Source organism: Burkholderia sp. RF2-non_BP3 (assembly GCF_001522185.1).
In the GTDB taxonomy this organism is placed as follows: domain Bacteria; phylum Pseudomonadota; class Gammaproteobacteria; order Burkholderiales; family Burkholderiaceae; genus Burkholderia; species Burkholderia diffusa.
In genome coordinates this window covers 1-56007 of the sequence record NZ_LOSU01000066.1, presented here as the reverse complement: position 1 = coordinate 56007, position 56007 = coordinate 1, and the positions used below count along the sequence as shown (strand labels likewise).

The window sequence follows — 56007 nt, the reverse complement described above, 5'->3', positions numbered from 1 at the left end:
GCCTTTCCCTGTTGCCACGGCCGATTCCGGTCCGTGGCTTTTTTTTCGTCTCGCCATTTTCTGTTTATCTGGAGCTATTCATGAACATTACCGATCTGCAATCCAAGGTCATGCTGTCGTCCGTCACGATTTCCACGTGGGTTGCCCGTCGCTATGACGGGAAGGTCACCGAAGAGGTCGAGAAAAGCCATCACGCGCGCGGCATCGGGCGCTTCAACAAGCGCCTGCTGCCGGAGTACGCGCCGAGCTACGCCGAAGTGGTGTCGATCGGCAATCGGATCCGCTCGCACTACTACAGCCGGACGCTGAAGTACGACCAGCTAGGCGTGCGGCTGCTGCCGACCATGGTCTATATGGAGCTGGCCGAGCGGTTGCGCGCGATGAAAGACGAGTTCGATCTCGCCGTGTCGATCTTCCTGACGAACTACCTCGACCTGAAGGAGCAGGCTAGGGCGGAGATGAACACCCTGTACAACGAGGCGGACTACCCGAGTTTGGCCGAGCTGAAGGGCAAGTTCGGCGTCAAGCTGTCCGTGCTGCCATTCCCGGACGCCAGCCAGTTCGGCGTTGACTTGCCGAGCGATGTCCTGACGACGTTGCGCACGGAGATCGACGAGCACGCGATGGCATCGATCCAGACCGCGAATAACGACTTGGTCGGGCGGTTGTACGAGGCCGTTTCGACGATGGCGTCTCGCCTGTACGCGACCGGCAACGTCCGTCTCGACGTCGCGAACCATGTGCGCGAGTTGTGCGACTTGCTGCCGAAGCTGAACTTCAGCGACGACCCGAAGCTCGCGCGCATACTCACGGAGGCGAAGCAGCATCTCGCAGCGCACAACGGAGCGGATCTCAAGGAGTCGCGAGTGCTCCGGTCGCAGGTTGCCAGCAAGGCGACCGAGATCGAAGGCTTGATGGCTGCCTTCATGGGCGGCGCGCCGGCGGCGCCGCTGACTGACCAGATCCCGGTTCAGTCGGCGACGGGCCTGTCGTTCCTCGCCGCTGCATGAGGTCGTCATGGACTCACGCATCGCGAAGCAGCGCACGGCGCTGGTGCTCGACCATCCGTTCATCGGCGCCTTGGCGCTACGGCTCAAAGTCCGCGAGGACCTGAGCTGCAAGACGTTCTGGACGGACGGAGAGACGCTGGGCTACAACCCGACCTATGCCGAGCGCCTGAACGACCTGGAGGTCCGTGGCGTGCTCGCCCATGAGGTATGGCACGTCGCCGGCGGGCACTGTTGGCGACAAGGTGATCGCGACCCCGACGGCTGGAACGAGGCGTGCGATTACGTCGTCAATCTGATGGTGGAGGCTGCTGGGATGCAGCTTCCGTCGGGCGCGCTCGTTGATCACCGCTTCAAGGGGATGTCGGCCGAAGAGGTGTACGGTGTCCTCTCGCATGAGAAACGCCAAGTGGCGAAGCAGCCTGGTGGCAAGCAGGCAAGCGATCCGCCGTCGGGAGGTAAGGCGGGCAAACCGACAGGTTCGCCCGGCTCGCAGCCTCCGGGACCCTCCGACGACAAGGCGGGTGGCCCGGCAGCGTCGTGCGGTGAAGTCCGGCAGTATGCCGGGTCTGACAAGGCGGCGAAAGCGGCGGAGTGGAAGGTGGCCGTGCTGCAGGCGGCCAAGGCTGCGCAGGCCTGCGGCAAGCTCGGCGGCGGATTACAGGCCGCTGTCGAGCAATCTGTCGCCGCGGTCGTCGACTGGCGTTCGCTTCTGCATCGCTTTGCGCAGGACGCTGCGCCGACCGACTATACGTGGGCGCAGCCGAATCGTCGCTACTTGCACCTCGGGATGTATCTGCCGTCACTGAACGAGCCGGCGGTGGGCGACGCGGTGTTTGTCCGCGACGCCAGCGGCTCGGTCTGGGATGAAACGCAGGCGCAGTTCGCGGCCGAGATCCTGGCCGTTGCCGATGCGGTTCGCCCGCGTCGCTTGATCGTGATGGATTGCGACGAGCGCGTAACGCAGGTTCAGGTGTTCGAGCGGGGCGACCCGGTCGAGCTGGCGCCGCTGAAAGGTGGTGGCGGTACCTCGTTCATCGATCCGTTTCGACGGATCAAGAGCGAGGGTATCGACCCCGCGTTTCTCGTGTACTTGACTGATATGGTCGGTACGTTCCCGTCCGAGGAGCCGGCTTACCCAGTGCTTTGGGCGTCGACGACACCGCTCAAGCGCGCCCGGCGCGCCCCGTTCGGCGAGACAATCGAAGTTGTGTGCTGAGCGACTGCAATGGCTCGCTATTTCCTGAAACACGCCCGGTCCTTGTGACCGGGTTTTTTTTCGTCGGTTGCAAACGCATGCCACGAGTCGACAGGTCCGAGACGGGAGAAAGCTATACGTTTTTCTGGAGCATTTCGAGTTTGCCCCCGCAACCAGTTGCGTGGAAATCGGCGCGCCGACGGCGTGGCCATGCGCTTCGTCGAGGCCGTGAAAGCTGTTCAAATTAGCCATTCTTTCGGGCGATCGGCGGATGTGCCAGCTTGAACAATAGCTGCATGTCTGAAATTGCCGAAAATCCCTTTCTGAAGGTCGCGCGACTTGAAGAGAACGCTGTACAGCTGTTCTTCGAGTCGCTGAAGCTCATCCAAGCGTATCTCGACCATCCGAACGTCGCCGAAGTCATGATCAATGCGGCGAACAACGTTTGGATTGAGGAGCGGGGCGTGATGCGTCGCCTCGACGTGGAATTCAAGCCCGAGACGCTGAAGGGTGCGATCCATTCGCTCGCCGCCTCGGTCGAGAAATCGGCGCAAGCCGGCACGGCCCAGGGAATTATCAACGGCGGCCACAAGAATCTCCGGATCGCGACGGTGATGAAGCCGACAGCGATCGACGGCGACGCACTCGCGATTCGCCGGCACCGCGAGACCGTTCTGTCGATCAACGACTATGCGCGGATGGGTGCGTTCTCGCGGGTTCATGCGAAGCGAGATATCGATCGACCGATTTTCCCACCCGGCGTCGCGGACGACGCGCTCGCAGAAGCGTTCACCGCGATGGTTCAACAGCGCGCCAACGTACTCGTCGCCGGCGGTACATCGACCGGTAAGACAACGTTCCTGAACGCGCTGAATGGCCTCATTCCCCGCGAGGAGCGCGTTATCACAATCGAAGACACGATGGAGCTGAAGGTCGACCTTCCGAACCGTGTCCGATTGCTGTCAAACCCTGACAAGGGTGTGACGACGCAGGTTCTGGTGGCGCTTTGCCTGCGGTTCCGTCCCGACCGGATCATCGTCGGCGAAGTGCGCGGCGGGGAAGCGTACGACTTCATCCAGGCGCTCAGCACTGGGCACGACGGCGGAATGGGTTCGATTCACTCGAACGACGCGCGCGGCGGCCTGAGCCGCCTTGAGAGCCTCGCGATGTTGGGCATCCCGCCCGGCAGCCGCTGGGAGCTCACCGACATGCGCAAGGCAATCGCCGACTGCTTCCACTACGTCATCCACCTTCGACGCACAGGCGAGCTCCGCCACGTGTCCGAAGTCCTGGCGATCAAAGGGTTCAAAGACGGGGGCTATGTCCTCGAACGCGTTTTCTAACCACACGGGGTTTATCCATGAAGAAGCACATTCAAACGTTGAGTTCGCTGGTCCGGAAAAAGGTGCTGGATACCGGTCACTACCTGTTCGGGCGGGGCCAGCGGCTCTCGACGCTGATCGCACTGCTCCTGACGTTGGCCGCGCCGGCTGCGAAGGCGGTCGACCTCGGGGATCTCGGCAACGCGTCCAACTTCATCTGCCTGATCCAAGCCTACGTCAGTGGCCCGGTGCTGTTCGGCCTGGGGATCGTGCTGATCATTGTCGGCGCAGTGGCCATCGCGAACTCGGAAAGCAATATCGGGAAGATGATTTCGTCCGTGATCGTCGGCCTCGGTATCGCTTCCTGTGCGCTTCCGCTCGTGAAGAATCAGTTGAAGATCAACTACACCTGTGCGTGACCCGAAGAAAGTTAGCCGGTCGCTTTCGCTGCCGCGCCAGATGGGCGGTGCCGATCGCGGCCTCGCGATCGCGAACGGGACGCTAACAGCGTTGCTTTGCTACAGCAGCATGACGCCGATCTATCTGGTCGTCGGCATCGTGGTGCATTGGGTGCTCCGTTGGCTGTCATCGAACGATCCGTGGTGGAAAGACGTGCTGGTCGTCTACAACCGGTATCCCGACGTCCACGAGCCGCTGCCTACGGCACAGGTTGCGGCGCGATTCAAACGGCCATACGGCTTTGATCAGGAGCTCCCGCTGTGAGCGCAAACCCGAAGCGTCGAGCGATTCAGGAAATCGCCCCGTGGGCGACGATGGTGACCCCCGAAGTCGTCCTTGACAAGGACGGGTCACTGTTGACGCTGTATACGTTCGAGGGCGTGGACGCGGATAGTCCCAATTCCGACGAAATTTCGGCGGCGCGCGACAACCTCGACCACGCCTGCAAGAACTTCGATCACCGGATCACCGCATGGTGGCGCATGTCGCATCGCCGCGTTCGTGGCGAGATCGGTGGTCATTTCGCCTCGGAAATGGATCAGCGCGTCGACGCGATCAACCAGAAGAGTGTGGGTAGCGGAAAGTACTTCCGCAACACCCACTCGCTCGCGCTCGCGTATACGCCCGAGACGGGGATCAACAAGCTCTTCGAGAAGATCGCGTATCACATCACGGTGGGTGGCAAGTCAGTTCCGATCGCATTGCTCGAGACCGTCAAGGATATGGTGTTCGCGCGTAGTGCATTCGTGTTCGACATGGAGCGTATTGCGTCGGACATCAAGCGCTTCGAAGGCATCCTGGACGCGTTCAAGGGTGGCGTCGCGCGTCTCAAGATGACCCGGCTCCAGCTGCAAAACGCGCTGGCATTCCTCCACCAGACCGCCAATCCCTCCGTTCCACCGCGGCGCGTACGCTACCCCGTGACGATGCTGGACACGCATCTGACGGAAAGCTTCGTGACATACGGTGCAGAACACATCATGTTCGAGTCCGCCTATGGGACACGGTACGCGAAGATCATCGCGGTGAAAGAGTGGATGGGCTTCCAGGAGGCCGCGCTCGACGTGCTCGCCGACGTCGACGCCGAGTTCGACGTGTGCGTCATGTTTCGATTCCTGTCGACCAGCAAGGCACAGGCGTACATCGAGAAAATGCGCGCGTTCTACAAGGTCGCAGCGTTTAGCCCGATGAAGATCTTGAAGAGCTTTTTCTCGAAGGACGAGAAGAAGGAGAACATGGAAAACGAGAAAGGGCGCGAGATCCTGGCCGAAGAGGCAGAAAACGCGCTCGCTCGCCTGATCGCGGACGGTCAGCAATACGGATTCGCGAACATCTCGGTAGTCGTTTACGGGGACACGATCGAAGAGTGCGACGACAACGCGCGCGAGATCGTCGGCCGAATCGGCAACGCTGGCTTCGGCGTGCTGGTCGAGAAGCGAAATCTCGCCGCAGCCTGGGCCTCGACGCTGCCCGGCCGGTGGGATCAGCAGAAGCGGTTGCAATTCGTCGAGACACCCGTGGTCTCGGACATTGCGCCGGTGCGTGGTGTCGCGGAAGGCAGTGACGTCAACCAATGGCTTACACAGCAGCTCGGACAGAAGGTCGGCCCGCTCACGCTGCTCCCGACTCGCCACCGGACGTTGCAGCGTATCACCTTGCACGATCCGAGCGGGAAGTCTCACACGCTGATCGTGGGCCCGATCGGCGCGGGCAAAACGATCTTTCTCAACTTTCTCGTTTCGCAAACCGGACGCTTCGCTCCGCGGCGCATCAAGTTCGACAAGAATCGCTCGACACGCATCCCTACCGTGTTCGCAGACGGCAAGTTCGTCGATGCAACCGGCAAGTTCGCGGCGGCGACGCAGGTCAATCCGCTTTCGCTGTTGGTTGACCCACGGCACTACACCTATGTGTCGGACTGGGTCCAGATGGCAATCGAGGGCGATGGCGAGGATTTCCGTTGCACCCCGCAGCAGCAGCGGACGATCTACGAACGCGTCGTCACGCTCGCGCAGGGCTATGGCCCGGAGTACTGGACGCTGTCGTTCCTGACCACGCTGTTGCCACTTGAGCTGCGCGAGCGCCTTCAGATCTGGACGAAAGGCGAGAAGAACGGTCGGTTCTTCGATCACGTCGGAGATGCGTTCTCGCTCTCTGACGACTTGGCGATCGAGATGGGCGAACTGTTCGAGAGCTATCCGGTCGCCGCCGCGCTGTTCATGGATTACGCCTTCTATCGCATCTCGCAATGGCTGGATGGCAAGCGCGTCACGATCATCGAGGTCGAGGAATGTGGTTTCTTCTTCCGGTACCCGCGCTTCTATGCGCGGCTGGAAATGTGGGCCGTCACGATTCGCGGGCTGAACGGCACGCTCGTCATGGCGACTCAGTCGCTGAGCCAACTCGAGCGAGTCCCGAACTTCGAGATCATGAAGGAAAACATCCAGAACTTCTTCTTTCTGCCAAACCGCGATGCGCGCAACAACAAGCGTCTCTATCGCGACGTGTTCGGGCTGACCGATGACCAGATCGACATGATCAGCGAAGGTGTTCCCAACCGTGACTACCTATGGGTGACGCCGGATCACTCGCGCATGCTTCAGGCGAAGTTCCCGAAAGAAGCACTCGCGATCTTGCGCGCGGATGGCGCGGCTCAGCGCACGCTCGACAAGCATCTTGCGACCGGCTCGCCGACCTGGCGTGAAGACTATCTGCAGGAAATGGCCACCGTCGACTGACAGGAACCCGATGAAGCTCACCTCGACCTCTACCCAGCAGGCGCTGTACCGCGACATCTTCGACGTCACCGCGAACGAAATCGACAGGATCGCCATTGGGGCACCTGTACGCGTCTGTTTGCAGGCGAATCCGAGCGGTTCGGACGGCTCGTTATCGGAGCCGCGACAGGACGCATCCACGACGCCGTGCGCTGCTCGTACGGCAGTTCGAATCCTCGACTGAAGGGCCCCACGATGAAACTCATGCCGACTCTTCGCGCCGCAGCCTTTGCGGTTTCCATGTTCGTCGCCCAGCACGCGGCCGCGCAGCTGACTGTGTTCGACCCGGCGAACTTTGCGCAGAACGTTATCACTGCGGCTAAGGCCGTCAGGGGCGAGATCTACCAGAACACCAACATCCTCTACCAGTACCAGATGATGGTGAACGATCTAATGCAGGCGAAAAACCTGAATCCGGCTGCGTGGAAAGCTGCGTATGACCAGATCACGGGCGATATCAACAAGGTGAAGGGGCTGGTGGGCACGCTTCAAGGGCTCTACGGCGACCTCAAGAAGGGTGGCGAATGGGTCACCCAGGTTCAGGGGTTGGTCACTCGTTCTGGCAAGTCGAACGCGCAGTGGTTCGCGGACATAAACACGTTGGTCCAACAGAACGACAAGGTCGCGCGGAACCTGTTCCAGATGGGCTCGAACATCATGCAGCACACGAATGAGATGGCGCAGCGTCGGCAGGAACTGCAATCCGAGCTGTCGATGTCGCCAACTCAACAGGCAACGGCCGAGATCACGACGCACTACCTCGATATCGTGACGAGCCAGAATGCGGACATCCTTCAGTTGAACGCAGCCAAGGCACAGAAGGACGCTCAGAAGGACGCGCAACAGGCGGAAGACGACAAGGAAAAGGCCGCCGACGCGGAGAAGTTCATCTCCAAGCAACAGGCCGAGCGGGCCTCCTATGGGATCACGACGCAATGAAGCCCAGCATGATGCATCGGTGGCTAATGGGTGGTCTGCTGTTTGCCGCGCTCGTGCTGCCGACGGTAGCGCGTGCCGCGCTGCAGGATAGCCTTACCCAACTGGGGACGACCGGCTGGAGCTCGAGCTACGTGGTTGGCGAGGTGGCAAAGGGTGCGATGGCGGCGATCGAAGAGATCACGAAGCTGATGAAGGATCTGATCGATCTCGCAGTGACGCTCAGCAAGTCGCTCGACAAAGATTCGGACAAGATGGCGGGAGGCCTTGCAGTCATCACCATTGTCGTTGCGTTTCTCCGATTCGCGGCAACGAAGGACCCCGTCGCGGCCTGGCAGAGCGTGTTTGAAGACCTTGCCATCCTAGGGATCTTCGCGTCCGTCTATCTTGCCTACGGTACGTGGGCACCCGGCTTCTACAAGTGGTTCAACGACATGGCGGTTGCGGTGTCAGGGACCGACGCACAATCTCTGCCGATGGCGATGGTGAAGTCGGCGGGGGCGATATTCGATGCGATCAACGAAGCGCTGAAGGCCGAGCATTGGTGGAACTACGTCGCCTTGGTGATCAATCTCATTCCGCTACTGGCAGCGTGGTTCATTCTGATGGTCGCGTCGCTGGTGTTTCTGTTCTACATCTCGCTTGGCACGATCCAGATGGCTGTCGCGATCGTGATGGGGAAAATCGCATTCGCGCTCGGCATGTCGGAGTTTACGCGGGGATGGTTCAAGAGCTGGCTCGATTTCACGATCGGCGCGGGCATGTATATGGTTGTTGCCGCGATTCTCCAGCGGCTGATGACCACCACGCTTGCGACTACGTTCGGGAACACGATTTCGAAGGGGTTGACGACACCGTATTCCGGCTCGCTGACGCTTGACCTTTCGATCTTCGTGCTGATTCTCGCCTTCGAAATTCCGAAGTTCGCGTCGATGTTCGGTGGCGGCGCCAACGCAAGCGGTGCGGCGTTCAAGAGCCTGACGAAGCTCGCAACGAAGGGCATGGTTTGATGATCGACGCCCGACTTTTTGCGCCGGTCGACGCTGGCGAGCTGGTGACCCGCAACGAACGCCGTATCGAGCTGATCGCACAATGCGCGAACGAGTCGTCGCGCACGGAGTTCGATCGGAAGTGGATGGTGCTGATCCGACGCTGTGCGGAGTGGTTCTCTTCCGTTCCGTTCAGCCCGGAGCTGTACCGAGAGCCCGCCGGTGCGTTTCGATGGACGGTCGAAACGGCCTTCTATGCGATGCGGCTCTCGGGTGGACTGAAGTTCGGCACGAACCTTCCATCGGAGCGGCGCCGCCGCATCGAGCCCCAGTACAGCTATGGTGTTTTCCTCGCGGCAATCTGTTCCGGACTGGACGAGCCGTACCGTCATTTCGACGTGGAGCGGGCGTCGGACCGCCAGGTCTGGAACCCTTCCGTCCACGGCGCGGTCGGGCCGTGGCTCGCCGACGCGAGCTACCGCGTGGCGCGGCGGGCAACTCCGCTACCGGTGGAACGTATGCGTACGAGCATGTTGGCGCATGCGCTCGTCGGCACGGAATTGCTGTCCGGGCTCGACGCTGAGGTGCAGGCCGAGATCTTCGGTGCGATCAATCCCACGCAGAGCCCAATGGGCGTGGAAAGCTTGACCCACAAGGTCGTACGCCAGGCCATCGCGACGGCCGCCGATTTCGACAGGAAGGCGCAACGGGCGGTTTTCGAGCCCGTGACGTTTGCGGTGCCGTCGGCGATCCATGTGGCCGCTGAACTGGAGCCGAAGGTCGAGGCGGCGCCGTCGGTGGCCACGCCTGCGCCGGCACCGGCACCGGTGCAACCGGTGACTGTCGATTCGTCGCCGGCGACCGCAGCTGCCGAAGGTAGTGCACCGACCGGCCCGGCGTTGCCACCGGCGGCTGACTCGGACGGCCCGACTTCCCGTGCGGTGCCGGCGCCGGCAGTTCAGGTGGCACCGAAGGGACTGGATGAACGGCAGATGGCGCTCGAGCTTCCGCCGCCAGCAGCGGCAGTAAATCCCGCCGAGATTCGACGAGAACCGGTCGCGGCCGCGGCCACGTTGGAGGAGGACCGCTTTGACGAAATCCTGAGGGGCGCTCCGCGGATGATCTCGGACTTCTTCGCAGCCCTGCAGCAGGACGTCGCCGGCGGAAAGGCCAAGGTGCGGTGGGCCGAAAAGGGTCTGGTGGTGTCGAAGCGCACGATTGGCGGTTATGGCGTCGCGAGCGACACTCTGATCGAACATATGCGCCGACGCAACCTGCTTCTCGCCAACGATCCTGCGGAGGTCACGCTGGCGCCGCGTATCGGCGAACTGATCCAGGAGCGCGGTGCATGAGGGGCTACAGCAACCACTTTCGGCCGATCTACGAAGTTCGCGCGGCATTCGGTTGGCTGATTGCGCTCCTAGCCTTGCCGCTTTCGGGCATGCCGTACGGCTGGGCCTTCGCCCTGTTCGCGCTCGCGTTGTTCGCTTTCCGCTCGGGGCAGATGTGGCGCGCGCTCAGGTTCCGGATGGGGCTGTCGACGAAATGGCTGACGACGCTTGCAGTGCCCGCGTTGCTCGCGATTCAGGCGCGCATGCGGGCCGAAGTAAATGCAATGTATCTCGGCACGGGGTTCGAATGGACGCAAAAGCACTGCCAGATGGCCCACGACATTCTGCGGATGCCGACCACGGAGATTCCGGGGCTGCCCAAGTGGTTGCCTAAGACGAAGCCCGGGCGCGCGTTCGAGGAAATGATCGAGAAGCTCTTTGCGCCGAAGGACAGTATCCGCGACCGGACGCCGCAGGGCGCCTCGTGGATCCACGGTCTTGAGCCGGCGAAAGGCTACGTGCCGTTCCACTACAAGGCGATGGGCGGCCATACGGCGGTGGGCGGGACGACGGGCTCCGGCAAGACGCGGACGTATGAAGTCATCTCGACGCAGGTCATCCACTGCGGCGACGTGCTGATCGACATCGATCCCAAGAACGACAAGGAATGGAAGGCGCGCGCCGAGCGCGAAGCGAAGCGGACCGGCCGGAAGTTCCTCTATTTCAATCAGGCCAAGCCATCCGAGTCGATTCGTCTCGAACCGCTCGATAGCTGGTCGCAGCCGTCGGAAATTCCGAGCCGCATCGCGCAGCTGATGGAGGAGGGGCCGTTCCGGGACTTCGCGTACCTGTTCATCAGCCGATCGGTGAACGGCGAACTGTACATCGGCGACAAGCCGAACCTGCGCTCGATCCTGAAGTACGCGCAGCTCGGCGTTGACCCGCTTCTGGAGAAGGCGCTCAAGCGCTTCTTCATCGAAAGCGGACTGACCGACTGGGAGGAGCTGGTCACGGCCGATACGGTCAAGATCGCGAACAAGCCGGGTTCCACGCGCGTCGACGCGATGATCTCGCTCTACCAGGCCCGATTCGGTGCGAACGACCGCGGACACGAAGCGATCGATGGTTTGATCGCGACGCACGTGCACGATCGCGAGCATTACATGCGGATCATCGCGTCGGCACTGCCGCTGCTGCAGATGCTCGCGACCGGGGAAACCGGCCTGATGCTCGCTCCGAAGGTCGACGACTTCGAGGACGAACGCGAGATCTGGACGATCGAGAAGGTCATTCGCCAGAAGGCGGTGCTCCACATCGGCCTCGACTCGCTGTCCAACAGCATCGTCGCGAAGGCAATCGCGTCGATGATCCTGGCCGACGTGTCAGCCGTGTGCGGCTCGATCTACAACTTCTACGACAAGCCGCCCGAGGTGGTGCTGATCATCGACGAGATCGCCGAGGCGATCAACGAACAGGTGATCCAGATCCTGAACAAAGGTCGTGGCGCTGGGTTCAAGGCGTTCGTGGCGTTCCAGACGCGCGCCGACCTCGAGGCGAAGTTGGGGAATGCCGCAAAAATGCTGCAGGTTTTGGGGAACCTGAACAACCAGATCATTTTACGCTTGGAAGATACCGACACGGCTGAGTGGTTCTCGAAAAAGGTGGGGGATACCGCGATCCGCAACCTGATCGTATCCAGCAGCACGAGCAAGGCGAGCGAGGGCCATGTCGGTGAGTTCACCGGCTCGGTGACGCGGTCGCAACAACTGGAGGCAGTGCCGTTGATCCCGACTCGCCTGATCCAGAGCCTGCCGAACTTGCAGTACTTCATGCGGATTTCTGGCGGCGCGGTGTACCAGGGACGTATTCCAATTCTTACAGGCTAAACAACCGAGCATGTCTGCCGTATTCAAAAAAATCATTCGGGAGCACAAACTTTCCGCCCACCTGACCCCGGTGTTCACCCTTGCGCCTGAGCTGGAGCTTGTGTGCACGCGTGTCGCGGAGTTCGTCGGTGAGCACTTCATCGGGAAGGCAGAGCCGCTCGTCAAGGAGATGTTCGTGGACGGCCTTGCTGCGTTCAAGCGCGTGCGCAAGACCGGCGATCCGCATGTCGCGTTCATGCAAGGCCTGTTCGGGTCTGCACACATGCTGTATGCGCGGCGCTTTGTTGTGCGCGATGGCGAGCGCTGCCATGTCTGGTCGCCGATGTTCGAGCCGGTAACGGCGTTCGAATCCCGGTTCAAGCTGGCACCGGAGATGGTGGACGAGCGGTGTCCGGAGAACATCAGCCAGAAGTCGGCTGCATTCCAGCTGGCCGCTCGCGCGCTGACCGGTGAGACCTTCAGACTGTACTTCGAGGAATACGATGTCGCTCACACATTTTCTGATTCGGACGCTAACGCGGCTTGACGACCATACCGTGAGCCGAGTGATCTCCACCGCGGCCGCGCAGGATGAGCCGGCTGCACCGCCTCCGGCGGAATTTCGGCAGGGCAGGAATGCGATGGCATACGCGCTCGCGACGTTTATTGGTCGAAGGCCTGTCCACTTTTACGTAGGACTGTCCGGCCTGGTCGTCCTGCCGATCTATCTGCTCAGCGGGGTCGTGGGAGAGCTGTATGGCCGGTAGCCGCTTTGTCGGGCACATCAAGATGTGGTTCTTCTTTGTGCCGCTGCTCTCGGTTGCGCTCATGCCGGCGCTGCCCGATCCGTCGCTGTTCGCGATCCCGGATGCCGAAGCCGAATCGGTTGTGGCGAGCCTCGGAGAAGAGCGAACAGCGGATGCGATCGACGCGACGAATCGTGCGTTCAAGCGCTACTTCGTCGAGACAGGTCTGGTACAGGACTCCATGGAGGCCACGAACGATTCGCAGATCGAGGACGGCGGGGTGGCGAACTTCGCCAGTCGGTGGGTCCACAATTTCTGGCGTCTGGTGTACCGGGTGGTCTATCGGCTCACCGTGATGAAGTACTGGCTGCTCGGCGCGCTCGTGTTCGGCATCGCGATGTTCATCGACGGGACGGTGCGGCGCAAGGTGAGGGCGGCGGCGGCCGGCTACGTCAGTCCTCTGTCATTCCATCTCGCCGGGCACGGGATCTTGCTCGTATTCGGCGTGACGTTCACGGTGCTGATCGCGCCGGTGCCGCTTCTTGCACCGTACTGGCTGGAGATCGCCGGATGTCTCGGCGCGCTGCTCTGGAAAGCGGCGTCTTCATACCAGTAGGTCCGGAAAGCTCCAGGTTTCCGTATAGCTTTTTGCCGAATGGGCCACAACCGGTTGCGTGCGGCGCGCTCGTCGTTACCTGAAAAAGCTTGTCGAAATCGTCGACGTTTCGACCCGATCAGGCGCACCAGGCGGGTCACAATGACTCATGGTCTACGGTCCTCAGAAAGCTCGACTCCCCGTAGAGCTATGAACTCTCTCACCGCTAAGCGTCTTGCGACGCGGTAGCGGGGGCGCGGGTCACGGACTTTGACTTGGCGCGTTGCCGCGCCAGCGGTTTCGGTCTCGCCGCCACGCCCGTTCCGGGCGTGTGCGCGTCGATCAGGGCGACCGACGCTGCGTTCTGGCCGTGCTGCGCCGTATGTCCGCAGTGCGGGCATACATGCACACGTTGTGCCAGCGTCTTGGGCACGATCTCCCAGCACGTGGCGCAGCGTTGCGACGGCTTTAACTGGCGCGTGTTCGAAACGTGCAGCCGCGTACCAGCCTCTACCGCTTTGTACGCAAGCATGTTGTGCGCCATGCCCAAGCCGGCCGACAGAATCTCGCGATTCAGCCCCGCCTTTTGCTTGACCGTCCGGCCCGGCTTGTCCCGCGTGCCCTTGGCCGAACGACTCATGTTCTGGGTGCGCAGTTCTTCCGTGGCGATGACGGCGCAGGACGCGACCAGACGCGACGTCGTCTTGTGCAGGAACTCGCGGCGAAGATTACCGATGCGCTCATGCACCTTCGCAACCTGCTTTCCCAGCTGCTTATACCGGATCGATCCGCGCTTCTTGCGCGCCTGCTGCCGCTGCAGGTCCGCCATGCGCGGCATCTCATTTCGCACGAATCGCGGATTAGCGATCGTTTCACCGTCGTCGAACGTCGCCCAGTCGTTGAGGCCGAAGTCGACGCCTCGATGAGCGTTGCCGGTACGTGCGCGGGCGCATGTGTGTGCCGATACGCGCAGCGTGACCGACGCGAACCACTCGCCGTTCTTGCGCGTGATCGTCAGATCGTTGGGCTTCGCGCCGTCGCCGAAACGATGCCGGCCTCGAGCACTAGACATATCGGTTCTGATTAACAACCTGAAGACCGCGAGCGCTAGGCGCACCCGCAACCAGTTTGCCGGTCACTTGGCGCCGTTCTACCGAAGGCCCTTGTTTTGGAACCGCGCATACTTTGTCGGGAGTGTCGGCGGTGCGACGTTGGAGACGGTACGAGCCTACGTCGATGCCTAAGGCACTGAGGAGCACGCCCGGCAGTCGGCCGCCAAGAAGACAAAAGCCAAACCGCTCGCTTGACCCCCTCCTGATCCGGTCGGCTTCGGATAGACGTTCGCAAGCGAACCGGCCGGACCAAGAAGGGGAATGCGCTCACGAATGTTCAACCTTACCCCCTCTCCCACGGAGGGTTTTTTTCGTCCGGCGCGGCCCGACCGCTGCGAAAGCCGCGTGAAATCGTTCACGTTTTGGAAGTCTGCCGCAGCATAGGACCGCAAGAATAGACGCAAGCCGCACGTGCGGTCAGTCAACCAGATAGGATCCACATGAGCACGATCAACGAAGAAGCGCACGTCGGCACCGATACCGCGGACGTGGCACCTGACCAAGTAGCGGTACTCCCGCCGGCGGGCGACGATGCACCCGCAGTCAAGGGTAGCCTGGTTGTGGGCGACACCCGGCAGACGACTGACGGCGCGGACGATGGTGAAGTCGAGCGTGAACTCGACGAGATGGAGAATTCGGCCAACGTGTTGCAGCGTGAAGGGCTGATCAGCAGCGATGAAGCGAAGCTCAAGCTCGAGGAGGTGGCGCGCACCCGCACGCTGTTCCGCGACCTGTCGCCCGCAGAGCGCGCGCGAATCATCCAGCGCCGGCGCGAGATCGGCCGTGAACTGATGAACAAGCAACTGTCGGGCGCCGCGGTCGTGACCGCGCGGGTCACGATGAAACACACGCGCCTTCGGCCGCTGTTCGAGCAGTGGTGGCCGTACCTGAATCGGATGACGATCAACATGCAGCGCTTCGGTCGCGCGACGTACGGCGCGAACGAGCAGGGAATCGTCAGCACGTGGTTTGAGAAGCAGCTCGATCAGCTCGAAGCCTACGTGAACGAACAGCTCGACGTAGCGCAGGGTTTCCGCGAGAAGACGGAAACGGACATGCGCGATCGCGGCGAGACGGTATTCGCGCCGACCGTGACGAAGCCGTCGCTCGATATTGAAGTCGAGGCGTACTCGCGGTTCTCGATGCGCCTGCTCTCCGTGATCCTGAAGTTCGACCAGGTGATGGATCACTTCGACTTCCTCGTCTGGAACGGGATTCGTGACCAGTCCGACGTCGACGACGAGACCGCGCGCTTCCTGCGCAAGTTCCACCCGGTCGGCCTGCGCGGCTACACGACCCACCTGAAGCTGATGAACACCGTTCGCGGTAACTGATCGGGAAGACCGGTGCCATGCTCGACGAGTTGAATCCCCAACAGCGCGAGGTGGCACTTCTGCGCCGCCACTGCCTCGCGATCGCGTGCCCGGGCGCGGGCAAGACCAAGATGAGCGCGACGAAGGCCGCGTTCTTGCTGCAGGATCCGACGGCGGTAGTGGGCGCCGTCACTTTCAGCAAGGATGCGGCCGTCGAGCTTCGCGAGCGCATTCTCGCGCTGGCGCCGCCTGATGCCAAGCGCCGGCTGATCGCCGGCACCTTCCACTCGCTCGCATACAAGCAGCTTCAACGGCCCGGTCGCGGCCGGCCGGATATTGCATCGGAAGGCGATCGCCTCGGGATGCTTGGGCGCGTGCTTGCCGAGCTCGGGTACGACTGGAAGGTTGAAGAGGCGGTACCGATCGTCGAGCGGATCAAGACGAACTTCGGCCGAGCCGATGATGGTTCGGCCGAGGCCACGCTCTACACTGCTTACCAAGACGCGCTCGAACGCAGCGGCAAGATCGACTTCCAGGATATGTTGCGCCTTGCGGTGGAGCGGATGCAGAGCGGGGACATCAAGCCCTATCGGTTCACTGACCTGCTCGTCGACGAGTTCCAGGACACCGATCCACTGCAGTTCCGGTGGGTCGAGCTGCACGCTCGCGCGGGCACGCAAGTCACGGTCGTGGGTGACGATGACCAGAGCATCTACGGGTTCCGGGCCGCACTCGGCTTTCGTGGCATGGAGAGCTTCGCGAGCACGTTCGAGGCCCAACGCGTGGTGCTCGGCAGCAACTATCGCTGTCGCGCGGAGATCCTGGCGGCTGCCGACCGGGTGATCCAGAACAACATCGATCGGATGCCGAAGGTCCTCCATGCGGCGCGTGGCGCCGGCGGCGCGGTCGTGGCGCGTCGATTCGACGACGAGTATGGCGACGCGATTGCCGCTGTTGAAGGGCTTCAACCGAAACTGGCTGCCGGCGCGACATGCGCGATCCTCGCGCGTACGAACCGAATTCTCGATCCGATCGAGTCAGTGTGCCGATCACACGGCGTGCCGTACTGCCGGGCGTCGGGCGGATCGGTGCTCAACAAACCGCAGGCCGCGCTGATGTGCAACCTGCTGCAGGTGGTCGAAGGCCATAAGCAGAATGGCATCGACGCTGTCTTGGGCTACATGGGCATGAGTTCCTATGACCTCGGCGCGTTGCACAAGCGCATGGGCGCAGCCTTCGTCCAGATGCAGAAGCAGGAACTGGTCGGCCTCGGGCTGCGCGAGGAGACAGCGACGGCGTACCGGGCCTTCATGAAGCGGCTGGGTGAGTGGCAGGCGCTTTGCCAGCGATCGTTCCATTCGCTCGCGCTAGAAGGCGTCTACGAGTGGATGATGACGTATGCCAAGGGCGACGTTGCGATCCGGGCGATTCAGAGCATATACGACGTGGTGAGTCGCCTGAACGGTTCGTTTACCGAGCGCATCGAGTTCTTGAAGCGGGACAACAACAAGCCGGGTGACGGCGTCCTGATGCTCACGACGATGCACAGCTCGAAGGGGCTGGAGTACGACCACGTCTGGATTAGCCGATCGGAGGAGGGCGTGGTGCCGGACGACAAGAGCCCAGAGTCGGAGGAGCGGCGTCTTTTCTATGTCGCCATGACGCGAGCTCGCGACAGCCTCACCATCTCGTCGATCAAGAAGAATCCGGTGTCGCGATTTGTGATCGAATCAGGGATTGAATAGACAAATGGCCGCGTGACGGCCGATTGCGTCTTGGAGCCTGGCGTCCGTCCGGAGACGAAGCTGCCAAGTCATGTTACCCAAGCGCGTACGGGCGAGGTCCATCGCATCGTCGGCCCACATGTATCCGTCCTTAATGTCTGCGTTATTTAGTCGCAAATAATAAAATGTATGATAGGGTTCCTGCGGGAAAACAACGCTCGCTCAGCAAAGTCATTGACAAGGCAGCGATTTGGTATCGCGTTAATAAATTGCAGATAATAAAACATTCTCGGTATATACTGCACCCAGACAATGCAAACGCCCTCTACCAGATGAGCAACAAGACGGTCCAGCGGCTCCTGCAAGAAAGCCGGCGCGGCCACCCAATCGATTCCAGCATGCTCAGGGACATGGGGGTGAGTGCCGCGCTCGCGGCGCACATGGTCAAGTCCGGCTGGCTGCAGCGTCTCTCACAGGGGGTCTACCTTTTGACCGGCGACACGCCATCGAGAGACGGCTCGATCACCTATCTGGGCCGATGCATACCCGGTCTTCACGTCGGCGGCAAAACGGCCCTTTCCTGGCAGGGCGTACGTCACAACATCGCCTTCCGGGAAAAAATCGTCTTATGGGGACAGAAGTCGTACCGCATTCCTCCGTGGGTGGCGGAACACCTGAGCTACTCGTACCAGACTACCACCCTCTTTGAAGACGATTTTCCCTACGAGAAGGGCCTGAAGCCGCTTCCGGCCGGCGCCCCTGAGGTACTGGTCTCCGTGCCCGAGCGAGCTATTCTGGAGCTCGCCAGCGACATCGGGAAGGGCCAATCGATGGAGGAAGCGAGCAACCTGATGGTCGGCTTGCGCAATTTGCGCCCCGACGTGCTGGACGAGTTTTTGAGCCACTGCAAACGGGTGAAGGTCGTACGGCTCGTACGCGACCTCGGACTGGAGGCCGATTTTTCATGGGCAAGAGACCTTCAGAAGCATGTTGACCGTCTTGGTGCCGGGAAAAGATGGTCGAACAAAACGAAGAACGGCCGGCTGACACTCAAACCACGATGAACGAGATCTATGTAGACACCGTCCGACTGATGCTCGGCATCGCACCGATCGTCTTCGATACTCCCCTCTTCGCCATGAAAGGTGGGACCGCACTGAATCTGTTCTTGCAGAATATGCCGCGCCTATCGGTCGATATCGATGTCGTGCTCACAGACAGAAAGCTGTCCCGCGATGAAGCAATCGCCGTTATCAGCGCAGAACTGGAGCGCGCGAGAGAACAAATCGAGGCTGAAGGGCATGCGACGAAGTTCTCGAAAGCCACCTCATCCGGGAGAGCCAAGGGCGATGAAGTGAAACTCACCGTGATCTCGGGCGAAACCTCGGTCAAGGTGGAAGTCAACTACGTGTTCAGGGGCACCTTGCTCGAACCGGTCCAGCGCCCACTCGTCGGTGCGGCAGAAGAAATGTTCAGCACTCGCATCGTCGTGCCCACGCTTCATGAATCGGAGCTGTATGGAAGCAAGCTCGTAGCGGCCCTGGACCGGCAGCATCCTCGCGACCTGTTCGATGTGAAGCACATGTACGATGTTTTCGGCTTGCGCGAAGATATCGTGGACGCGTTCGTCGGCTACCTCTCCGGTCACAACAGGCCCATCCACGAAGTGCTCTTTGGCCCGAAACATTCAATGGTCGAAGTCTATGAGACCGACTTCGTTGGGATGACTCTTGAGAGAGTCGACCTTGAAGAACTCGAGGCAACGCAAGACCGTCTGCACCGGGAACTGCCTGCTGCTCTCACCGAGAACCACCGCCAGTTTTTGCTATCGTTGGTCCGCGCCGACCCCGACTGGTCCCTGATGACCTATGAACATCTGCGCGAATTGCCCGCCATTCGGTGGAAGCTGCAGAATCTCGAGGTGCTTAAAAAGAAGAATTCAGCGCTATTCGAGCAACAGGAATCCTTGCTGCGCGAGCACTTCGCCAAGCTGGACATTGGGACAGCGCAGACCTGACCGAGATTTTTTAGGGTGTGGGAGCACACCCGATCAAAAAGTGGGTGGGGAATGCAGCGAACGCCGCGGCAATTGCGCCCGCGCGCCTGTAGCACGGACACACCCAACATGGGAGGTCAGGGATGACGGTCCGCGGTGCTCGTAGCCGGCAGACGCATACAAAGCTAGCGCACCATGTTGGTACGGTCCGGTTTCGAGCTTGAGCAACTTACAAACCAAACCTGTGGCCTTCGACTCGAGAAGAGCCAAGAGTATCTTGGCGATGCCTTGCCGTCGACCGCCCGACGATTCGAGAGCCCACATCGTCTTGGACGAATGGCACCAGACATCCACAGGATGCAGCCGGCGAATACGAGCACCGGAATCGTCCAGCAACATGCAACCGCGAATGAGGTGACGCGGTGAAGTTGACGCGCGTTTTTCATTGCGCCACCGCACTCGCTTCGAGGCACTCGGGCGCCGCTTCGCGTGGGGTTGGAGCGGCCTCGATCACCAATTCGCGTGGCACGCGCTTGAGCTGACCGTTGAGCGCGGCGTGCTGGCCGAGGCGAATCGTGCCGCAATAGAACACGTTCCCGAGCACACGGCCGTTGATTTCGAGCGTGTCGCGCGCGTGGACGTCGCCTTCCACGAGGCCATCGATCCGGACGATTTCGCCCTGGACCTTGCCCTTGACGATGCCGCCGGCCCCGATGTGCAGCAGGCCCTCGGTGGAAATGATGTCCCCGTTCGCGAGGGCGAATACACTCAGGCCGTGGTCGAGGATCATGTTGCCTTCGACGACCAGGCCGGGCATGAGGACCGTCACGTTGTTCGGCTTCGCTTTCATGGTGTGCCTCCCTTAGAACAGTGGAACGTCGCCGGTCTTGGCGGCCGTCGAGGGTTTCGAGGTGTGTTCGGTCTTCGTAGTTTCGTTATGCGGTGCAGAAGCAGTCGCCTCGGTGGTGGCTGGCTCCTGACGCTGCCGAGCGGGTGTGCGGTGGACCCGGTGCGGTGCGGGTTTCGGCTGATCAGTCGGCTGCACGGTGGGCTGTGCTGCGACGGGCGCTGCGGTCGTTGCGGGCGGCGGTGGGGGCACCTTTTGGGCGGCTGCGACCTGTTGCTGGCCAGCGGCTGGGTTCGAAGCCGCGCGCGCGGCTCGGATCGGTGACGTGGCAGCCTTTTCCGGATCGGTCACGGACGCAGTGGCACTTGCCTGCGCCGCTGATCCACCAGCCTCCCCGGTCCACAGTGCTTGCGCGTCGACTCGGGACAAGCCCGCCGGTGTGCGTTCGGTTGGCTCGGTAAAGGCCGCACTGGTGAGCTGCCGTTGGGACCCGGGTGGCGTGGAGGCCGCGGCGGCCGTCGGCGCAGCGATCGGGGTTTGTGCGGTCGACCGCTCAACGTGTGCAACGGCATGCGGCGTATGGAGCACGTGCCAGAGCTTCGCTGCGCAGACGCCTGTGAGTCCGGCCCCCGATACCACGGCAAGGACGATGGTGGCCGGCCGGCAGAGTTTTCGACCGGCAGAAGACAGTCGAGCGGTGACGCGCTCGCGCGCCGATTCCTGCCGGTCAGGAGCAGGGAGTGCCCGCACGTGGCTCTTGATGTCGATGACGACGGGTTGCGACGAGTATTGGGCGTGTAGCGCCTGGATCTCTCGAATGTTCAAGATTTCCTCCGTGGATGATCGGCATACCGCGCGACAGCGTTTGAAGGCGCGGCAGGCTCAAGACGAGCTTATTCACCGGATTCCAATGTCAAGCCGATGGGGGCGTGCTGTGGGTGCTGTCGCGTCAGTCGCGCGCGGTGCCGTCGGCGTCGTATCGGTCGTTGTCCGGGATGCACACGGTTCTCACGTGCAGGATCCGGCCTTCGGCGTTCTTGAGGATGTTGGCTCGGTCCTGCGGCGTGATCTTCTCCGCGAGTTGGGCTTCCATCGACGCGACGAACAGGCGGTCGTACTGGGTCAGGCACCTGACCAGCAAGCCTGCGAGCGGCCGCGTCACCTTCAATTCGATCTGCTCGTACGGAAACGTCAGCGAGCGCGCGTTGTGCCGCTCGACCCATGTGGTGGCCTTGCGCATCCAGTCGGCGGTATCGCGCAGGGCAGTCTCGACCGCCCGAACCTTGCCGCCACGGGCGACGGCGATCTTGGCGGCGCAGAAGTTGTAGTCACTTCGGATAAACGTGCGAGCGAAGACAGAGCTGTAGTGCAGGATCGTGACGGCGTCGGAGTCCGGCACGATCTTGTCGATACGGCGGTCGCTCGTCAGTCGTTGGATTGGCTTCAATCCAGTCGACGTGGCGAGGCGCACTGGCGGCTCGTCGGCGGGTGGGGTGCTTTGCGTGGGCGTGTCGAGTTGCCCGCGCCCTTCGTGCGATGGTTCGAGAACGGCAGACATGATTTTTTTCGGGTGGTCTCTCTCATCGATGATTCTGAGCGAGGTACCCGATGCGTGTACCGGCAAAAGCGTGGCTGTTTTCGTGAGCTTTTCGGGGAACGCGCGCGCAAATACTCGCGATACTGACTCTACTTCTCGCGTCCCTGACGCATCGACCTTGACTTCGCTGGCCGAAGTCCATCTTTTGTACAAGCCGTGCCAATGGGCATGCTCCGACTGGTTGGCAACCAGTGTGGAATTCCTTTCTGATGAGCGCCTCGCCCGCGCTCCCCATTTCAGTCATGAAACTCGTTGCTGGCCGCATTCATTTGCGCCGCGACGTCTTTCGAACCCGGACATCGGGTGTCTCTCTCCATGCCTCTGTCTGGGTAGAACGACTGTAGTCGACTGAGCCGTGAACCTGCGTCGGAATGGCACTTCCGAAAATGGGCTGTAGCACAGCGTGACCATGCTGTGCGAGGACGACCTAACGTTCTCTCTATGAGCCGACCGGCTCCCTGAGCACCACGTCCCCGGAAGGGACGTGGTGCTTGGGTCATTTCACCGAATCCACGAAGCGCGTTCCTCTGCCGAGGAACGCGCTTTTTTTCGTCCTTTTTTCTGTTCTGGAGGTACGTGTGCTTCCCAATCGTCTCGATTCCCGGATTGCCGACGTGATCAGTCAAACGATCGCCGAGAAGAGGTCCGCCACCGACACGACGTCACCCGCCTGGTGGGAACGTTGCGAAGTGGCGCAAGTCGGCATGTTCACCGACTCCGACCGCCGGATTTTTCTGTCCAGTGTCGCCCACCGCCGCGGAGAGGCGGCCGCCAACGCGCTCGAGCAATCGGCAGACGCGTTGCGCACCCAGGCGATCTCCAAAATTGCGAGGAAACTTTCATGAATGCAGTTGTCAGTTTGGTCGGCGGCCCCGTACGGAGCGTCGTCGAAGAGCGGGCCATGCGTCCGCCGGTGATAGGGAAGATCCGGCCCGGCATCAAGGTCCTGACGTCGGCCGCCCGGGGCAATCCTGATGCAGTTGCTCTATACGACGCGATGGTGGCTGCCGGCGACTCCTTCGAGACGATCGGCAAGGCGATCGAGTCCCGTTACCGGCTCAGGAATACGCTGGCACCGCGCAATACCGATTACTTTACCTGCCGCCGGTCGGATTTCAACAACCCTGACGTCGCTGACGAAATCCTTCGACTCTACGGCGAGGATCGCGGGCAGGGTGTCAGGCTCTACCGCTTTCCGGTGTTGTTCGCCTTCAACGACTGGATGCAGAACATCCCCAACGAGATGGCGGCATGGGGCACCAGCGGTCGCAAGTACTTCTCGGAGTACGGGCACGATGGGCTCCGATACTGCAAGACGTACGCAAAGGTCGAGCGCGACCCGCGCGCGCAACGAGCATTTCGACACTTCGGCGGTCGAGACGTGATCTTCCGTCAGGACGACGCGATTCCCGACGGAATCTGCAACCCGGAGCAATGCCCGCAATACCAGAGCCGGCAGTGCAATCTGGGCGCGCACTTCATCTTCGCGATTCCCGACATCAAGGGTCTGGGCTTGATCGAGCTCCCTACCAACTCGATTTACGTGCTGCAGAAAGCGTATGCGGCGATGAAGACGGTCCAGCTGGCCCGCGGCAAGCTGACTGGAACCCGGTTTTGGATCTCGAAGCGCGAATTCGATATCACACGGATCAACGATCAGGGCGAATCGGTCCGGCAACCGCAGATGCTCACCGTGCTCGATGCCGATATCGATATCGGTGCACTGCTCGACGGCGCTGAGGACACGCGGTTGGCTATCGAAGAATCGGAAACGGCCACGCAGAGCGATCCCGGCGGTACCGTGATTCAGCTTCACCCCGCGGACGGCGAAAGCACTGCCGGCCGCACTGATCAGGTCGAAGCCGGTGACGGCCCGCCCGAGGCGATGGAGGAGAAGCGCCACCGCATGCAGGACCTGCTGCAACGTCTTCGCTTCGTTGAAGAAGAGCAACGCAAGTCGTTTCGCATCTACGGCCACTTCCGATTCGGACGCGGCTGGACGGAGCGGCCCGCTGACGTCGACAAGATGCTCGCGCGGCTGACGACGGCGCTCGAGGATCGGGACTCACTGCATCGCGAAATCGATGAGGCGGTCGAATTGTTCCGCAACGCGTAACTGACACCCCTTTCGCCGGCCCTCCGGGGCCGGTGTTCTTTTCTCAATGGCGCGTATCGGAGAGTCCTTCAGCAAAGCGATTTGCTCAAGTGCTTTCGACCGCGTGGCTCACGCATCGAAATCGTCCGCGCAAGCGGCCATCTCTTGACTCATCTCTCTGGAGGATCTCATGCGCCGGATCGGCAATATCACGGCGTTTTTCGGCGCCGTCGACGTGTTCAGCAATTGGCACCCGTGCCGCTTTACGTATCACGAGGTGACGTTCAACTGCGGCGAGCAGTTCATTATGTACGCGAAGGCGTTGCTGTTTGACGATCACGCAACTGCCGCAGCGATTCTCGCATCGACGTCACCGCGCGAGCAGAAGCGCCTCGGTCGTTTCGTGAACGGCTTCGACGATGCACGTTGGGTGCAGATTCGCGAGTCCATCATGTTTGTCGGCTGTCGCGAGAAGTTTCGACAGAACGAGGCTTTTGCGGCTGCGCTGCGCGCAACGGGAACGTCAGTCCTGGTCGAGGCGAGCGCGTATGACCGGATCTGGGGCGTGGGGCTCTGCGAACACGATCCGCGCATCGCCGATCCGTCTGCCTGGCTGGGACTGAACCTGCTTGGCAACACGCTCATGCGTGTGCGCGATGTGCTTTCTCGATCGTGACTTCCCTTCTTGCGCTGCGTGCTGGCGCGAACCTATATCTGGCTGCCCCCGGGTAGTCATTTCTTTTTCTGGAGGCGTTGATGAAGATCGCGCATTTTTCTGACCTGCATTACGCACCTGAAAACCTCGACGAGGCGGACCGGTGCTTCTCGCATGCGGTGGGTGACGCTATTGCGAGCGAGGCCGTTGTGGCGGTGATCAGCGGTGACTCAACAGACCATCGCCTCGACGCCCACGCGCCGGCACTGAACGCACTCGCCACGCAGGTACACCGACTCGTACAAGCGATGCCGGTGTTGATGCTGCAGGGCACGTTCTCGCACGAGCCGCCGGGGACGCTGGACAACTTCGCGCTGATGGGCGCGCGGTATCCGGTGGCCATTGCGGACCGCGTCTGTCAGGTGGCGCTTTACGACGGAAACTTCTGGTTCTCGCGTGGTCCGGTTTTCGACGAAGACGAGGTGCAACACCATCTGTACAGCGAGCCCGAAGCGATCTTTACCTGTCTTCCGACGATGAACAAAGCAGAGCTGGCGCTGCGCGTCGGGTCGCTGGCGGCATCGACTGATCTCGCGGACACCCTCGCGGGGTTCCTCGCCGCTGCTGGCCGGATCAATGCAATGTTCCGAGCGGCGGGCGTCCCGACGATCGGAGTGTCGCATGGCACGGTGAACGGTTGTCAGACGGAACACGGCGTCACGATGGCAGGATTCGATCACGAGTTCAGCCTCGGTGCGCTGTTTGGTGCGGAGTGCTCGGCGTTCATGCTCGGTCACATCCACAAGGTGCGACGTGAGGTTGCATAAGTAATTGTTCTGCACGGCAGTCCTGCGTGACAGAACCAGCTGTTCCTCCAGCTGTAGCCTACAGATGCATGCGTGGACGGTAACGGCCGCGTGTGAAGCCATCTGGACAACGTAGCCCATTCCGGTTGGATGAAGCGAACCTCGCGAGAGGGATGCGGAACTGCGAGCATCACGCGGTGGGGCGCTAGGCTTGGGAGTATGGTGAACGTAAGTGAATCGGTGATAAATCTCGTCATGTGTGAAGGAGCCAAAGATGCTGGGCTTCAACCAAAACGGTGTGTAGATGGTTCTGGTCTTCTTGTGTGACCAGACGAGGACGTGAATCTACCGGGAAAAGGCCGACGCCTAACCTTCCAGTGTTACTTATGTGAAACACGGTAAGCCCGTAGCTCTGCCTGAGAGGGCAGGCGAACCGTAAGGAACGCTGTCGGAGTTGCGGGTATGGGATGCCGGAGAAAGCGAAAGTCGGACTGTAATGGTACGAATAGGGATTGAGAGGCAACTCGACATCATCCTGCCCGAAAGGGAGCAGACTTCCGGCTGGTCTCTCTTTGCAAGAGAGTTTGACGAACCTTCTTAACGGAGGAAAAGCAGATGACGACCATGAAAATGGTTGGTGCAGCCTCCGACTGCGAGGTTGCGTGGCACGCTATAAAGTGGAGCGACGCGCATCAAACAGTAAGACGGCTGCAAATGCGTATTGCGAAGGCAGTTAAAGAAGGGCGCTGGGGTAAGGTGCAAGCCTTGCAACGGCTCCTGACTCACTCGTTTTATGGCAGGGCAGTAGCTGTGAAGCGAGTGGCCGAGAATGGAAAACGTACTTCAGGTGTAGACGGCGCGGTATGGGATACGCCTGAAGCGAAAGTCAGAGCTGTGTTGTCTCTGAAGCAGAGGGGTTACAAGCCTCAACCCTTGAGACGGGTATTTATCCCGAAAGCAAATGGCAAGTTGCGCCCGTTGGGTATTCCGACGATGGCCGACAGAGCGATGCAAGCGTTGCATTCGCTTGCTCTTGAACCTATCGCGGAAACCACTGCGGATCCTAACTCGTACGGCTTCCGACGGGAGCGGGCGAGTCGAGACGCTGCTGAGCAATGTTTTATTTCGCTCGGCAAACGCGTTTCACCTCAGTGGGTCTTGGATGCAGACATTGCTGGATGCTTTGACAATATCGACCACGACTGGTTACTGGCCAATGTCCCCATGGACAAAGGCATTCTCAGAAAGTGGTTGAAATCCGGCGTTGTATGGCAGGGTCAGAAATTTTCGACGGTAGCGGGGACTCCGCAAGGAGGCATCATCTCTCCGCTATTGGCGAATCTCACTTTGGACGGGATGCAGCGAGCTCTCGCGGCACACTTTGGTATCAAGCAGTACAAAGGTGTCAACGGGGAACACAATCCCAAAAAGGTGAATCTGATACGGTATGCAGACGACTTCGTGATCACGGGCGCGTCGAAAGAGGTGCTCGAAGAAGCAAAAATCTCAATCGAAGGGTTCTTGACGGAGAGAGGGTTAACGCTGTCCGACGAGAAGACGAAGATTGTGCATATCGAAGAGGGTTTTGACTTCCTTGGTTGGAACTTTCGTAAGTACGGAACGAAGTTGCTGATTAAACCAGCGACCAAGAACGTGCAGGCTTTTCTGCGAAAGGCGCGAGGAATCATCAAATCAAGCCGCCCTGCAACGCAGATGGAGGTGATCAACCGGCTGAATCCAGTAGTTCGGGGATGGGCCAACTATCATCGTCATCAAGTGTCGAAGGACACCTTTAACAAGGTGGACCACGTCATTTGGAAACAGCTTTGGCAGTGGGCTTGCCGCAGGCACCCCAACAAATCTCTCGGCTGGGTGAAAGGTCGTTACTTTCATCGTGTCAAGGGACGAGACTGGGTGTTTGGCACATCGGTGACTGATGACCGTGGCGTGGACCGGTTCGTTTCATTGGTGAAAGCCAGTGATACGCCCATTCGACGGCACGTGAAGATCAGGGCAGAAGCGAATCCATACGATCCTGGCGGGGAACAGTACATCGAAGACAGACTCGGTCTGTCAACGAAGGAAAGTCTTCAGGGACGGCATCGTCTGCGGATGCTCTGGTATGCGCAGGATGGTAGGTGTTCCAACTGCAATGAGCGAATTACGAAGGACAGTGGCTGGCATGTTCACCATATCCTTCCGAAAGCTCATGGCGGAAACGACGCTTTCTCTAATCTTGTGCTTCTCCACCCGAATTGCCACAGGCAAATCCACAGCCAAAATTCTCGGGAAGCTGCCGGCTCTGGTCAAACAGGGCTTTGATGAGGCTTGAGCCGTATGCGGGGAAACTCGCACGTACGGTTCTTAGGGGGGGATGAGGCCGAGAGGTCTTGTCTCTACCCGACTATCAGACGTGGGAGCGCGAGGGACGCGTCGTCGGCTATCCCGGATCGGTCGGGCGGTTCCACTACGGCGAGCTCGGCGACAAGGGCTATCTGGCGTGGGACGTGTCGGCTTCCAAAGCAAGTGCCACGTTGATCCCGACGCCTTCCCGCGAAATGGTCTCCGTTGCTTTTGACGGGCCGCCTGACACGAACGAGCTGGAAGCACTCGCAGCCGCATCCGCCGGGAAATTCGTGCGTATTCGCTGGCAGATCGATGAAGAGCATAAGCAGCTGGTCGACCGCAAGGCGATCGAAGCGATGTTCTCGACGGCCGCCGGCGTAAAGCTTGAGCCTCGCGTATTGCCTGTCATGCGCAGCCGGGCAGAAGGGATCAGCACGGCGCCGACGGTCGACGCGAAGTTGACCCGTTGGTGTGAGCTGGCCGACGTCGATGCGGTCTCGCTGGTTGATCGGCTGCAGTTGCTCGAGACTGGCGAACCGGACGCGATCGCGCAAGCGATCCTGGCGCGTTTAGCCGACACCGCTGAGTCCACCGGTGATCAGTTCAGCGCGCCAAGCGTCGCGTCGGATCTGTCGCTGGCCACCACGGTGGCGCACGGGGTGGATGCTGCGACGGGCGCCGGTGAGCCGGCCTGGCTCAACGACGATCTGTTCGCGGCGTAATGCCGCTCAACGACGGAGCGTCTTCCGTCCATTCGAACACAGCCGTGTTCCGATAGCCCGTGTGGCTATCGAAACAAGGTTCACCCCGCGCCCGTTGGCGCATCGAACGCAGCAGCTGCATCCATTTTCTTTCTACCCGGACGGGACGTGTTCCCGTCAGGGGCGCACTCCGTCTCAATTCTGGAGTGTGCTCATGTTTGGTCTCTATCCTGCTGGCGTCCGTTGGGCGCAATCCTATACCGCGTCCACCGACGCCAAGTCGTTGCAGAAGCGCCTTGTCGACCACGGCGGGTGCACTGCAGCCCTCTTTCATCAACCGTTCGGTGTTCAGCGCGGTGCCGTCATCGCGCAACGCGATGGCCTGTTCGTCCTGACCCATGTGATCGAAGCCGACCAGGCCGAAATCGTGGTCACGCCGGGCGTCGAGCTGCAGAACCTGCTCTGGTCGTTCGACTCGGGGTACTCGGGTCAATGGTCAGGTCGCGAGCTGCAGATCCTCACGGGTTGTCCCGATTGGGACTCGGTGCTCAAGCAGACGTCGGACGCGTTCCGTCGCCTCTGTGGGACAGTGCAGGCCGCCGTCGATGGCACGTTGGGCAAGCCCGCTTCCCGGCCCGAGCCGACGCTGACGATCGACGACGATGATGTGCCATTCCTGCCTGACGACTATCTGCAGCCCATCACGCTCCCGGAGATCCAGTCATGCGACCACTGAAACTGTTGCTCGAAGGGTTCCATGGCGTGCGGGACGGGATGAAACGCGACAGTGTTGAACTCGACCTGGCGTCACTGCCCAACGGATTGATCGCGTTGACGGGGCCGAACGGCGCCGGCAAGACGACGATTATGGACAACATCCATCCGTACCGGATCATGCCGTCGCGCGCGTCGAAGCTCTCGGTCGATGCGTTCTCGTACTGGGATCACATCTGCGGGGTGCAGGCGCGCAAGGAGTTCGAATGGGAGCACGATGGCTTGCGCTATCGATCAACCTTCGCATTCCGCAAGCCTGGCAAGACCGGCAAGGCGGACTACTTCCTGTTCTATCAATCGACCGATGGTGAGTGGCGGCCGGTATCGCTGCCGGACGGAACCGTGTCGGACGGCAAAGGTGAAACCTACGATCGATGTGTCGATGCGATCTGCGGTTCGCTCGAATCGTTCTTCACGAGCGTGTTTTCGGCGCAGAACCGCCGACCGCTGGCGTCGTACGCTGCGAGCGAGATCAAGGCGTTGCTCGCTCAGCTGCTGAAAATCGATCACCTCCGCGCTTTGTCGACGAAGGCGGCAGATGTCGCAAAGGTGCTGGCCCGGCAACTCGGTGTGGTGCAGCAGGATCTCGCGGCGTTTTCTGGAAAGCGTGAGCGGGTCGATCAAACGCGCAAGGCGATCGCGAAGGACGTTTCGGAGATCGCAGCCGCGCGCGAGAAGCGCACGACAGCCCAGGCAGAGATCGTAACGCTGATGCAACAGCACGCCGTGCTGGTTGCCAAGCAAGGCGAGAACGCAGGTGCGGCGGCGCGGCTCGGAGAACTGGGTGCGCGTCGGACCGAGCTGCAGACCTCGCTTCGTGTATTGGAGCATGACGGACAAGCGGAGCAGCAACGGCTCTTGCAGCGTGCGACGACGATTCGTAACACGATCGCCGGCCACGTAGCGGTTGTTCGGCAGCGTGAGCCCATTCTTAGCGCCGCAGTAGATCGTGACGAGGTGCAGCTTCGTCTTGGAAAGGCCGAGGCTCTGATCGAACCCCTGCAGCGCGCGATCGACGAGCTCGACGCGAAGCGACTGCGGGCAGTAACCGTCGGGTCGACGCTCTCCAGCCTGCAATCGGAGGGCACGACCAAAGCCGATCTGATCAAGACCCTGACTGAGCAATCGGCAGTCATCGGATCGGTGCCGTGTGCGGGGATGGATATTCACGTGACGTGCCCGTTGCTCGCGCAAGCGAGGAGCGCGGCACAGCAGGTGGACGTCCAGACCATCTCGTTGAATGACCTTCGGGGCCGGTACCGCGGCCACAAGGCGGAACTGGATCAACTGGCACCTGCTGTCGCGGCGTTGTCTGCAAAGCGCGCGGAACTGCAGCGCGTCAATGCGGAAATCACGGCTGCCCAGCAGGCGCTTCAACGCGCTACCGAACTTGCTGCCCGAAAGCCGCTGCTCGACGCAGCTGAAAACGGGATGCGACAGGGCCACGCGGAACTCGAATCGCTCGATGTTGAGCGAGGCGAGGCGTCGAAACGTCGGGAGACCGAGACGGCGCGGCTCAACGGCTTGTTGCGGGAGGTCGAGGCCGAGGTGTCGCGCCTGGCTTTGGTCGATGTGGCGCAAGCGATTGCGGATGTCGATCGCCAGTTGGCCGCTCGACGTGAGACCTGTACGGGGCTGGACGCCAGGATCGAAGCATTGATCCGGAGTCAGGCTACGGGAGAAACGACGCTGGTGACGCTCGAGCGCGAGCTTGAGGGTTTTTCGGCGACGCAGGCACTCGCAGAGCGCATCTCGGACGAGATCGCGAAGTGGAAGCTGTTGGCGAAAGGGCTGGGCAATGACGGCGTGATCGCGCTGACGATCGACGACGCTGGCCCGGCACTGACGCAGACGGTGAACGACCTGCTGCTCGCGTGCTACGGCACGCGATTCACGGTCGAGATCCAGACGCAGCGCACGTTGGCCAACGGTGAAACGCGCGAGGGATTTGAAATCCTCGTGCACGACGCCGAAAGCGACAGCAGCAAAGCGGTCGGCGTGATGTCCGGTGGTCAGAAGGTGTGGATCAACGAATGCCTGACACGCGGCGTCGCCCTTTATAACGCGGGTAACGCGGGACAACCGTACGAGACGCTGTTCAGCGACGAGTCGGATGGACCGCTTGATCCCGATCGCAAGGTGCAGTTCATACGTATGAAGCGCGAGGTGCTGCGTCAGGGTGGGTATGCGCGGGAGTTTTTCATCTCGCAAACGCCCGACCTGATTGCGGAGGCCGATGCGGTCATCGACGTGGCCGCACTCGCGAGGTAGTGCAGCACACATTTTTAACCCTGGTGGGGAACGTTCCCCACAGGGGCGTTCCTCGCCTTTTTTCTTTTCGAGGAACGCAATGAATCTGAAGTCCAATCCGGCTGCTCTGATTCGAAGCCTCACGATTTCGATCCGCCCGAAGCCCATTCGCATGGGTACGGAACACGTCTACGAGCTGAACGGCTCGCGGCTGTGCGACGTGCTGGTCAACGGGCGTTGGGTGACGGTGGCGGCTACGGCTGTCGTGGCATTCTGAATCGTCGACGAGGATCGCTCGATGAACGGGATGACGAACATGGTGATGCTGTTGATTGCAATGCACGGCGGTTCGGAGCCGTCGGTGCCTGCCCTGCGCTACGCGGTGGCTTCGCAGGACGCCGTGAATGAGCGGCCACCCATGAGAATGGACGCGGTCATCTGCAAGGATGGCCAAGTCCACACCTTTCCGGCCGGGCACCCCAAGCCCTGCATCTAAACCCCTGACCAACGGCTCCGCTCTCGTAAGAGAGTGGGGCCATTTTTTTATTTTCGACAACCTTTCTGCTTCCCCAGCACCTAAGGTGCGATCGATCGGAGTCGAAGTAATCACGCGGACGAAAGGCAGGGGGAATAAAGACTGTCGAAAGATTACTACTAGGAATTCTTAAACGCTTCAAGACGTTGGGGATTGGTAAGCGGCTCGGCGCGACCAGTTCCATATTCGCGCGCGCGGGGCATGATGTGAGAGCTTGGGGAGTTCCGTGAGGATCACGTGAGATCGTGCCCATGATCCACGATCGTGGGCACGATCCATCTGGATCCATGAAGCAGTCAGGCAGTGCCATGCGAGCTGATCAACGTCAGTCTGTCGACCACATTCCAAGGCAGTAGTTCGTCGACACGGGTGAGATCGGACGGAATTAGTGGAGGCCAACGGGTTAAGCAGCGACCTGATTCAGATAGAAGCGCTGAGTGAATGCGACCGGTGACTGGTAATCTGAGGCTCGCCTGCGAACGTTGCCGGTTGTGGAAGATCTCGGTGTATTCGCTAATCGAGTGCCGCGCCTGCTCCTGCTCGCGCGTGGCGAAGCGTGGATCGTACAGATGGGGATGGGGCTACCGATGAATTCCACGACTCTTCCTTGGGGCCACGAGTCAGGCATAATTTCTCAGTTGACAATCAAATCGGTTCCGCATCGGCCGAAGATGCCACCAGATCCTCCAATCTGACTGGACCAGATATGCACGTTTCTTTCATCCTATTTGTCTATACCTAACGCGTGAACGCCCCAGACTCCACGCCGTCATCGCGCGCCGACCTCGTCTATGTCAGCGTCCGCGAGGACATTTTCGACATGCATCTACTGCCCGGTGATCGCGTCACGGAAGCCAGCATCGCAGAACGCTTCGGCGTGTCGCGCACGCCCGCGCGAGAGGCATTGCTGCGCCTGCAGAGCGACGGACTCATGCGCGGTTACGTCAGGGGCGGATGGGAAGTCGTGCCGATCGATTTCAAGCGCTTCGACGATCTGTACGAAATGCGTCAGCTGATCGAGACGTTTGCCGTGTCGAAGCTGTTTGACCAAGACGGCGCCGTACAACCTGACGTCTTGCCCTTGCTGGAGCGGCTTGAGCATGTCTGGACGGTGCCGCCCGCTCAGCGGCTTCGTAACGGACGAGAAATGGTGGCGCTCGACGAAGCCTTTCACCAGGCGCTCATCTGGGCTGCCGACAATGCGGAACTCACCAGCGTGATGCAGCGTGTGACTGACCGCATTCGCGTCGTGCGGCGCCTCGACCTCGTACGCGGCGACTGCATCGACGAAACCTACGACGAACACATCGCCATCCTCGACGCGATCCGTGCTGGTGACAAGGACCGCGCCATTGCCCTGATCGCGCGACACATTGAAGGCAGTCGTGTTGCCGTTCGAACGATGACGGCCGAACGCCTGAAACATGCACGCACCGCGAAAAGGCCGGATAGCGTGCCGTATGCACCACCGAGGGTAAGAGGACCGGCGTAACCGCCCCGCCTCCGGGCATCGACGCCCGAATGTTCAAGCGCGCGCCAGGCGCAGCAAGGGTTTGTCGCATCACGGCATGCTGGCACATGGTTTGCTTGATATGCTTGTATACAAGCATATCGAGCCCAACATGTATTCCGCTTATCTGAACCCGACGCGCGGAACGCGCGGTATGGCCGTCGCCCCGCACGCACTCGCATCGCAAAGCGCATTGGCGATTCTTCGTGAGGGCGGCAACGCCGTCGAAGCCATGATTGCTGCCGCGGCAACGATCGCGGTGGTCTACCCGCATATGAACAGCATCGGAGGCGATGGCTTCTGGCTGATTTCCCGACCCGGGGCCGAGCCAATCGGCATCGAGGCGTGCGGCGCGGCCGCGCTGGCCGCGCACATCGATGCATACCGCTCGCGCGGTCTTGCCGCCATTCCCGCTCGCGGCCCGCTCGCAGCCAACACGGTTGCCGGCACCGTGTCGGGCTGGGATCAGGCGCACCGATTGTCCCGAGACGTACTCGGCGGCAAGCTGCCCGTCAAACGCCTGCTCGAAGACGCGATTCATTATGCGAAAGCCGGGATGCCCGTGACCCTGAGCCACGCACGCTGCATCGAAAGCCGGCTCGCTGAACTCACACCGATCCCGGGCTTCGCCGGCACCTTCCTGCGCGACGGACGGGGTCCCGCCACGGGCGACCAGATTACCGCACCGCGACTCGCCGCGACGCTCGAGCAGCTAGCTAACGCGGGTCTTGATGACTTCTACCGTGGCGACGTCGCACGCAGCATCGCAACCGACCTGCAGACACTCGGCTCGCCAGTCGCGCTGTCCGATCTCGAGCGGCACGAGGCACGGCTGCGCGTTCCGCTCGCACTCCAGCACTCGCTCGGCACGCTCTACAACATGCCGCCGCCCACGCAAGGGCTCGTGTCGCTGCTCATCCTCGGCATCCTCGACCGCCTGTCGCCAGCGAAGATGGATCCGCTCGGCCCCGAGTTCGTGCACGCGTGCGTCGAGGCCACCAAGCTGGCATTCGGCGTACGCGACGCCCATCTCACCGATCCCGATTACATGTGCATCGACCCGTCGACGCTGCTCGAACCGGCAGCCCTCGACGAGATGGCCCGGCAGGTGTCCCCGACCCATGCAGCGCCATGGGGCGCAGGTCGCGGCCCAGGCGACACGGTATGGCTCGGTGTGATTGACGACAACGGCGTCGCGGTCAGCTTCATCCAGAGCATCTATCACGAATTCGGCAGCGGCGTGGTCTTGCCCGGCACGGGCATCAACTGGCAGAACCGCGGATGCAGTTTCTCACTCGACCCGACCGCACTCAATTCGCTCGCACCCGCGCGCCGGCCGTTCCATACGCTCAATCCTGCCCTCGCGCGGCTAAGCGACGGTCGCACCATGGTGTACGGGAACATGGGCGGCGACGGGCAACCGCAGTCGCAAAGTGCGGTGTTCTCGCGCATCGCGCATTTCGGCTGGAACCCACAGGCCGCGATCGATGCGCCTCGCTGGCTGTTGGGCCGCACGTGGGGGCAGTCGACCGACACGCTCAAACTCGAAGCGCGTTTCCCGCCCTGGACGATCGCGGCACTCGAGGCGTTCGGCCATGCGGTTGAAGTGCTGCAGCCGTACGACGAGGCGATGGGGCACGCCGGCGCAATCGTCAGGTATGCGAACGGACTGATCGAAGCCGGCTACGACCCCCGCAGCGACGGAGCCGCCGCGGGCTGGTAGGCGCCAGCACGCCCTTTTTCAATCGACGTTGTTGCGTATCCGGCCTGCCGGCCCGGAGGACGCCGTACGTCCGCGCCTGCCCGATTGCAGGCATCCACCAAACGGAGAGCAACATGACTTCCCCTTTGCCAACTACGACGGCTGCCCGCGTTGCGAACGCGTCGTCGTCCACGACACGCGGCCGCTGGCTTCAACTCACCCTCGGCATCGTCTGCATGATGACCATCTCGAGCCCCCAGTACGTCTGGACGCTGATGGCCAAGCCGCTGGCCGCCAAGCTCGGCGTTGCGTTGCCGGAACTGCAGGTGACGTTCTCGCTGCTGATCGTGCTGCAGACGTTCTTTTCGCCATTCCAGGGCAAACTCATCGACCGCTTCGGGCCGCGGACGCTGATTTCGATCGGCACGGCCCTGTCCGGTCTCAGCTGGTTGTTCGCATCTCACGCGAGCAGCCTGTCGACGCTGTATCTCACCTATGGCATCGTGGGCGGCCTCGGCACAGGAATCGTCTATATCGGTGTCGTCGGCCTGATGGTCCGCTGGTTCCCGGAACGTCGCGGCTTTGCCGCCGGCGCGGTGGCCGCGGGCTACGGGATGGGGGCGATCGTCACCACGTTCCCGATTTCCGCGTCGCTGCAGGCACATGGCGTCGACACGACCTTGTGGATGTTCGGCATCGGGTTCGCCGTCGTCGGCTTCCTCGCGGCGCAAGGGCTGCGCGTGGCACCGTCCGCGGACGGCGTGGCCGGACTGACGGCCCAATCGTCGACAAGAAATCTGAGCCCATCGCAAATGTTCAAGACGCCCGTCTTCTGGCTGATGTTCGCGATGATGACGATGATGTCGACATCCGGCTTGATGGTGACGTCGCAAATGGCTTTCTTCGCCAGCGACTTCGGCATGACGACTGCCGTCGTATTCGGCATGGCCGCGCTGCCGCTCGCGCTGACGATCGACCGCTTGACGAACGGCCTGACCCGGCCGCTCTTCGGCTGGATTTCTGACCGCTACGGACGGGAAAACACGATGTTCGTCGCGTTCGGCCTCGAGGGCATCGCGATGACCCTGTGGCTGCTCACGCGCGACAACGCGGTGCTGTTCGTGCTGTTCTCCGGCTTGGTGTTCTTTGGCTGGGGGGAGATCTTTTCACTGTTCCCGTCGACGCTGACGGATACCTTCGGCACGCGTCACGCGACAGAAAACTACGGCTGGCTCTACATTTCGCAGGGCATCGGCTCGATCTTCGGCGGTCCGCTTGCCGCCCTCATGCACCAGCACGCGGGCAGTTGGGTACCGGTATTCGCGTCGGCCATCGCGCTCGACATCGCCACGGCGCTGCTTGCGATCGCGGTTCTCAAGCCGATGCGCGCACGCTTTCTGACTCCCTGAAATCGGTGCGTCTAGCGCCCAAACGCATCGGACTTCGCCCGAGTGAAAGCTTCGGCTGCCGGGCGTTCGGGGAGGGGCACGCCGCGAGATGCTCGAATGCTGAGCTCTCAGCACCACTGAGTCCCTTCCCGAGCCTGTGAACAATCGATGACCCGCTCCAAATTTCTTCCCGACAACTTCACCCTGGCGCTCATCGGAACGGTGGTCATCGCCAGTCTGCTGCTATGCCGCGGCATAGTCGCGATTGGTTTCAATGGCTTGACGACCTTCGCGATCGGGCTGCTGTTCTTCCTGTATGGCGCCAAGCTCTCGCGCGAAGCAATCGTAGCCGGCATCACGCATTGGCGTCTTCACGCCGTGGTCCTGCTCAGTACGTTCGCGCTGTTTCCGTTGTTGGGCCTGGCGCTGAAACCCATCGTCGCACCGTTCGTCACGCCCTCGCTCTATACAGGCATACGGTTCCTCTGCATGCTGTCGTCCACGGTGGAGTCGTCCATTGCATTCACTTCAATGGCCAAAGGCAATGTACCGGCGGCCGTGTGTGCGGCTTTGGTATCGAGCCTGCTCGGCATCTTCATCACGCTCGCGCTCGTCGGCATACTGGTGGCGGATGGCGGTGGCCACGCTGGCTCTGCATGGGATACGGTCGGCAAGATTGTGCTGCAACTGCTCGTGCCGTTTGTCGCCGGACAGATGTCGAGACCCCTCGTAGGCCGACTGATCGACACGCACCGCGAGATGCTGAAGTTTGTCGATCAAGGCTCGATCCTGATGGTTGTTTGTGTCGCTTTCAGTGAAGCTGTAAACGAAGGCATCTGGCACACCGTTTCCGGGCAGCGCTTTGTGGACTGATCGTCGCCAATGCCGCGCTGCTCGCTCTCGCATTCCTTGCCACGGCGTGTGCCGGCAAATGGTTGGGATTCACCCGCGCGGACCGGCTCAACCTTACGCCGGTCGAACTCGACCGACATCTGGTCCACCATGCGATCTCGAATACGAAGCACCTCACGATGCTGAACCTGGCGCCCGTTGACCTGTTTCGCAAGCGGCGTGAAGCCCAGACCCTCTGGAACCAAACCCGGTGCGTATTGCGCCGGGTTTTTTCTGCCTGCTGCCTCCTTTGCTATTGCCTATCGGACTGGGTACGTCATGGCGGGACCAACGCGAGCGCGATGTTCTCAACGATTCAACCCATCGTCATGGTCTTACCGAGCTGTCCGTCCGCGTATTTGGAGCTTACGCGGTCGGTGGCCGGTCGAGGATGGCCGCGAGACGGTCTGCTGCGGGCGTTGGGGTTGCACGCGCGGTTTGCAGGCGGGCCCGCCCGACCACCAGGTCACGCGAATTGATCGAGATGCGGTCAATATGTCGGCCACGTGCGGCGGGCTGAGCCGATCGCTCATACGGATAACCGCGATGAATGTAGTCCTCGAGATCGGCTTCGACGAAGGCGATGTGATGTTGGCCTGCCTCGGTCAACGCGACGCAAAGCATGTCGCACGGGATGCCCGTCAGGTCGCGATCGGCGATCCGGTTGAGGATTCCGTCGCGGACGATGTGATCGGTGATCAGGACGTCCTTTGGGGCGCCGCAATTGTCGATCTGAATGATGACCTGCGTCGGATCCGATGAGAGTGTAAACAGTCGGTAGCAGCAGACGGCGATGCTACCGCTCGCGAAGTAGGCGAGGTCAGTGTAGTGCGTTACGTGGTCCATAGTGAATGCTCCAATAGCGAAAAAGCCAGCGAATGTGCTGGCTTTTTCAGGCTATCGAGGCGGAGAGGAAGTCAAGTCTGGGGTGCAGCTTGAGGCCCGCACGGGATCGTCGCCCGAATGCGGATCACGGTCCGCTGGCTCGTGAGGCCCAACAGATGCATGACGTCGTTGTTGCTTCTGCCGGCGAGCAGCAGGCGCCTGGCGAACGTGTTCCGCAGGGTGCGCGGGCTCATATCGGGGAGCCGAACGTTGATCGTGAGGAGCTCGTCTCGAACGATGCGGCCGAGCAACTCGTCGGTCATTGGCCCGCCTGCACGGGGTGACGGGAACAGTAGTGGGCTGTCGGCGGCGGCGGACAGGTTCTGCCATCGCGCGAGCGCGGGTTCCGCGAATTCGTCAACGTTGACCCGGCGTGCTTCGCGCGGGCCGCGCTTCGGTATACGGAGGTGTGGCCGCGCCGGCGACAGGTCGAGGTCGACGGCGGCCGCCTGCCGGATTTCCTGCGCGGTTATGCCGGTTGAGAGCAATAGACCAACGATGGCGCGATTACGCAACGCGCGATCGTCGAGCCCGTCGACGGCTCGGACCGACGCCTGCAGTCGATGGTCATCGGCCTCGAGAAGGTACACCGGGACGGGTTCATCCTCTGGCCAGGCCTGCGTCAGCGTATAGGCGGCCGCTGGATTGGTCTCGCGCACGCCGACGTCGACAAGATGTCGGCCGAGCCTGTCGAGGAGCTTCTGGTACCGCAGACGTGTCGTGGTGCCTGGCTTGCACCGACGATCGAGGTCAGCAAAGAACGATTCAAGGTGGTCCGGACCGAAGGTGGTCAGCGACCGCTGCGCGGCGGCGAGGTGGCGCATGAAGCGTTCGAACATGGCTTCGTGCTGGACGATCGACCGCGGCGAGAACGCGCGGCGATTGGCGCCGGCGGCTTCCGTGCGTTGCCATTGCCGATAGGCCTCGGTTGGTCCCGATAGCCAGAGAGTCGGTTCGTCCATGCGATCTTATATACTGAATATTGCCTGCCTCAAGCATAACGCGAATCTACGATTCGCGTCACCTGTCTGCAAAAAGGAGGGGCAACCGTCCACCCGCGCTTGCACATGGACGCTGGTACGCACCCTGTTGAGCGCACAGAACGCGTCGTTCACGCCGCGTCCTTCCCGTTCCCGGATGTGGGCGTACCCACCAGAAGCTCTCGGACGCACCGATAGACAATCGGCAGCGACGGATCCGACTTACTCCAGTCGATGAGGCCATTGAAATCAACGCCCGGCATCGTAGCCGGTCCGATGCGCGGTAGAGCATCGACGACCACTGAGTCATTGCGGCTCAGAAAGGCCAAATCGGAAAACGCTTGCTCTTCGAGCTCAAGCAATAGTGTCCAGCTCAAGGCATGTGCGAGGCCGGCGTTGATGTAGTGTTCCGCGAGCAAGGTCGCGATGCGTCGCAGATCGTCCGAGGCAAGTTCGAGCGCGTGCTCGTACCAGACTGGGTCGAATTCCGAACCGGGGCGACCATCGGTTGGGGCAAGATTCATAGCGGTCGACGATGAGAGGGTGCAGCGGCCTGCCACGCGAAAGCCTGGCGCCGCAGGCGGCCGGAATGCACTGTGAATGTAACCAGCGTTCCGTAGAAGTTCAAGACCGGGCGCCGCGCTGATCAATTTTGAAGAGCACGCGGTCTTTGCCATCGATCCACGCTGGCGGGCGGCCTCGGCTATTCCATGTTGCGCCGGTTTCGGGATCGCGGTACTTGGCATCGGGACGGCGACGCGGGTGCTTCCGATGTGTACCGTAGATCTCGCGCGAACTGATTCCGAATTCACTAACGAGTTGGCGTACGTCGGACAGGGGTGTTGTCCGTGCCGCGTCTTTGGCAGCGTCGATTTCTGCTTCGAGCGCGGCCCGTTTCGCGAGAAGTTCCTGGTAGGTCGACATAATCTCTCCGATCGTGGTTGGTGAATCAATATCGACCAGCATAGCGAGGGAGTCAGGAAGTCAAGTTCCGGTCTCGATGTACGTTGAACCTTCCACGCGAGCGCGTCGGCCGGTACCCGAATCATTCAGCAGAACTCTCTCACGGTCGTCAGCAGCGCCCCGCGTAGCTCGGTCCGGTCGACGAGCTTGCGGGCGATCAGATGCCGCACCTTGCCGTCCGTCTGCCAAACGCCGTAGACGGCGAGTACTATGGCGCCGAGTGCTTCCCTTCGATACGTCTCTAGCAGCGTAGGTCGGAGGATTACGTTCACCTGACCCGTCTCATCCTCACGCGTCATGAATCGGACACCGTTGGCGGTACCCGGCCGCTGTCGAACCGTGACCAGGCCGCACGCGCGCGCAACCTATCCGCTGCGCAGCGTTGCCAGTTGGTTTGGCCGGCTTCAGGCGATCGTGCAGCCGCGCCAGCGGATGCCGGCCAAGAGTGAAGCCCATCGGTCGAAAGTCCGTCACGATTCCCGCACCCTCGGTCGTTTGAGGCACCGCCGGCACTACGTCGTCACGTTCGGTGCCGTGCAGCAGACCCCGCCCGGGCACGCTGGCGGCGGCCAGCTATAGCGCCGCGCGTCGATTGCTGTTGGTGAGCGAACGAAGGCCATTCGCGCGAGCTCGACGCGAATGGCCGTGTCTTCGCCCATGCTGTTTAGGCGTGAGAAGCCCAGGTGCGCCGGCGCCGACGTCGCCCCCCCTTCGATAGCGCAATCCCATGTGCTCACGTTGACGTCGACAGGCAGTATCTGGGCGCCGCGACGTTTCGCGTCCCCGTCAGGTTACTCGCCCGGCCACCATGTCTTCCCCGTTCGGTTGACTAGGTAGTCGTCGAGGTTCTTGCCCTCCAGCCATTTCGGACGGGGCCCGAACCCCGACCATTCCTTACCCGAGGATGGGTCGTAGTATTTCGCAGCAGCACGGCGTTTGCGTGGCTTGCGGAATCCCGTGGCCGACAAAAGCTCCTCCTCCGTGATGCCGTACAGTGCAACCTGGTCGCGAATTGCGTCCAATGCGGCACGCTTCTCCTCACGCTTCGCATCGACGAGGCGGTTGTTCAATTCACGCAACTGAGCCTGAAGGGCCTCGATATCAGTCAACATATTCGTTCTGGAGTTTGTTGGAAATCCGCAGGATGGTAGCCGAGAAAGCTACATCACTGAAACGCTGGCTAGACAGGAGGACAGCACTTTGCGGATTTGGCGTTCAGTCGAAAAGGTTGGCGAGGGGTTCTGCCGGCTTTTTCCGAGGACGCGAGGTACGGCGCGGGTTACACTGAAAAGGAGCGCCACACCGTCTCTCTCGTAACAGGCTCGAAACCGAGCATATTCCGAGATGGAGAAACGATGGAACCGAAGCGTCCAAAGACCCTCCCCCTCACAGATCCGGCACCTGCTGCGCGTCACTGACGCGACGAGCCGGCATTCTGAGCGCGACACGCTCGTGCTGTTGCTCGGATTCACATGCGGCATGCGTGTGTCCGAGATCGCCCAACTCGAGGTGGCCGACGTGCTGTTGCCGTCCGGCCGTCTCTGCGAGGAAGTGAGCCTTCGAGGCGCGATTACCAAAGGCTCGAAGGCCCGTTGCGTCTATCTGAGTCATCCCAAAACCGTCGCTGCCCTGGGGCGTTACATCGAATGGCGCTGGAAGCGCGGTACGGTGACGGCGCTCGACCGGAGCAAGTGGCAGGGACTTATGCCTAATGTGCTGCTCATCTTGACGCACAAGGGCACACGCTACGAACTGAGCGTGAAGCGTCGCGTCAACTACGACGGCGAAACGGTCGAATATCTCGCGGCAAACAGCCTTCAGAACTATGTGACCGGGTTGTACCGCGCCGCTGGTTTCGGTCGGGGTTTTCAAGCCTCTCAGGTCGCCGGACTTTCGCGAGTCGGCGTGTTGTACAGGGCCACTCGATTGAAACGGTGCAGTTACTGCTCGGCCATGTCCACCTCGATCACGTCGCGCCCTATCTTGAGGTTTCCAGATTGGCGCGTCGCGAAGCAATGGCGGAACTTGGCGGGCCGTTTTCGGACTGACGAGGAACTTCGCAGTACTGGCTCATGTACCGACGGCGAATACTGGAAACACAGGACGTGTGCCGGACCGGAAATCCAATGATATATTGGTGTACATGAACACGTTATCGTTACCACTAACGATGGGCAACCGTGCCCGCATGCGCGAACTGTGCACGCTCGCTGGATCGCAGGGCGAAGCTGCCAGGCTCATTGCGAAGCAAACCAGCCGCCCGTGCAGCGTGAATGCCGTGAAGTCGTGGACTTGCGATCCGGATACGTCGCGCGCACGGACCTGTCACGACTGGGCTGTTGAAGCGCTCGAGAAGGCATTGAAGAAACTGAATAATGCGAGTCGAAATGGTGTACATAAACACCCAACATGAGAGGCATGACCCCGGAGATTTCCCTGATGAATTCGTCTGTTGACCCGTTAACAGACCGCGCGGCAGATGTTTTTCTGAAGCGCATCGCGGTCCGTTATTCGGTAAGCCGAACCATTCTTTTTGGCAGTCATGCTCGACACGACGACACCGACGAGAGCGATGCAGACATTGCCGTCATTCTTCGTGGCGAGCATGGGGAGCGCACCGATATTGCACTCGATATGGCGGGCACGTCCTTCGACGTGCTGCTCGAAACCGGTGTTCTAGTCGGAGCATTGCCGCTTTGGGAGGATGAGATGGAGCATCCTGATTTGTTCAGCAATCCGGTACTGATTGAGAACATTCGTCGTGAGGATATTCCGCTGTGAGCAAGACGCACAAGGACTACATGGCGAAGGCGGGCCGCGTACTCGAAGAGGCGCGTGTGCTACTCAAAGCCGGAGGCTACGAGGGCGCGTGTAATCGTGCGTACTACGCGATGTTTGATGCCGCACGCGGCGTTGTTGGGTAGTGGCGTGGAGAAGTCGCCAGAGACCCATAGCGGGCTAATCGCCGCGTTCGGCTTGAAGTTGGTGAGGAGCGGGCTTATTCAACCGGAGTTTGGTAGGGCTCTGAGCGAGGTTGAGAGCTTGCGCGGAATCGCAGACTATGCCGTCGAATCGATCGTGGTTGACAAGGCCCTCTGGGCGGTTGGGCAGGCAGAGGACTTCATCGGCATGGTGCGCCAGCTGCTCGCTCGCGATCTGACCCAGAAGTTGGAAGATCCGGAACCGCCATCGACGCCCGGCACCGATATTTGAACGGGAGCGGTTTCATGAGCATCGAGTTAGTGCACCGTGCCACTTGTCGAACGCGCAGGTCGGGCATTCGCCGTACGCTTGAGCGATATTCCGCAGCCGTGGCTAGACCGTTTTCTCATTGCATTGCGCGGCTCCGCCTGCCCGGCGCTCGACGGCGAAGGTGAATGTGCGTATGCATGGGACTGGCAGGACTGGCTGCAAGGGACTTTCCGCGGGGCCGCGCTGTAGAAATGTTCGATAGCCCCAATGGGCGCGGGCGCTAAACCCAAGGAAAACGTTGACGAAGTTGCGTCTGGAGGCTGCCATGAAGCGAGTGAAGCGGTTTTCGGAGTACGGGGGCTGGAAGATCGAGGCATCACCGACCATTCTTGCGAATCAGCGGCTCTTCGTTTCAGGCGTCATCGTTTCACGAGGCGACGAGCGCTTCATTTTCACTGACCTCGGCAACCGCGTGTATCGAGCGCAAGCCTACGAACGCGGTATCGAGTGGGCCAAGCGATGGATCGACAATAACTTCGTGTATGGCGCGCCAAGCCGACGCGGTTAGGAAAACTATGGACAACACCATTGAGATTGCGAGCAATGCCCGGTCGGCTGTATCGGCCTTAATCCGAAGATTGCTCGTTGCATACCGTGTGGCTGAGACGCCGCAATCTCAGAGGGACTTCCTGCTGCAACTGAGGGCGGTTAATGAAACGGTAGCTTTGATCGAGCCATTAACTCGCTTTAACCGTTTCACGGAATTGGAAGAGCTCGATGTGTCCGCAGCCGAAATGGCGGAACTGCTCTCGGGGTATCGAACCAACCCGACCCGAAGAAAAGATCTATTTTGCGCGAGTCCAGAACTGCGTATTGCGCGGGCAGGTGATCGACCGTCAGGCCGGGGGCGAACGAGTCCTTCGAATGATTCGCGATCTTCAGCGAGATAGCGACCACAAGCTTGTCTTGATGTAGGAAAGCGAGCCTATGGGATACGACGTTCACATCACGCGCAAAACGAATTGGTTAGACGACGAACCGCAGATCGACATTTACGAGTGGCGATCTCTTATAGCGTCGGACGAAGAAATGCGCCTCGACGGATACGCCGAAGCCAAGGTTGGCAGCGGAGCAGTCCTTCGCATGGAAAGCGAAGGGCTGGCTGTATGGGTAGCGTATTCGGGCCATGCAGCCAATGGGAACATGGCGTGGTTTGACTTCGGCAGAGGTGACGTTGTCGTCAAGAATCCGGATGCTGAGATACTCGTCAAAATGTGGGCGATAGCCCAGAAGCTCGGGGCTCGGGTGCAGGGCGATGACTGCGAGTTGTACGGTGCTGATGGAACGTCGTTACGTAACGATACAGCGATGTCGAACCAATGATCGCTCCGCTCTGGTGAACGTTCGCCAACTATAGGAAGGAAAAGCCATGACGCTCCCGTCCGGCAGCTACCTTTGCTGGGATCGAGTGGCCTGCAAGGAATGCGCGGCAGTCGATCGTCCAATGGGCTACAACGACAAGCTGTCCGGCGACTTCTATCATGTCGACCGTACTTGCGGTTACCAGTGGGTCGCGATAACCGCCGAGGAGGAGGAACTCGCGGCCGAGGAGCGCATGAAGGACGCGCTCGGGACTGCGGGCTCCATGCTCGGTAACAGCAACCAGGAAAACGCCGGCCATGCCGGCGCAAGGAAAAGAGAGAACATGAACTCGAAACCGACGGGCTACCTAGCTCTAATTGCGCAACGAGAGGCACTGGATGCGCAAATCAACGCCGCTCGCGAAGCCGAACGTGAAGCGGCGATCGGACAGATCAAGGCCCTGATGAAGGAGTTCGATCTCAGCATTCTGGATCTGCAAGAGAAAGGGCATAAGCGCAACTCGAGGCGCATGTCGACCGTTCCGAAGTACCGCGACCCTGCTACAGGTAAAACCTGGTCTGGCAGGGGCCGACAGCCAGCATGGCTCGGTAACGATCCTGCAGCGTTCCTAATTCAGCCCGACCTGCTCGCCATCTGAGTAGGGTAGCCGCTCTTCGACCATTGATAGGAAAGGAACTGTACAAAGATCTCATGAAACGCGGGAAACCAAAACTTACCCGTCAGGACGCGGAGCGTCTCTTTACGGGATTACCAAGCGGGAACACGAGCATGTCGGGCCGGCCGGTGAATCCATTCGAAGCCAGCGCGTTCGATACGGCCCAGCGCGCCGATGACGAACCCCGGCTCTGGAAAGACAATCTGATCACGCTACCGAGCGCGATCGCTTTGCCTGCCGGCTACGCGTCGCTGTCCCACTTGTGCGACGCGATAGCGCGCATTTTACGGGTGAGATGGGTGAGGGAAGCTGGCCACGAGGTTGTTGCCGAGTTTCCTGAAGGATGGAAAGCCGTTCGTCCGGCCACTGGCCCCATTGAACTGCGAGATCCGTCGAACGTGGTGCGAGCAGTGTATGGCTGGGCGGAGGATGCCGAACTGCGGCTGTTGCCACGCTATCTGGTCGAGACACAGTCGAACAGTTCGAGCGGGATGGGCAGCTTGCTGGTACGCGATCGCGCCACTGGGCGGATTCTCGAACGTTCCTCGATCTGGTCGTCACTGACAGGCAGTAACCACCCGGATTGGGCTCGACTTTCAGGGTGGCTCAGCTTACGCTATCCGCAACATCTGGATCCGTTACGGTACTGGGACGATTGTGAGGCTAATGCCGACCTGGTCGGCACCTAGGAAACCAGGCAAATGAACATAGACCAAATCGAAGCCGAAGCGAGCGAATATCTAGCGCACACACTCGGTAAGTTCACATTCACGGACCTGACTGACGAAGAGCGTCACGCAGCGTTCATGCTTGCTTGTACGTTACCGGATCGGGCCGTTATCAAAGACTTCATCGTTGCTGCAAGCGAAGCGGAAGTAGTTCGCGCTGGCTGGCCAGCAAATGTTGCGCAGACACTCGCGCCTTTGGTCATGAGACTGGATAGCGTTTCGTATGCAGCGCGGTCTGCTTCGCTGTTCGAAACGCGTAATTGAAAGGCCGGAAAACAGCCCCGTTGCGGAGTGAAGGAATTTTTTGACCGAGTACAAACGCACCTTTCGCAACACAGAAAGTCTCGCCGAAGAAGCGGTGACGCGATGCCATTGGGCCGTTTCTAACGGCGCGCGGCTACTCGGTTCTGCGCGACAGCCGTACGCAGACCGGTACCGCAATCGAGCAGTTTTTGCGTGTACAGGCACCCGATGGTCAGACACTGCAGATGCGAGTTCGATTGTGCTGGCGCCGCACCTACGAACGTGCGAACCAGGGAAAAATCGCAGCGGTGCAACTGCGCGCTCGATTGATCAATGATAGCTGGGATGACACGCTCGCTTTCGTAGTCGGGCGTGACCGGGCTGAGGGAAATACACATCATCTCTTTGTTCAGCGCGACGGCATGGACATCGCTTACGCCACGCTAATTCCCCGGGAGGAACTTGCGCCGATTGGCCAGCGCGATGTAAGTGCCGGCTTGATCGCCAAGGGCCTGCTCGGGAGGATGTCGAAGAACCACGCCATGAACGGCACTAGCCCTACAATCTGGCTTCAGGACGATCGTAAGGCGCATGGTCATGAGGTCGCGGACGTACTGTGGAGCTGGCCCGGTGTTATTGATTTGGCCAAGCTCGCGGTTGCGCCTGCAAAGAGTGACGAGCCTGTTGACGACACTTACGATGACTGTCCGGTTGGTGACACGTGGCTCATCGGCAGCGACGGCGCTGAGCGTCGTCCCGTGGTGCGCTCTGAGGTCAAACGCGATCCGCAGGTTAGCCGCGCGGTGACACAGCTCTGCCCAGAGGGAGTCGTTATAGTGCCGGGCCGATATCCCGGATAGGGTGGTCCGCGAACCATCCCGACAGAGTCGCCATCGCGCCGGGCTCAAGCAGATGCGTGAAGAGCAGTGCCAAGCGCCTCTTCGGCCGCGAGACCGCGACATAGAACAGGTTGCGGTAACGCTCGTAGTCCGCCGTTCGAGTACCGATCAGGCCAGGGTTCCCGGCCATCTTAAGATAGAGGTTGAAGTCGTAATCGTTCCAGCCGCGCCCGAACACGACGAGGACATTTTCGAACTGATCGCCCTTCACCCCATGCTTGGTTTCAAAAGGCGAGTGACCGTCGAGATATTTGCAGAGCGCGATGATCTCTTGGTAGGACACTGCGTGAAGCGCATGGAGCTCTTTGATGCGTCCCGTCAGCGGTTCGCCGCCCGCAAGCGCGTCCGCAAGCGCCTTCTCCTGGCGCACGACCGAGTCTGAGAGGATCGGCAGTCCGGTGGAGGACAGATATGCGAGCACGTCGCCGACCGTGCCCGTGTTGCGAAGTTCGCAGAGCCGCCTCATGGTGTCCGTCCACCTAGCCTTGTCGGCCGGCCCGTTCATCACCGGACGCTCAGCGTCAATCGCTTCGAACATCTTGCCGAACCGCTTGGTGCGGTAGGCCCGCGCCGCCGGTTCAAGATGTTCGTGGAAGTATGCGATGACCTCGTTGGCCTTACGCGTAAAGGAATCGTTGAACGCGAAGACGGCCCGCATCGAGCTGTAGCCCATCTCTGTCGCGAGCGCCCGGTGGGTTAGCATAAGGACCTTCGTGTCGCCGGCAAAATCCCAGCCAACGCTCTCCAGCTCGGAGCGGACATTGCTAAGCGCTCGCGTGGCTTCGGCAGCGGGGAGGCTGCCCTGCCAGTGGTTCGCCGTGAGCCGTCGCCCGCCCCATCCGTTGGTGTGGTAAACGTGAACTTCGCCCGGCGCAGCCGGGTCTTTCACCGCCTGGGCGAGCTCCGGGCGGATCAAGTTCAAGCTGTCGACGATTGGCTTCGCGCTGCGGAAGTTCGCCTTCTTGTCGATGCGCTTCAGCGCGTTGTGTGCGATCGAACCGCAGCCATCGCCATAAATCTTCTGCCAATGGTCACCGAAGAAGCCGAATTGCGGCGCGTGCGGCTTGCCGATGAAATGGTCCTTGATGCATTCAACGAGTTCGACGTTCGTGTCCTGGTACTCGTCCACGAGGATGAGCGGGAAGCGCGACGCCATCGCGTTGCGGAACTTCGCGAACTGCATGAGCTTGATAAACACCGGAAAGATGTCATCGTGGTGCAAGTTCGCCGTGCCATCTTCGATGGAGCGCCGACCGAGCGCGTACCCAACTGCCGTGATGTTCGCGGCGTCGAGTTCTTCGACGCGATCCACCCAGCCCGGCAGCGTGCGGACAAGCTCGCGAAACCGTTTCTGAAACGGGCTGACAAGCATCCACGCAAATGCGTGGGTCGTGTCACAGTAGATCGCCGGATCGCCATCAGTCTGCGCGATGATCGTATCCCGCGCGACATTGGTGTAGGTGACGCACGCGACTTGCCGGTGCGTGCGTTGAAGCTCCCGCGATTGGTCCTTCAGGATGTAGCGAAGCGCAGCGATCAGCGAGTAGGTCTTACCGGCGCCAGCGCCCGCCTCGAACACGAAGCTCGACCCGTCGTTGAGGCAGTCTTTCAGCGCTTCCCAAGCGGCGGCGGCAGCGGCTTCAGCTGGATTGGGGTGAGTGGCCCCGCTCATATGGCTTCACCTGAAAGTGGCGTGTCGGTGAGTACATTGATCGCATCGATGGCCTGTGCCTCGGCGGCGAGTGCCACGCTAGGATTGGCGACGGCAACATTACTCGCGGCGAGCCAGCGCATGCCCTCTTCAATATATCGCGGCGTGACCCAGTCGGTTCTCTCAATCGCGTAGGTCAGTGCGAACTTTGACTTCTTCTGCTTCGCGGCCTTGTCCTGGGCAGCTTTCGCGAGTGCGTCATTCGTCGCGCCAGTAATGCCGAAAAAGGTCTGGTTCGCAAGAATGAACGCGTCTTCGAACGTCCGACCACACGGCCCGTTTGACGCTTCCGGCACCTGATATGCGAGGCGCAGACTGCCGCGAGTCTTGGCAGCGTTGTCTGCCGCCAATGCCGTTGACAGAGGGAACAATGTCGCCCCATCCGCTACTTCTTCCTCGTCGTCGTCAGCAGTCTCGGCGACGGCTACCTCCGCCGTCGCCGAAGCTGCGGCCATCGAAGCCGCTTGCGGCATGGGATCACGTGTTGTCGTCTGTTTATCAGCAGGCGTTTCGGGCACCGGGGCCGGAGCTTCGACCGTGTTGAACCAGTGTTTGATGCAGGAATTGCTCGTGGTCTCCCCCTCGTGGACGAGACAAGCTTCGAGCTTCTTCTTCGAGTTACGTTTGACGGCGTCGAGATCAGTAATGATCAGACTGCGCAGGCCCAGGAATTTGAGAAGCGGAATGAAGAGTTGCGCATAGGCCCCGCCGACCTCCATGATCGTAATGTATTGGCTGCCAAGCTTCAGGGAGGGATCGACAGAATCGAGGGCGCGCATTACTTGCGGCAACATTAGCCGCTCCGTCGTTCCTTCAATCAGCACTGCCTTATCCGCGAAGAAGAGATCGCAGCGCGTCAGCGTGAGGTACTGATGCAGGAAGTCAGACGCAGGGCCTTTCAATCCGGCGAGGTCGCTGCTGAGGTCCTTGACCTGAGTACAGCGAACACCAACCGGCAGATCCGTCGACGTCACGGCGAAATAGCGGATCGTGTCGAAGCGGGCTTCATTCGCGACGTGCGGGGAGTGCGTCGAGACGATGAATTGCACCGGCCATGAGACGTTCTCGCCCTCCAAGGCGCAGAGCTTTTTAACGATCTCCGGCAACTGCCGAATGAAGACCTCCTGCATCTGTGGATGTAGATGGGCTTCGGGTTCTTCGATCACGATGAGCTGCACGCCAGGCGCGTTCGCATGCGCCCGGTACTCGCGGAAGAAGCCGACGATCTTGAGCAGGATATAGAGGAGGTTGCGATACCCGAGCCCGTTGTAGGACTCTGGTAGCTGCACGCCGCTGTAGCTGGCGTACTGAATTTTTGTGAAGTCGGACAGAAGCTTGCCGACCTCGAGCTTCGTCTCCGGCTGCAGTGGCACGTTGTCCAAGCCCGGATACCCGAAATACTCAATCGCAGGCATGAGTTTCGCGAGCTCTTTCTTGAAATCCGTGTCCATCCCCGACTGGATTTCCTCAACGGCCTTCTTGAGCCCGTCCGCGATATTCTTTTGGGAGCCGTCCGCCGTCGAGACGGAGGCGCTTTGGAACAGGCTCTCCAGCACCTTTGCCAGCACGTCAGTGCTACGGGCACCCGTGCCGTCGAGTGCACGCTGGGCGTTCACAAAGCCGAGCGACAGCAGGTTTGTGACAGCCTTGGGCGTCACGTCACGCGTATTCGTCGGGTCCCGGGTCCTCGGCCCACATCCGCGTCGTGAAGAGCGTCGGCATGCGGTCGGTTAAGCTGCGGAAGAGCGCCAGGCGATCCCCATCAGAGTGCGATTCGTCGGGCCCGTGTAGGATGGTTTCCTCGTGTCCCTCGAATAGGTCTGCAATCCGGCCATCGGCGAGGCTCCGCGAGCACACGATGACGGCCTCGGTGCAACTGTCGTCGGTATCTATAACGAACTCGCGAAGCGGGCCGAACTCAGGAACAGTCGGGTCAAAGCCCACATGAAGCCGCAAATCGATTGACGGCACGAGCGCCCGAACCTCTTCGACGCCAGCACCTTTTAGGTATGCTCGGTGCGCCGCGCAGAATTTGTCGTAGCAGGCGCTCGAGAAGTCCTCGATCTCGAACGTGCTCCGTTCAGACAGGAATTTGCGGATGATGTCTGAGAGCGAGGTCTTCCCGCAGTTGTTGCGTCCAACCACGACTGTGGTCTCGTCTTCGAGCTGCAGAGAAATATCATGCAGCAAGCGGAAGTTCTTTATTTTTATTGTCTTTATCTTCACGTAGTCGTCCCACCTGAAAGATTCAGTGTGACTAATTTACACTCAGGATGCGGCTAGCGGTAGTACGGACTGGAAGAGGCCGGAGCAGCCCTCTCGCTCAATGGATTCAACAATCCTTAGCGCGATGCTGTTTCCAATATTGCCGGGGCAACTCCAAGAACAAATCGCTGCGTCGGTTTGCTAGGTGAGCATTGCTTTGTTCCATTTGGGTATACCTGTGGCGAACGGGTAATTCCGCAGAATTTCCGTTCCGATAGAGTTGACAGAATTCCGGAACAATTTATAATTCGGAACGATATATCAACGGAACAACGTGAACTCCGAATGCGACGAATCTATTACGGGCGGGTATCAACCCTTGATGGGCAGACAGCCGCGAGCCAATACGCCGACGCCGCCGAGCAAGGCATTGATCCCGACGATGTGTTCATTGATGAGGGCGTGAGCGGGTATCACGTGCCTCCGTCCGAGAGGCAACAGTGGCAACACGTAGAGCGCGACCTACGTAAGGGCGGCGTCCTAGTGGTTCGCTGGTTTGATCGTATCTCTCGCCGCTATGACGAACTCCACGCGACGATGCAGCGCTTGATAACGAAGGGCGTCCGCGTGGAATGCACGCTCAACGGCATGGTGTTCGACGGGCAAGAGACTGACCCAACCCGCAAGGCCGTCCGGGACGGAATTCTGGCATTCATGGCCACTCAGGGTGAAGCCGATTACCGGAACCGTCGCGAAATGCAGGCCAGAGGAATCGCCGTCGCCAAGGAGGCTGGGAAGTACAGGGGCCGTAAGCACGCCGTCGATTACGCGGAAGTTCGTGCATATCACGCAGAACACGGGGGTTCCGTGCGAGCCCTGGCCGAGCACTTTGGTGTGGGGGTCGCCACCGTCTCCCGCGCACTGAACTCGGTAAACCCAACCGACGAGTAATCTAGAAGAGAACCACATGAACGCAGCGCAAGCTGCTGCCACCGCACTGCCGCTGCCGACGTTATTAAAGCGGCCGGCCGAGCAACCGCCGATACGTTCAGCCACTTTGGAATGACCACGGGCTCCGCGTTAGCAAGGCCCGTCTGTCGGCCCATTGACTGAACCTTGCGGCATCGAGATTACCCTTGGCCAGATAATGCAAAGCCGCCCGAAGGCGGCGGCGCGGCGCTATGGTGCTTGCCAGCACGACTAGTTCTTCTCGCCTGCCCGCGCCTACAAACCTGCGTCGCGCAGTAGCTCAGAGGGAAGGACTTGTATCGCTCGCGCAATACGAACGATGTTCATGAGGGTGACGTTTCGCTCCCCGCGCTCGATCTTGCCCATGTGCGACCGGTCGATTTCTGCAAAATCGGCCAGTGCCTCTTGTGACATCTCCAGTTCCTTGCGGCGAGCGCGAATTGCCGCGCCGAGCGACACAAGGTTTCCGTCCTTATCAAGTTTTCCCGAGACTCTTGCCATGGCTTGAATCGTCGCGCTATGATGCATTCAAGGACACGGTATTTACGACCCATTTTCAGTTTGTCATGCCGCTTGGCTGCCATGTTGAGCTAAAGGTTGCTCTGATTTCCGACTGCCATTGGCCATTCGTTTCTAGTTCTGTTCGGTGTTCGCGATGACGCAGGAGCCGGTTCGGCAGTCCTAGACGAGAATGGTCACGTCGGTTTGCGGCGTAGCCGTGCCTCTCTCAATCGAGGTATCTATTGTCGAGGACCAACAGTGACGACTTTGCAAGAGCTACAAAACCAGATCCGGCAATTGCAGCAGCAGGCGGAGGCGATGCGGAGGGAAGAAGCAAGCGTGGTCATTACCAAGCTACGCGCCGCTGTTCTTGAATTCGGCATTACGCCCGACGATATATTCGGCGCACGCGCCAAGCAAGTCCGGCGCTTGCCAAGAAGTCCCGCTACCCAGAAATACCGCGATCCGTTATCGGGGGCGACATGGAGCGGGCGGGGGAGAGCGCCGCGATGGATCGCGGGCCGCAACCGCGACGACTTCCTCATCACTGGTGCTCAATAGTCTTTTTGGCCACCATCGCGACGTATCGCCGCGCTGACCGTAGGTGCAGCAACCCATGATCCAACTCTTGGTTTGTTCGGGGGATGCTGCATCAGCGACATCCTCGGGCAATCACGGGCAGCCTACTGGTCCTGATCCCGGCGCTCTTGGACCGTTCAGCACAAAGCCAACAAAAAAATTTGCCGTACCTGAAACGGGGTGCATGACACCGCTCAAAGACGAGGTCCGGGTCGTTGACCCGCCCGCCACCGGCCTTATTGCTCCGAAAGACAAGCGGTCCGCTGCGTCGCGCATTTCGCGCTCAGATGGCTCCGTCGGGAGTGGCCGATCGCCCTCGGGAGTTGCAACGTCTAGTCAAAGGAGTTGACCGTTCCGGAGCGAACTATCGGCCACTGGCTTCCTCTGCTGAGATTCGGGCGTCTGACCGGCAAGGGAATCGACGGTCGTTGGCGAGCTCGTTGCGTTCTGCAATTGACGTGGCAGTTATAGGGCTCGATCGACTCTCCCCCTAGTCAGGCAAGGCATTGCCTCATACCGGGTGCAGCAGGATAATGTCCAAACTCTTTTTTCTGACGCATTGCAAGCAAAAGGCTGGATGACAAATTCCCTTGCCCTGCAGGGTGACGAAGACTATCGCCGCTGGCTCACGGAGCTCAAGCAGTGGGTCGAGCTTGCCCGTGCACGCGCCGCCGCAAGCGTGAATCGCTAGCTGGTGACACTGTACTGGCAGATCGGTAGCGACATTCTCGAACGTCAGGAATGACAAGGGTGGGTGCGAAAGTCATCGATCGGCTAGCGCAGGACTTGAAGGCTGCATTCTCCGACATGTGGGGATTCTCTCCGCGTAACCTGAAACACATGCGTGCCCTGGCACAAGCATGGCCATCGTCGGAATATGCGCAGCAACCTGCTGCACAATTGCCGTGGTTTCATCTATGCACCTTGCTCGACAGAGCAAAGGATCCGGCGGTCCGCGATTTGTACGCGAGCAAGGCGCCTGAGCACGGTTGGCCCCGCAACGTTCTCGCGATGCAAATTGACACGCAAGCACATGCGTGGGCGGGCGCGGCCGTAACCAATTTTGATGCACGATTGCCGCCGCATCAATCTGATCTGGCGCGCGAAGTGCTAAAAGATCCGTACATTTTCGACTCCCTAGGCTTGACCGAAGATGCTCAGGAGCGCGACATCGAGCAGGGGCTTGAAAACACAGAGCTTTCGACGGAATCGAAGATGCAGACACTATCAACTTTTGTGCGAGCGGAGGAGTTTGGCCAACCGGACCTGCTTCATACGTACATCGGGCATCTCGTCAGCCTGGGCTTGGTTTCATATACGAATGAGCATCAATGGGTGCGGTCCCCGGGGATGGTTAAGTGCGGCATTCCCAACTGCCAACTCCTGTTTATTCGGCTCAATGGGTTCGGGAAGTTGTTTCATCGTGGATGTTTGTCGGGTGGAATTGCGGACCAGCAATAAGAAAACGCTGGCCCGGCCGGTGCCAAGGAAAACATAAGGGGGAAAGGCCGATGACAACGATCAGCGAAGCGGAATGGCAGGCGAGGTTGAAGCAAGCCGAGGGCTTTGCAGGAGCCGACACCGAATGCTCGTTGTGTGGCGGAGCTGGAGGATGGCCCGAACTTGCCGGCTTCGTCGCGTGTAAGCCGTGCCATGGGACCGGATCGACCGCTCCATCCCGCACGAGCGGGGACTAGGAAAACCCATTGATTCTGTACACCTCAATAGATGGCATAATTCGGCGTACCGCACTTCGCGGTCAACGAGTAAGGGAGATCCATCTATGGCAACGAAAAACTACAAGGACCTGAAGGACCAGCTTGCGAAGCTGCAAGAGGAAACCGAGGCGGCACGTATCGCTGAATTGGATGCGGTGGTTGCTGACATTCGTGTAAAAGTGGCTGAGTATGGCATCACGGTTGAGCAAATCTTTGGTCGTCAACGCTCAAGCAAGGGCAAGGTGGTTTCTGCACCGGTTGCTGCTAAGTATCAGAACCCCAAGACTGGCGAGACGTGGAGCGGGCGCGGTCGTGCCCCTGCATGGATCAAGGACGCGAAGAATCGCGATCGCTTCCTGATCGCATGAATAAAGGGAGCTGCGGCTCCCTTTTTCTTGGGGTGTGTTACCAGCAATCCTACTGTCCGCGTAGAGGAAAACGGGAATCGAAGAGACATGGCACGCCACGCACACTGTAGTGGTCAAGCTCGAGGTTTAGCTTGAGCGGAAATGTGCTGCGGGCGTCCTTATCGAGCACCCCAGTAGAGACGATTCATCGTCCAGGTGTTTGGACGGCGCATTAGCGGGTGAGGGCGAGGCATGAGCTTGTCGGGTGGTGTCAGAATTTCCGTGTTCAAGGCGGGTTGAGATTCACACGGATGGTCGAACGAATCGATCCTCGTAGAGGATAGCGAACTGGTTCATCGCCGTCTTCCAATCATGAGCTGCGCGCCCCCAATCGGCAGTGATGTTGCGCAGTGCCAGCCAGATGAGCTTGGTGGCAGCCTCGTCGGTCGGGAAGTGTCCTCGGGTCTTGATGATCTTGCGCAGCTGCGAGTTGATGTTCTCGATGGCGTTCGTAACCGGCATGATATAGCCGGTGCCTCGCGTTTCCGCGCCGAGTGGTTTGAGCGTATGGTGTGACCATCC

The 56007-nt window shown here is 60.4% G+C and carries 58 protein-coding genes and 4 pseudogenes; 46 read left to right on the top strand and 16 right to left on the bottom strand.

Going from position 1 to position 56007, the window contains the following annotated elements; genetic code table 11:
- Positions 1–80: 80 nt before the first annotated feature.
- The 13 genes from WS45_RS29585 to WS45_RS29520 all read left to right on the top strand — a co-directional run bounded on the left by WS45_RS29585 (position 81) and on the right by WS45_RS29520 (position 13246).
- Positions 81–1010: a hypothetical protein gene (locus tag WS45_RS29585; protein WP_059689146.1), complete on the top strand. Its 930-nt coding sequence runs from the start codon at positions 81–83 to the stop codon at positions 1008–1010.
- A gap of 7 nt (positions 1011–1017) precedes the next feature.
- Positions 1018–2226, top strand: a complete 1209-nt coding sequence (locus WS45_RS29580) for a vWA domain-containing protein (RefSeq protein WP_059702991.1) — start codon at positions 1018–1020, stop codon at positions 2224–2226.
- 275 nt (positions 2227–2501) lie between these two features.
- The gene (locus WS45_RS29575; protein ID WP_059702989.1) at positions 2502–3548 is read left to right on the top strand and encodes a CpaF family protein; all 1047 of its coding nucleotides are present in this window, start codon (positions 2502–2504) and stop codon (positions 3546–3548) included.
- Positions 3549–3565: 17 nt separating this feature from the next.
- Positions 3566–3946, top strand: a complete 381-nt coding sequence (locus WS45_RS29570; protein ID WP_059702987.1) for a TrbC/VirB2 family protein — start codon at positions 3566–3568, stop codon at positions 3944–3946.
- Entirely contained in the window at positions 3939–4250 is a 312-nt protein-coding gene (locus WS45_RS29565; protein ID WP_082722077.1) for a VirB3 family type IV secretion system protein, read from the top strand. The genes WS45_RS29570 and WS45_RS29565 overlap by 8 nt, the downstream gene beginning before the upstream one ends.
- Positions 4247–6724 carry a VirB4 family type IV secretion system protein gene (locus tag WS45_RS29560; RefSeq protein ID WP_059702983.1) on the top strand — a complete coding sequence of 826 codons (2478 nt, stop codon included), beginning with the start codon at positions 4247–4249 and terminating at the stop codon, positions 6722–6724. The genes WS45_RS29565 and WS45_RS29560 overlap by 4 nt, the downstream gene beginning before the upstream one ends.
- 10 nt (positions 6725–6734) lie before the next feature.
- Positions 6735–6947, top strand: a complete 213-nt coding sequence (locus tag WS45_RS29555) for a hypothetical protein (protein WP_059702981.1) — start codon at positions 6735–6737, stop codon at positions 6945–6947.
- 11 nt (positions 6948–6958) lie between these two features.
- Positions 6959–7702: a type VI secretion protein gene (locus WS45_RS29550; RefSeq protein ID WP_059702979.1), complete on the top strand. Its 744-nt coding sequence runs from the start codon at positions 6959–6961 to the stop codon at positions 7700–7702.
- Entirely contained in the window at positions 7699–8709 is a 1011-nt protein-coding gene (locus tag WS45_RS29545; RefSeq protein ID WP_059534629.1) for a type IV secretion system protein, read from the top strand. The genes WS45_RS29550 and WS45_RS29545 overlap by 4 nt, the downstream gene beginning before the upstream one ends.
- Positions 8709–10040, top strand: coding sequence for a TraI domain-containing protein (locus WS45_RS29540; protein WP_059703053.1), 1332 nt, complete (start codon positions 8709–8711; stop codon positions 10038–10040). The genes WS45_RS29545 and WS45_RS29540 overlap by 1 nt, the downstream gene beginning before the upstream one ends.
- Positions 10037–11905, top strand: a complete 1869-nt coding sequence (traD, locus tag WS45_RS29535; RefSeq protein ID WP_059702977.1) for a conjugative transfer system coupling protein TraD — start codon at positions 10037–10039, stop codon at positions 11903–11905. The genes WS45_RS29540 and traD overlap by 4 nt, the downstream gene beginning before the upstream one ends.
- Before the next feature lie 10 nt (positions 11906–11915).
- Positions 11916–12431: a hypothetical protein gene (locus tag WS45_RS29530; RefSeq protein ID WP_059534634.1), complete on the top strand. Its 516-nt coding sequence runs from the start codon at positions 11916–11918 to the stop codon at positions 12429–12431.
- A 209-nt stretch (positions 12432–12640) separates the two neighbouring features.
- Complete coding sequence (locus WS45_RS29520; protein WP_059702975.1) at positions 12641–13246, top strand: DUF4400 domain-containing protein; 606 nt, start codon at positions 12641–12643, stop codon at positions 13244–13246.
- Positions 13247–13451: 205 nt separating this feature from the next.
- On the opposite strand, the gene WS45_RS29515 is transcribed toward WS45_RS29520, so the two are convergent.
- Positions 13452–14297: an RNA-guided endonuclease InsQ/TnpB family protein gene (locus WS45_RS29515; protein WP_257140683.1), complete on the bottom strand. Its 846-nt coding sequence runs from the start codon at positions 14295–14297 to the stop codon at positions 13452–13454.
- Here WS45_RS29515 and WS45_RS36635 point away from each other — a divergent pair.
- The 5 genes from WS45_RS36635 (at position 14179) to WS45_RS29495 (ending at position 19391) form a co-directional block, all read left to right on the top strand.
- The gene (locus tag WS45_RS36635) at positions 14179–14469 is read left to right on the top strand and encodes a transposase (RefSeq protein ID WP_156437341.1); all 291 of its coding nucleotides are present in this window, start codon (positions 14179–14181) and stop codon (positions 14467–14469) included. The genes WS45_RS29515 and WS45_RS36635 overlap by 119 nt on opposite strands.
- A 308-nt stretch (positions 14470–14777) precedes the next feature.
- Positions 14778–15671 carry a hypothetical protein gene (locus tag WS45_RS29510; RefSeq protein ID WP_059534639.1) on the top strand — a complete coding sequence of 298 codons (894 nt, stop codon included), beginning with the start codon at positions 14778–14780 and terminating at the stop codon, positions 15669–15671.
- 17 nt (positions 15672–15688) lie between these two features.
- Complete coding sequence (locus WS45_RS29505; protein ID WP_059534641.1) at positions 15689–17395, top strand: ATP-dependent helicase; 1707 nt, start codon at positions 15689–15691, stop codon at positions 17393–17395.
- A gap of 311 nt (positions 17396–17706) precedes the next feature.
- Positions 17707–18438 (top strand): type IV toxin-antitoxin system AbiEi family antitoxin domain-containing protein, encoded by a 732-nt coding sequence (locus WS45_RS29500; protein WP_059534643.1) that lies wholly within the window; start codon positions 17707–17709, stop codon positions 18436–18438.
- Positions 18435–19391, top strand: coding sequence for a nucleotidyl transferase AbiEii/AbiGii toxin family protein (locus WS45_RS29495; RefSeq protein WP_059534645.1), 957 nt, complete (start codon positions 18435–18437; stop codon positions 19389–19391). Before WS45_RS29500 ends, WS45_RS29495 begins: the two co-directional genes overlap by 4 nt.
- 33 nt (positions 19392–19424) lie before the next feature.
- Here WS45_RS29495 and WS45_RS36630 read toward each other — a convergent pair whose 3' ends face one another.
- From WS45_RS36630 to WS45_RS29485, 3 genes are all read right to left on the bottom strand, one after another.
- A complete protein-coding gene (locus tag WS45_RS36630) occupies positions 19425–19694 on the bottom strand; it encodes a GNAT family N-acetyltransferase (protein WP_373559451.1) in 270 nt (89 codons plus the stop codon).
- A gap of 118 nt (positions 19695–19812) precedes the next feature.
- Complete coding sequence (locus WS45_RS29490; protein WP_059534647.1) at positions 19813–20220, bottom strand: bactofilin family protein; 408 nt, start codon at positions 20218–20220, stop codon at positions 19813–19815.
- A 946-nt stretch (positions 20221–21166) separates the two neighbouring features.
- Positions 21167–21775, bottom strand: a complete 609-nt coding sequence (locus tag WS45_RS29485) for an AcaB family transcriptional regulator (RefSeq protein WP_059534649.1) — start codon at positions 21773–21775, stop codon at positions 21167–21169.
- A gap of 530 nt (positions 21776–22305) precedes the next feature.
- Here WS45_RS29485 and WS45_RS29480 point away from each other — a divergent pair.
- From WS45_RS29480 to WS45_RS29445, 10 genes and pseudogenes are all read left to right on the top strand, one after another.
- A complete protein-coding gene (locus WS45_RS29480) occupies positions 22306–22659 on the top strand; it encodes a DUF7696 family protein (protein WP_244139213.1) in 354 nt (117 codons plus the stop codon).
- Positions 22656–23930, top strand: coding sequence for a recombination directionality factor (locus WS45_RS29475; protein WP_059534653.1), 1275 nt, complete (start codon positions 22656–22658; stop codon positions 23928–23930). The genes WS45_RS29480 and WS45_RS29475 overlap by 4 nt, the downstream gene beginning before the upstream one ends.
- Positions 23931–24099: 169 nt before the next feature.
- The gene (locus WS45_RS29470; protein ID WP_059534655.1) at positions 24100–24585 is read left to right on the top strand and encodes an NADAR family protein; all 486 of its coding nucleotides are present in this window, start codon (positions 24100–24102) and stop codon (positions 24583–24585) included.
- An 80-nt stretch (positions 24586–24665) separates the two neighbouring features.
- Positions 24666–25370 (top strand): annotated as a pseudogene (locus WS45_RS29465) (metallophosphoesterase family protein); the annotation flags it as partial.
- Between the two features lie 615 nt (positions 25371–25985).
- The gene (ltrA, locus tag WS45_RS34380; protein WP_082722075.1) at positions 25986–27692 is read left to right on the top strand and encodes a group II intron reverse transcriptase/maturase; all 1707 of its coding nucleotides are present in this window, start codon (positions 25986–25988) and stop codon (positions 27690–27692) included.
- A 68-nt stretch (positions 27693–27760) separates the two neighbouring features.
- Complete coding sequence (locus WS45_RS29460) at positions 27761–28438, top strand: hypothetical protein (protein ID WP_244139214.1); 678 nt, start codon at positions 27761–27763, stop codon at positions 28436–28438.
- A gap of 193 nt (positions 28439–28631) precedes the next feature.
- Entirely contained in the window at positions 28632–29153 is a 522-nt protein-coding gene (locus tag WS45_RS29455; RefSeq protein WP_059702972.1) for a hypothetical protein, read from the top strand.
- Positions 29141–31462, top strand: coding sequence for a nuclease SbcCD subunit C (locus WS45_RS29450; protein WP_059702970.1), 2322 nt, complete (start codon positions 29141–29143; stop codon positions 31460–31462). Before WS45_RS29455 ends, WS45_RS29450 begins: the two co-directional genes overlap by 13 nt.
- 79 nt (positions 31463–31541) lie before the next feature.
- Positions 31542–31718, top strand: coding sequence for a hypothetical protein (locus WS45_RS35830; protein ID WP_179950411.1), 177 nt, complete (start codon positions 31542–31544; stop codon positions 31716–31718).
- A gap of 21 nt (positions 31719–31739) precedes the next feature.
- Positions 31740–31937 carry a hypothetical protein gene (locus WS45_RS29445; RefSeq protein ID WP_059702968.1) on the top strand — a complete coding sequence of 66 codons (198 nt, stop codon included), beginning with the start codon at positions 31740–31742 and terminating at the stop codon, positions 31935–31937.
- 442 nt (positions 31938–32379) lie between these two features.
- Here WS45_RS29445 and WS45_RS35495 read toward each other — a convergent pair.
- Positions 32380–32545: pseudogene (locus WS45_RS35495) on the bottom strand (IS3 family transposase); the annotation flags it as partial.
- 176 nt (positions 32546–32721) lie between these two features.
- Here WS45_RS35495 and WS45_RS29440 point away from each other — a divergent pair.
- The 4 genes and pseudogenes from WS45_RS29440 to WS45_RS36335 all read left to right on the top strand — a co-directional run.
- Entirely contained in the window at positions 32722–33468 is a 747-nt protein-coding gene (locus WS45_RS29440) for a GntR family transcriptional regulator (RefSeq protein WP_059702966.1), read from the top strand.
- Positions 33469–33598: 130 nt separating this feature from the next.
- Positions 33599–35209 (top strand): gamma-glutamyltransferase family protein, encoded by a 1611-nt coding sequence (locus WS45_RS29435; protein WP_059689147.1) that lies wholly within the window; start codon positions 33599–33601, stop codon positions 35207–35209.
- A gap of 113 nt (positions 35210–35322) precedes the next feature.
- Positions 35323–36597, top strand: coding sequence for an oxalate/formate MFS antiporter (oxlT, locus tag WS45_RS29430; RefSeq protein WP_059689148.1), 1275 nt, complete (start codon positions 35323–35325; stop codon positions 36595–36597).
- A 147-nt stretch (positions 36598–36744) separates the two neighbouring features.
- A pseudogene (locus tag WS45_RS36335) lies at positions 36745–37544 on the top strand (bile acid:sodium symporter family protein); the annotation flags it as partial.
- 289 nt (positions 37545–37833) lie between these two features.
- Here the strand turns inward: WS45_RS36335 and WS45_RS29420 are convergent.
- The 6 genes and pseudogenes from WS45_RS29420 to WS45_RS29400 form a co-directional block, all read right to left on the bottom strand.
- Positions 37834–38313: a hypothetical protein gene (locus tag WS45_RS29420; RefSeq protein WP_059689149.1), complete on the bottom strand. Its 480-nt coding sequence runs from the start codon at positions 38311–38313 to the stop codon at positions 37834–37836.
- A 71-nt stretch (positions 38314–38384) separates the two neighbouring features.
- The gene (locus tag WS45_RS29415) at positions 38385–39314 is read right to left on the bottom strand and encodes a tyrosine-type recombinase/integrase (RefSeq protein ID WP_059689150.1); all 930 of its coding nucleotides are present in this window, start codon (positions 39312–39314) and stop codon (positions 38385–38387) included.
- 149 nt (positions 39315–39463) lie between these two features.
- Positions 39464–39856, bottom strand: coding sequence for a DUF2471 family protein (locus WS45_RS29410; RefSeq protein ID WP_059534672.1), 393 nt, complete (start codon positions 39854–39856; stop codon positions 39464–39466).
- 100 nt (positions 39857–39956) lie between these two features.
- Positions 39957–40256, bottom strand: a complete 300-nt coding sequence (locus WS45_RS34375) for an H-NS histone family protein (RefSeq protein ID WP_082722081.1) — start codon at positions 40254–40256, stop codon at positions 39957–39959.
- 125 nt (positions 40257–40381) lie between these two features.
- Positions 40382–41077 (bottom strand): annotated as a pseudogene (locus WS45_RS36480) (error-prone DNA polymerase); the annotation flags it as partial.
- Positions 41078–41086: 9 nt separating this feature from the next.
- Positions 41087–41407, bottom strand: a complete 321-nt coding sequence (locus WS45_RS29400) for an H-NS histone family protein (protein ID WP_059534675.1) — start codon at positions 41405–41407, stop codon at positions 41087–41089.
- 232 nt (positions 41408–41639) lie between these two features.
- Between WS45_RS29400 and WS45_RS29395 the strand changes: the two genes are divergently transcribed.
- From WS45_RS29395 to WS45_RS29370, 10 genes are all read left to right on the top strand, one after another.
- Positions 41640–42425, top strand: a complete 786-nt coding sequence (locus tag WS45_RS29395) for a site-specific integrase (protein WP_257129904.1) — start codon at positions 41640–41642, stop codon at positions 42423–42425.
- A 288-nt stretch (positions 42426–42713) separates the two neighbouring features.
- Positions 42714–43076: a nucleotidyltransferase family protein gene (locus WS45_RS29390; protein ID WP_257129905.1), complete on the top strand. Its 363-nt coding sequence runs from the start codon at positions 42714–42716 to the stop codon at positions 43074–43076.
- A 20-nt stretch (positions 43077–43096) separates the two neighbouring features.
- Complete coding sequence (locus WS45_RS36625) at positions 43097–43219, top strand: HEPN domain-containing protein (RefSeq protein ID WP_257129907.1); 123 nt, start codon at positions 43097–43099, stop codon at positions 43217–43219.
- Positions 43194–43508, top strand: coding sequence for a hypothetical protein (locus WS45_RS29385; protein WP_257129906.1), 315 nt, complete (start codon positions 43194–43196; stop codon positions 43506–43508). Before WS45_RS36625 ends, WS45_RS29385 begins: the two co-directional genes overlap by 26 nt.
- A gap of 304 nt (positions 43509–43812) precedes the next feature.
- The gene (locus tag WS45_RS34360) at positions 43813–44055 is read left to right on the top strand and encodes a hypothetical protein (RefSeq protein ID WP_059689152.1); all 243 of its coding nucleotides are present in this window, start codon (positions 43813–43815) and stop codon (positions 44053–44055) included.
- Positions 44056–44474: 419 nt separating this feature from the next.
- The gene (locus tag WS45_RS29380) at positions 44475–44870 is read left to right on the top strand and encodes a hypothetical protein (protein WP_059689153.1); all 396 of its coding nucleotides are present in this window, start codon (positions 44475–44477) and stop codon (positions 44868–44870) included.
- 46 nt (positions 44871–44916) lie between these two features.
- The gene (locus WS45_RS36475) at positions 44917–45507 is read left to right on the top strand and encodes an H-NS histone family protein (protein ID WP_306453736.1); all 591 of its coding nucleotides are present in this window, start codon (positions 44917–44919) and stop codon (positions 45505–45507) included.
- 53 nt (positions 45508–45560) lie between these two features.
- Positions 45561–46214 carry a hypothetical protein gene (locus WS45_RS34355; RefSeq protein WP_082722073.1) on the top strand — a complete coding sequence of 218 codons (654 nt, stop codon included), beginning with the start codon at positions 45561–45563 and terminating at the stop codon, positions 46212–46214.
- A 12-nt stretch (positions 46215–46226) separates the two neighbouring features.
- Complete coding sequence (locus tag WS45_RS35490) at positions 46227–46517, top strand: hypothetical protein (protein ID WP_156437340.1); 291 nt, start codon at positions 46227–46229, stop codon at positions 46515–46517.
- A gap of 224 nt (positions 46518–46741) precedes the next feature.
- Entirely contained in the window at positions 46742–47356 is a 615-nt protein-coding gene (locus WS45_RS29370) for a hypothetical protein (RefSeq protein ID WP_156437339.1), read from the top strand.
- Here WS45_RS29370 and WS45_RS29365 read toward each other — a convergent pair.
- The 3 genes from WS45_RS29365 to WS45_RS32765 are packed head-to-tail and all read right to left on the bottom strand — an operon-like array spanning position 47328 to position 51332.
- On the bottom strand, positions 47328–49067 hold the full coding sequence (locus WS45_RS29365; RefSeq protein WP_059689155.1) for a UvrD-helicase domain-containing protein: 1740 nt from the start codon (positions 49065–49067) through the stop codon (positions 47328–47330). The two genes, WS45_RS29370 and WS45_RS29365, sit on opposite strands and share 29 nt — an antisense overlap.
- On the bottom strand, positions 49064–50764 hold the full coding sequence (locus tag WS45_RS29360) for an ATP-dependent nuclease (protein WP_063892193.1): 1701 nt from the start codon (positions 50762–50764) through the stop codon (positions 49064–49066). Before WS45_RS29360 ends, WS45_RS29365 begins: the two co-directional genes overlap by 4 nt.
- A 1-nt stretch (position 50765) precedes the next feature.
- Entirely contained in the window at positions 50766–51332 is a 567-nt protein-coding gene (locus WS45_RS32765) for an AAA family ATPase (protein ID WP_063892194.1), read from the bottom strand.
- Positions 51333–51656: 324 nt separating this feature from the next.
- Here WS45_RS32765 and WS45_RS29355 point away from each other — a divergent pair, with 324 nt between their 5' ends.
- Positions 51657–52262, top strand: coding sequence for a recombinase family protein (locus WS45_RS29355; protein WP_059689156.1), 606 nt, complete (start codon positions 51657–51659; stop codon positions 52260–52262).
- Between the two features lie 273 nt (positions 52263–52535).
- On the opposite strand, the gene WS45_RS29350 is transcribed toward WS45_RS29355, so the two are convergent.
- Entirely contained in the window at positions 52536–52781 is a 246-nt protein-coding gene (locus WS45_RS29350; RefSeq protein WP_059689157.1) for a helix-turn-helix domain-containing protein, read from the bottom strand.
- Positions 52782–53099: 318 nt separating this feature from the next.
- Here WS45_RS29350 and WS45_RS29345 point away from each other — a divergent pair, with 318 nt between their 5' ends.
- The 3 genes from WS45_RS29345 (at position 53100) to WS45_RS29335 (ending at position 55446) form a co-directional block, all read left to right on the top strand.
- Complete coding sequence (locus WS45_RS29345; RefSeq protein ID WP_059534785.1) at positions 53100–53342, top strand: H-NS histone family protein; 243 nt, start codon at positions 53100–53102, stop codon at positions 53340–53342.
- Positions 53343–54110: 768 nt separating this feature from the next.
- Positions 54111–54821, top strand: coding sequence for a DUF1016 N-terminal domain-containing protein (locus tag WS45_RS36620; protein WP_373557205.1), 711 nt, complete (start codon positions 54111–54113; stop codon positions 54819–54821).
- 322 nt (positions 54822–55143) lie between these two features.
- Positions 55144–55446 (top strand): H-NS histone family protein, encoded by a 303-nt coding sequence (locus tag WS45_RS29335; protein WP_059534690.1) that lies wholly within the window; start codon positions 55144–55146, stop codon positions 55444–55446.
- Between the two features lie 282 nt (positions 55447–55728).
- On the opposite strand, the gene WS45_RS29330 is transcribed toward WS45_RS29335, so the two are convergent.
- Positions 55729–56007 (bottom strand): transposase (locus WS45_RS29330; protein WP_257140682.1); only part of this gene is annotated, 279 nt, incomplete at its 5' end.

Excerpts from the sequence above, each read along its gene's own strand:
- WS45_RS29585 (WP_059689146.1), top strand. The coding sequence starts at position 81 with ATGAACATTACCGATCTGCAATCCAAGGTCATGCTGTCGTCCGTCACG.
- WS45_RS29580 (WP_059702991.1), top strand. The coding sequence starts at position 1,018 with ATGGACTCACGCATCGCGAAGCAGCGCACGGCGCTGGTGCTCGACCAT.
- WS45_RS29575 (WP_059702989.1), top strand. The coding sequence starts at position 2,502 with ATGTCTGAAATTGCCGAAAATCCCTTTCTGAAGGTCGCGCGACTTGAA.
- WS45_RS29570 (WP_059702987.1), top strand. The coding sequence starts at position 3,566 with ATGAAGAAGCACATTCAAACGTTGAGTTCGCTGGTCCGGAAAAAGGTG.
- WS45_RS29555 (WP_059702981.1), top strand. The coding sequence starts at position 6,735 with ATGAAGCTCACCTCGACCTCTACCCAGCAGGCGCTGTACCGCGACATC.
- WS45_RS29550 (WP_059702979.1), top strand. The coding sequence starts at position 6,959 with ATGAAACTCATGCCGACTCTTCGCGCCGCAGCCTTTGCGGTTTCCATG.
- WS45_RS29545 (WP_059534629.1), top strand. The coding sequence starts at position 7,699 with ATGAAGCCCAGCATGATGCATCGGTGGCTAATGGGTGGTCTGCTGTTT.
- WS45_RS29540 (WP_059703053.1), top strand. The coding sequence starts at position 8,709 with ATGATCGACGCCCGACTTTTTGCGCCGGTCGACGCTGGCGAGCTGGTG.
- traD (WP_059702977.1), top strand. The coding sequence starts at position 10,037 with ATGAGGGGCTACAGCAACCACTTTCGGCCGATCTACGAAGTTCGCGCG.
- WS45_RS29530 (WP_059534634.1), top strand. The coding sequence starts at position 11,916 with ATGTCTGCCGTATTCAAAAAAATCATTCGGGAGCACAAACTTTCCGCC.
- WS45_RS29520 (WP_059702975.1), top strand. The coding sequence starts at position 12,641 with ATGGCCGGTAGCCGCTTTGTCGGGCACATCAAGATGTGGTTCTTCTTT.
- WS45_RS29515 (WP_257140683.1), bottom strand. The coding sequence starts at position 14,297 with ATGTCTAGTGCTCGAGGCCGGCATCGTTTCGGCGACGGCGCGAAGCCC.
- WS45_RS29510 (WP_059534639.1), top strand. The coding sequence starts at position 14,778 with ATGAGCACGATCAACGAAGAAGCGCACGTCGGCACCGATACCGCGGAC.
- WS45_RS29505 (WP_059534641.1), top strand. The coding sequence starts at position 15,689 with ATGCTCGACGAGTTGAATCCCCAACAGCGCGAGGTGGCACTTCTGCGC.
- WS45_RS29500 (WP_059534643.1), top strand. The coding sequence starts at position 17,707 with ATGAGCAACAAGACGGTCCAGCGGCTCCTGCAAGAAAGCCGGCGCGGC.
- WS45_RS29495 (WP_059534645.1), top strand. The coding sequence starts at position 18,435 with ATGAACGAGATCTATGTAGACACCGTCCGACTGATGCTCGGCATCGCA.
- WS45_RS36630 (WP_373559451.1), bottom strand. The coding sequence starts at position 19,694 with ATGTGGGCTCTCGAATCGTCGGGCGGTCGACGGCAAGGCATCGCCAAG.
- WS45_RS29490 (WP_059534647.1), bottom strand. The coding sequence starts at position 20,220 with ATGAAAGCGAAGCCGAACAACGTGACGGTCCTCATGCCCGGCCTGGTC.
- WS45_RS29485 (WP_059534649.1), bottom strand. The coding sequence starts at position 21,775 with ATGTCTGCCGTTCTCGAACCATCGCACGAAGGGCGCGGGCAACTCGAC.
- WS45_RS29475 (WP_059534653.1), top strand. The coding sequence starts at position 22,656 with ATGAATGCAGTTGTCAGTTTGGTCGGCGGCCCCGTACGGAGCGTCGTC.
- WS45_RS29470 (WP_059534655.1), top strand. The coding sequence starts at position 24,100 with ATGCGCCGGATCGGCAATATCACGGCGTTTTTCGGCGCCGTCGACGTG.
- ltrA (WP_082722075.1), top strand. The coding sequence starts at position 25,986 with ATGACGACCATGAAAATGGTTGGTGCAGCCTCCGACTGCGAGGTTGCG.
- WS45_RS29455 (WP_059702972.1), top strand. The coding sequence starts at position 28,632 with ATGTTTGGTCTCTATCCTGCTGGCGTCCGTTGGGCGCAATCCTATACC.
- WS45_RS29450 (WP_059702970.1), top strand. The coding sequence starts at position 29,141 with ATGCGACCACTGAAACTGTTGCTCGAAGGGTTCCATGGCGTGCGGGAC.
- WS45_RS35830 (WP_179950411.1), top strand. The coding sequence starts at position 31,542 with ATGAATCTGAAGTCCAATCCGGCTGCTCTGATTCGAAGCCTCACGATT.
- WS45_RS29445 (WP_059702968.1), top strand. The coding sequence starts at position 31,740 with ATGAACGGGATGACGAACATGGTGATGCTGTTGATTGCAATGCACGGC.
- WS45_RS29435 (WP_059689147.1), top strand. The coding sequence starts at position 33,599 with ATGTATTCCGCTTATCTGAACCCGACGCGCGGAACGCGCGGTATGGCC.
- oxlT (WP_059689148.1), top strand. The coding sequence starts at position 35,323 with ATGACTTCCCCTTTGCCAACTACGACGGCTGCCCGCGTTGCGAACGCG.
- WS45_RS29420 (WP_059689149.1), bottom strand. The coding sequence starts at position 38,313 with ATGGACCACGTAACGCACTACACTGACCTCGCCTACTTCGCGAGCGGT.
- WS45_RS29415 (WP_059689150.1), bottom strand. The coding sequence starts at position 39,314 with ATGGACGAACCGACTCTCTGGCTATCGGGACCAACCGAGGCCTATCGG.
- WS45_RS29410 (WP_059534672.1), bottom strand. The coding sequence starts at position 39,856 with ATGAATCTTGCCCCAACCGATGGTCGCCCCGGTTCGGAATTCGACCCA.
- WS45_RS34375 (WP_082722081.1), bottom strand. The coding sequence starts at position 40,256 with ATGTCGACCTACCAGGAACTTCTCGCGAAACGGGCCGCGCTCGAAGCA.
- WS45_RS29400 (WP_059534675.1), bottom strand. The coding sequence starts at position 41,407 with ATGTTGACTGATATCGAGGCCCTTCAGGCTCAGTTGCGTGAATTGAAC.
- WS45_RS29395 (WP_257129904.1), top strand. The coding sequence starts at position 41,640 with ATGGAGAAACGATGGAACCGAAGCGTCCAAAGACCCTCCCCCTCACAG.
- WS45_RS29390 (WP_257129905.1), top strand. The coding sequence starts at position 42,714 with ATGACCCCGGAGATTTCCCTGATGAATTCGTCTGTTGACCCGTTAACA.
- WS45_RS36625 (WP_257129907.1), top strand. The coding sequence starts at position 43,097 with ATGGCGAAGGCGGGCCGCGTACTCGAAGAGGCGCGTGTGCTACTCAAA.
- WS45_RS29385 (WP_257129906.1), top strand. The coding sequence starts at position 43,194 with ATGCCGCACGCGGCGTTGTTGGGTAGTGGCGTGGAGAAGTCGCCAGAG.
- WS45_RS34360 (WP_059689152.1), top strand. The coding sequence starts at position 43,813 with ATGAAGCGAGTGAAGCGGTTTTCGGAGTACGGGGGCTGGAAGATCGAG.
- WS45_RS29380 (WP_059689153.1), top strand. The coding sequence starts at position 44,475 with ATGGGATACGACGTTCACATCACGCGCAAAACGAATTGGTTAGACGAC.
- WS45_RS36475 (WP_306453736.1), top strand. The coding sequence starts at position 44,917 with ATGACGCTCCCGTCCGGCAGCTACCTTTGCTGGGATCGAGTGGCCTGC.
- WS45_RS34355 (WP_082722073.1), top strand. The coding sequence starts at position 45,561 with ATGAAACGCGGGAAACCAAAACTTACCCGTCAGGACGCGGAGCGTCTC.
- WS45_RS35490 (WP_156437340.1), top strand. The coding sequence starts at position 46,227 with ATGAACATAGACCAAATCGAAGCCGAAGCGAGCGAATATCTAGCGCAC.
- WS45_RS29370 (WP_156437339.1), top strand. The coding sequence starts at position 46,742 with ATGCGAGTTCGATTGTGCTGGCGCCGCACCTACGAACGTGCGAACCAG.
- WS45_RS29365 (WP_059689155.1), bottom strand. The coding sequence starts at position 49,067 with ATGAGCGGGGCCACTCACCCCAATCCAGCTGAAGCCGCTGCCGCCGCC.
- WS45_RS29355 (WP_059689156.1), top strand. The coding sequence starts at position 51,657 with ATGCGACGAATCTATTACGGGCGGGTATCAACCCTTGATGGGCAGACA.
- WS45_RS29350 (WP_059689157.1), bottom strand. The coding sequence starts at position 52,781 with ATGGCAAGAGTCTCGGGAAAACTTGATAAGGACGGAAACCTTGTGTCG.
- WS45_RS29345 (WP_059534785.1), top strand. The coding sequence starts at position 53,100 with ATGCGGAGGGAAGAAGCAAGCGTGGTCATTACCAAGCTACGCGCCGCT.
- WS45_RS29335 (WP_059534690.1), top strand. The coding sequence starts at position 55,144 with ATGGCAACGAAAAACTACAAGGACCTGAAGGACCAGCTTGCGAAGCTG.